The sequence below is a fragment of the Tangfeifania diversioriginum genome, from assembly GCF_900141875.1.
GTDB classification, from domain to species: Bacteria; Bacteroidota; Bacteroidia; order Bacteroidales; family Prolixibacteraceae; genus Tangfeifania; species Tangfeifania diversioriginum.
On the sequence record NZ_FQZE01000004.1, the window covers coordinates 173,015 to 230,685 of the forward strand.

The 57,671-nt window shown below is 41.3% G+C and carries 52 protein-coding genes and 1 tRNA gene (1 of these 53 cut by a window edge); 18 read left to right on the top strand and 35 right to left on the bottom strand.

Annotation, left to right across the window (positions count from 1 at the left end; translation table 11 throughout):
• Positions 1-151, top strand: partial view of a patatin-like phospholipase family protein gene (locus tag BUC07_RS04065; RefSeq protein ID WP_073165917.1) — the 3' end only. It extends 2,138 nt beyond the left edge of the window; 151 of the gene's 2,289 nt are visible here — the last part of the coding sequence; the start codon falls outside the window, past its left edge; its stop codon occupies positions 149-151.
• A gap of 16 nt (positions 152-167) precedes the next feature.
• Here BUC07_RS04065 and BUC07_RS04070 read toward each other — a convergent pair whose 3' ends face one another.
• On the bottom strand, positions 168-1,994 hold the full coding sequence (locus tag BUC07_RS04070; protein ID WP_073165920.1) for a glycoside hydrolase family 16 protein: 1,827 nt from the start codon (positions 1,992-1,994) through the stop codon (positions 168-170).
• A 182-nt stretch (positions 1,995-2,176) separates the two neighbouring features.
• Here BUC07_RS04070 and BUC07_RS04075 point away from each other — a divergent pair, with 182 nt between their 5' ends.
• Positions 2,177-3,046, top strand: a complete 870-nt coding sequence (locus BUC07_RS04075) for a nucleoside phosphorylase (protein WP_139279463.1) — start codon at positions 2,177-2,179, stop codon at positions 3,044-3,046.
• Between the two features lie 5 nt (positions 3,047-3,051).
• Entirely contained in the window at positions 3,052-3,924 is an 873-nt protein-coding gene (locus BUC07_RS04080; RefSeq protein ID WP_073165925.1) for a transglutaminase family protein, read from the top strand.
• A gap of 4 nt (positions 3,925-3,928) precedes the next feature.
• Here the strand turns inward: BUC07_RS04080 and BUC07_RS04085 are convergent, their stop codons facing one another.
• The 3 genes from BUC07_RS04085 to hutI form a co-directional block, all read right to left on the bottom strand.
• On the bottom strand, positions 3,929-4,927 hold the full coding sequence (locus BUC07_RS04085) for a sugar phosphate isomerase/epimerase family protein (protein ID WP_073165928.1): 999 nt from the start codon (positions 4,925-4,927) through the stop codon (positions 3,929-3,931).
• 123 nt (positions 4,928-5,050) lie between these two features.
• Complete coding sequence (gene ftcD / locus BUC07_RS04090; RefSeq protein WP_073165930.1) at positions 5,051-6,748, bottom strand: glutamate formimidoyltransferase; 1,698 nt, start codon at positions 6,746-6,748, stop codon at positions 5,051-5,053.
• A 105-nt stretch (positions 6,749-6,853) separates the two neighbouring features.
• Positions 6,854-8,107, bottom strand: a complete 1,254-nt coding sequence (hutI, locus tag BUC07_RS04095; RefSeq protein ID WP_073165933.1) for an imidazolonepropionase — start codon at positions 8,105-8,107, stop codon at positions 6,854-6,856.
• Positions 8,108-8,261: 154 nt separating this feature from the next.
• Between hutI and BUC07_RS04100 the strand changes: the two genes are divergently transcribed.
• Entirely contained in the window at positions 8,262-9,857 is a 1,596-nt protein-coding gene (locus BUC07_RS04100) for a YfcC family protein (RefSeq protein WP_217652643.1), read from the top strand.
• Between the two features lie 59 nt (positions 9,858-9,916).
• Here BUC07_RS04100 and BUC07_RS04105 read toward each other — a convergent pair whose 3' ends face one another.
• Entirely contained in the window at positions 9,917-10,087 is a 171-nt protein-coding gene (locus BUC07_RS04105; protein ID WP_073166075.1) for a 4Fe-4S binding protein, read from the bottom strand.
• 108 nt (positions 10,088-10,195) lie between these two features.
• On the opposite strand from BUC07_RS04105, the gene zupT reads away from it, so the two are divergent.
• A complete protein-coding gene (gene zupT / locus BUC07_RS04110; RefSeq protein ID WP_262509486.1) occupies positions 10,196-11,086 on the top strand; it encodes a zinc transporter ZupT in 891 nt (296 codons plus the stop codon).
• Here the strand turns inward: zupT and nth are convergent.
• Entirely contained in the window at positions 11,072-11,725 is a 654-nt protein-coding gene (nth, locus tag BUC07_RS04115; protein ID WP_073166078.1) for an endonuclease III, read from the bottom strand. The genes zupT and nth overlap by 15 nt on opposite strands.
• 211 nt (positions 11,726-11,936) lie before the next feature.
• On the opposite strand from nth, the gene BUC07_RS04120 reads away from it, so the two are divergent.
• Positions 11,937-13,835 (top strand): ABC-F family ATP-binding cassette domain-containing protein, encoded by a 1,899-nt coding sequence (locus BUC07_RS04120; protein WP_073165939.1) that lies wholly within the window; start codon positions 11,937-11,939, stop codon positions 13,833-13,835.
• A gap of 71 nt (positions 13,836-13,906) precedes the next feature.
• Here the strand turns inward: BUC07_RS04120 and BUC07_RS04125 are convergent, their stop codons facing one another.
• From BUC07_RS04125 to BUC07_RS04135, 3 genes are read right to left on the bottom strand one after another with little or no spacing between them, the layout of a single operon-like run.
• Positions 13,907-15,112, bottom strand: coding sequence for a sodium ion-translocating decarboxylase subunit beta (locus BUC07_RS04125; protein ID WP_073165942.1), 1,206 nt, complete (start codon positions 15,110-15,112; stop codon positions 13,907-13,909).
• 3 nt (positions 15,113-15,115) lie between these two features.
• A complete protein-coding gene (locus tag BUC07_RS04130) occupies positions 15,116-17,002 on the bottom strand; it encodes a biotin/lipoyl-containing protein (protein WP_073165945.1) in 1,887 nt (628 codons plus the stop codon).
• Between the two features lie 15 nt (positions 17,003-17,017).
• The gene (locus tag BUC07_RS04135) at positions 17,018-17,269 is read right to left on the bottom strand and encodes a hypothetical protein (RefSeq protein ID WP_073165948.1); all 252 of its coding nucleotides are present in this window, start codon (positions 17,267-17,269) and stop codon (positions 17,018-17,020) included.
• 552 nt (positions 17,270-17,821) lie between these two features.
• Here BUC07_RS04135 and BUC07_RS04140 point away from each other — a divergent pair.
• From BUC07_RS04140 to BUC07_RS04160, 5 genes are all read left to right on the top strand, one after another.
• Positions 17,822-18,364, top strand: a complete 543-nt coding sequence (locus BUC07_RS04140; RefSeq protein ID WP_073165951.1) for an RNA polymerase sigma factor — start codon at positions 17,822-17,824, stop codon at positions 18,362-18,364.
• Positions 18,321-18,866 carry a hypothetical protein gene (locus BUC07_RS04145; protein ID WP_073165954.1) on the top strand — a complete coding sequence of 182 codons (546 nt, stop codon included), beginning with the start codon at positions 18,321-18,323 and terminating at the stop codon, positions 18,864-18,866. The genes BUC07_RS04140 and BUC07_RS04145 overlap by 44 nt, the downstream gene beginning before the upstream one ends.
• Positions 18,867-18,948: 82 nt before the next feature.
• Positions 18,949-19,455, top strand: a complete 507-nt coding sequence (locus BUC07_RS04150; RefSeq protein WP_083578083.1) for a DUF4252 domain-containing protein — start codon at positions 18,949-18,951, stop codon at positions 19,453-19,455.
• A 137-nt stretch (positions 19,456-19,592) separates the two neighbouring features.
• On the top strand, positions 19,593-20,360 hold the full coding sequence (locus BUC07_RS04155; protein ID WP_073165960.1) for a DUF432 domain-containing protein: 768 nt from the start codon (positions 19,593-19,595) through the stop codon (positions 20,358-20,360).
• Positions 20,360-21,187, top strand: a complete 828-nt coding sequence (locus BUC07_RS04160) for a mechanosensitive ion channel family protein (protein ID WP_073165963.1) — start codon at positions 20,360-20,362, stop codon at positions 21,185-21,187. The genes BUC07_RS04155 and BUC07_RS04160 overlap by 1 nt, the downstream gene beginning before the upstream one ends.
• Before the next feature lie 79 nt (positions 21,188-21,266).
• Here BUC07_RS04160 and BUC07_RS04165 read toward each other — a convergent pair whose 3' ends face one another.
• Positions 21,267-23,381: a M3 family metallopeptidase gene (locus BUC07_RS04165; RefSeq protein ID WP_073166080.1), complete on the bottom strand. Its 2,115-nt coding sequence runs from the start codon at positions 23,379-23,381 to the stop codon at positions 21,267-21,269.
• A 245-nt stretch (positions 23,382-23,626) separates the two neighbouring features.
• A complete protein-coding gene (locus BUC07_RS04170; RefSeq protein ID WP_083578084.1) occupies positions 23,627-25,975 on the bottom strand; it encodes a DUF349 domain-containing protein in 2,349 nt (782 codons plus the stop codon).
• A 425-nt stretch (positions 25,976-26,400) separates the two neighbouring features.
• On the opposite strand from BUC07_RS04170, the gene BUC07_RS04175 reads away from it, so the two are divergent.
• Positions 26,401-26,838: an arsenate reductase ArsC gene (locus BUC07_RS04175; RefSeq protein WP_073165965.1), complete on the top strand. Its 438-nt coding sequence runs from the start codon at positions 26,401-26,403 to the stop codon at positions 26,836-26,838.
• A gap of 12 nt (positions 26,839-26,850) precedes the next feature.
• Here the strand turns inward: BUC07_RS04175 and BUC07_RS04180 are convergent, their stop codons facing one another.
• Entirely contained in the window at positions 26,851-28,239 is a 1,389-nt protein-coding gene (locus tag BUC07_RS04180; RefSeq protein WP_073165968.1) for an aminopeptidase P family protein, read from the bottom strand.
• A gap of 163 nt (positions 28,240-28,402) precedes the next feature.
• Here BUC07_RS04180 and BUC07_RS04185 point away from each other — a divergent pair, with 163 nt between their 5' ends.
• Positions 28,403-29,119, top strand: a complete 717-nt coding sequence (locus tag BUC07_RS04185; protein WP_073165970.1) for a cytidylate kinase-like family protein — start codon at positions 28,403-28,405, stop codon at positions 29,117-29,119.
• Here the strand turns inward: BUC07_RS04185 and BUC07_RS04190 are convergent.
• From BUC07_RS04190 to asnA, 8 genes are all read right to left on the bottom strand, one after another.
• Complete coding sequence (locus BUC07_RS04190; RefSeq protein WP_073165973.1) at positions 29,116-29,877, bottom strand: uracil-DNA glycosylase; 762 nt, start codon at positions 29,875-29,877, stop codon at positions 29,116-29,118. The two genes, BUC07_RS04185 and BUC07_RS04190, sit on opposite strands and share 4 nt — an antisense overlap.
• A 93-nt stretch (positions 29,878-29,970) precedes the next feature.
• Complete coding sequence (locus BUC07_RS04195) at positions 29,971-31,440, bottom strand: DUF1080 domain-containing protein (protein WP_073165976.1); 1,470 nt, start codon at positions 31,438-31,440, stop codon at positions 29,971-29,973.
• A gap of 31 nt (positions 31,441-31,471) precedes the next feature.
• Positions 31,472-32,818 carry an MFS transporter gene (locus tag BUC07_RS04200; RefSeq protein WP_073165978.1) on the bottom strand — a complete coding sequence of 449 codons (1,347 nt, stop codon included), beginning with the start codon at positions 32,816-32,818 and terminating at the stop codon, positions 31,472-31,474.
• A gap of 178 nt (positions 32,819-32,996) precedes the next feature.
• A complete protein-coding gene (locus BUC07_RS04205) occupies positions 32,997-34,640 on the bottom strand; it encodes a dipeptidyl-peptidase 3 family protein (protein ID WP_073165981.1) in 1,644 nt (547 codons plus the stop codon).
• A gap of 78 nt (positions 34,641-34,718) precedes the next feature.
• Positions 34,719-35,036 (bottom strand): hypothetical protein, encoded by a 318-nt coding sequence (locus BUC07_RS04210; RefSeq protein WP_073165984.1) that lies wholly within the window; start codon positions 35,034-35,036, stop codon positions 34,719-34,721.
• Positions 35,037-35,187: 151 nt separating this feature from the next.
• On the bottom strand, positions 35,188-36,351 hold the full coding sequence (locus tag BUC07_RS04215; RefSeq protein ID WP_073165986.1) for a T9SS type A sorting domain-containing protein: 1,164 nt from the start codon (positions 36,349-36,351) through the stop codon (positions 35,188-35,190).
• Between the two features lie 443 nt (positions 36,352-36,794).
• Positions 36,795-36,868 (bottom strand) — tRNA-Arg (locus BUC07_RS04220).
• 217 nt (positions 36,869-37,085) lie between these two features.
• Positions 37,086-38,120 carry an aspartate--ammonia ligase gene (gene asnA, locus BUC07_RS04225; RefSeq protein WP_073166086.1) on the bottom strand — a complete coding sequence of 345 codons (1,035 nt, stop codon included), beginning with the start codon at positions 38,118-38,120 and terminating at the stop codon, positions 37,086-37,088.
• A 181-nt stretch (positions 38,121-38,301) separates the two neighbouring features.
• On the opposite strand from asnA, the gene BUC07_RS04230 reads away from it, so the two are divergent.
• A complete protein-coding gene (locus BUC07_RS04230) occupies positions 38,302-39,474 on the top strand; it encodes an MFS transporter (protein ID WP_073165989.1) in 1,173 nt (390 codons plus the stop codon).
• A 10-nt stretch (positions 39,475-39,484) separates the two neighbouring features.
• Here the strand turns inward: BUC07_RS04230 and BUC07_RS04235 are convergent, their stop codons facing one another.
• A complete protein-coding gene (locus BUC07_RS04235; protein ID WP_083578085.1) occupies positions 39,485-40,270 on the bottom strand; it encodes an MBL fold metallo-hydrolase in 786 nt (261 codons plus the stop codon).
• A 66-nt stretch (positions 40,271-40,336) separates the two neighbouring features.
• On the opposite strand from BUC07_RS04235, the gene BUC07_RS04240 reads away from it, so the two are divergent.
• Positions 40,337-41,038 (top strand): SAM-dependent methyltransferase, encoded by a 702-nt coding sequence (locus BUC07_RS04240; RefSeq protein ID WP_073165992.1) that lies wholly within the window; start codon positions 40,337-40,339, stop codon positions 41,036-41,038.
• Between the two features lie 20 nt (positions 41,039-41,058).
• Here the strand turns inward: BUC07_RS04240 and BUC07_RS21085 are convergent, their stop codons facing one another.
• The 4 genes from BUC07_RS21085 to BUC07_RS04260 are packed head-to-tail and all read right to left on the bottom strand — an operon-like array spanning position 41,059 to position 44,278.
• Entirely contained in the window at positions 41,059-42,126 is a 1,068-nt protein-coding gene (locus BUC07_RS21085) for an NUDIX domain-containing protein (RefSeq protein WP_073165995.1), read from the bottom strand.
• A gap of 21 nt (positions 42,127-42,147) precedes the next feature.
• A complete protein-coding gene (locus tag BUC07_RS04250; protein WP_073165997.1) occupies positions 42,148-42,681 on the bottom strand; it encodes an FKBP-type peptidyl-prolyl cis-trans isomerase in 534 nt (177 codons plus the stop codon).
• A gap of 27 nt (positions 42,682-42,708) precedes the next feature.
• Positions 42,709-43,224 carry an FKBP-type peptidyl-prolyl cis-trans isomerase gene (locus BUC07_RS04255; RefSeq protein WP_083578086.1) on the bottom strand — a complete coding sequence of 172 codons (516 nt, stop codon included), beginning with the start codon at positions 43,222-43,224 and terminating at the stop codon, positions 42,709-42,711.
• Positions 43,225-43,237: 13 nt separating this feature from the next.
• Complete coding sequence (locus BUC07_RS04260; RefSeq protein WP_073166003.1) at positions 43,238-44,278, bottom strand: DHH family phosphoesterase; 1,041 nt, start codon at positions 44,276-44,278, stop codon at positions 43,238-43,240.
• A gap of 108 nt (positions 44,279-44,386) precedes the next feature.
• Here BUC07_RS04260 and BUC07_RS04265 point away from each other — a divergent pair, with 108 nt between their 5' ends.
• A complete protein-coding gene (locus BUC07_RS04265) occupies positions 44,387-44,806 on the top strand; it encodes a nucleoside-diphosphate kinase (RefSeq protein WP_073166006.1) in 420 nt (139 codons plus the stop codon).
• 87 nt (positions 44,807-44,893) lie between these two features.
• Here BUC07_RS04265 and BUC07_RS04270 read toward each other — a convergent pair whose 3' ends face one another.
• Both BUC07_RS04270 and recF read right to left on the bottom strand, forming a co-directional pair.
• Entirely contained in the window at positions 44,894-45,184 is a 291-nt protein-coding gene (locus BUC07_RS04270) for a DciA family protein (RefSeq protein ID WP_073166009.1), read from the bottom strand.
• On the bottom strand, positions 45,184-46,290 hold the full coding sequence (gene recF / locus BUC07_RS04275; RefSeq protein ID WP_217652644.1) for a DNA replication/repair protein RecF: 1,107 nt from the start codon (positions 46,288-46,290) through the stop codon (positions 45,184-45,186). Before recF ends, BUC07_RS04270 begins: the two co-directional genes overlap by 1 nt.
• Positions 46,291-46,467: 177 nt before the next feature.
• Here recF and BUC07_RS04280 point away from each other — a divergent pair, with 177 nt between their 5' ends.
• Together BUC07_RS04280 and ribH are read left to right on the top strand one after the other, a co-directional pair.
• Positions 46,468-47,154 (top strand): tetratricopeptide repeat protein, encoded by a 687-nt coding sequence (locus BUC07_RS04280; RefSeq protein WP_073166094.1) that lies wholly within the window; start codon positions 46,468-46,470, stop codon positions 47,152-47,154.
• Positions 47,155-47,214: 60 nt separating this feature from the next.
• Positions 47,215-47,724 (top strand): 6,7-dimethyl-8-ribityllumazine synthase, encoded by a 510-nt coding sequence (gene ribH / locus BUC07_RS04285; protein ID WP_073166012.1) that lies wholly within the window; start codon positions 47,215-47,217, stop codon positions 47,722-47,724.
• A 70-nt stretch (positions 47,725-47,794) separates the two neighbouring features.
• On the opposite strand, the gene BUC07_RS04290 is transcribed toward ribH, so the two are convergent.
• The 8 genes from BUC07_RS04290 to BUC07_RS04325 all read right to left on the bottom strand — a co-directional run bounded on the left by BUC07_RS04290 (position 47,795) and on the right by BUC07_RS04325 (position 57,442).
• On the bottom strand, positions 47,795-48,178 hold the full coding sequence (locus tag BUC07_RS04290) for a DUF4890 domain-containing protein (protein ID WP_139279465.1): 384 nt from the start codon (positions 48,176-48,178) through the stop codon (positions 47,795-47,797).
• 75 nt (positions 48,179-48,253) lie between these two features.
• A complete protein-coding gene (locus tag BUC07_RS04295; RefSeq protein WP_073166018.1) occupies positions 48,254-48,898 on the bottom strand; it encodes a DUF2490 domain-containing protein in 645 nt (214 codons plus the stop codon).
• Between the two features lie 157 nt (positions 48,899-49,055).
• Entirely contained in the window at positions 49,056-50,984 is a 1,929-nt protein-coding gene (yidC, locus tag BUC07_RS04300; protein ID WP_073166020.1) for a membrane protein insertase YidC, read from the bottom strand.
• Complete coding sequence (locus BUC07_RS04305; protein ID WP_073166023.1) at positions 50,977-52,593, bottom strand: CTP synthase; 1,617 nt, start codon at positions 52,591-52,593, stop codon at positions 50,977-50,979. The genes yidC and BUC07_RS04305 overlap by 8 nt, the downstream gene beginning before the upstream one ends.
• A gap of 312 nt (positions 52,594-52,905) precedes the next feature.
• A complete protein-coding gene (locus BUC07_RS04310) occupies positions 52,906-53,340 on the bottom strand; it encodes an energy transducer TonB (RefSeq protein WP_073166026.1) in 435 nt (144 codons plus the stop codon).
• Between the two features lie 170 nt (positions 53,341-53,510).
• A complete protein-coding gene (locus BUC07_RS04315) occupies positions 53,511-54,020 on the bottom strand; it encodes a flavodoxin (protein WP_073166029.1) in 510 nt (169 codons plus the stop codon).
• A 12-nt stretch (positions 54,021-54,032) separates the two neighbouring features.
• Positions 54,033-56,081 (bottom strand): alpha-ketoacid dehydrogenase subunit alpha/beta, encoded by a 2,049-nt coding sequence (locus BUC07_RS04320; RefSeq protein WP_073166032.1) that lies wholly within the window; start codon positions 56,079-56,081, stop codon positions 54,033-54,035.
• Positions 56,082-56,089: 8 nt separating this feature from the next.
• The gene (locus tag BUC07_RS04325) at positions 56,090-57,442 is read right to left on the bottom strand and encodes a dihydrolipoamide acetyltransferase family protein (RefSeq protein ID WP_073166034.1); all 1,353 of its coding nucleotides are present in this window, start codon (positions 57,440-57,442) and stop codon (positions 56,090-56,092) included.
• Between the last annotated feature and the right edge of the window lie 229 nt (positions 57,443-57,671).

Sequence of the window (57,671 nt, forward strand, 5' to 3'; positions counted from 1 at the left end):
CCGTTATTATTTACAGGGAATGGCCGCCATGGTTTATCATACGGGGCTTGGTCCAATTAGTCTGTCATTTAATTATTACGAAAAACCCAATACAAAATTTTACCTGTCGCTGAATTTCGGATATACCATTTTCAACAAACGCGGGATATAATTATATTGGTGTGTTTTCATTTTTTTCGGTAACATTTTACCCAGTCGGTTTCGAAACGGACAGGAAGTTTTGAACCCGGAACATCAAAAATAACCAGGCTGAACATGTTAATATGCATTTTGAAGTTAACCAACGAATTGTTCATTTGTAAGACCTCTGTATCATTGATTTTCCAGGTAAGTGTGGATCCGGATTTAACGAAGGTGAAAATATACCACTTGTTCTTTTTCAGATTTGAAATATCGAGACCTTCCACGGTTAATTTTCCGTTTTCGCTGCTGCTGGCTACTCCCAGGCGGTTTTTTGTGCCCATTTCAAGCAAGTTAATCCGTGGCGAATTCTTTTCGCCCTGCAATAAAAACGAACTGACCACCTCTTTCACAGGATTAAATTTTATTTTTGCTTCAAAAATCCCGTCTTCCTGCCAGAAACTTTTCCCTGAAGAAACAATTCCGGATGTAAAATCGAATTCAGTGGGGACAAAACCAGCCGGCATCTGCCATACCAGTCCATCTGATTTTTCGCGGCGGGTTTCAATAACCAGCTTGTTGCTTATTTCCACATTTTTGCCTTCGGTAAAAACCTGCAAATCGCCCGGCATGGAATAATTTCCGCCGGGCAATCCTTCGGCCCACAACGATTTCACCGACCATTTTTGTTCATCCAGCCTTCCACTTGTAAAATTATCCTCGAAACTCACCTGCCACTCTTTAAAAAACCGGAAAGCATCCGTATCTTTATAGTTGAAATACTTAATCAGGTGGGGCATTTTTTTCATTTCGAGGTACTGCTGCTCTTTGGCAAAATCATCCGTTTTTTCCCACTTTTTATCGTCTTCTAGGTACGCTTTCCGCTTTTTAAATTCATCGGAGGTTACAATGGCATCAAGCTCCATGAAACGTTTTAAATCCATGGAATCTTTTACATCATAATAATTTTTGAGGGCTGCTGATTTTTCAAACTTCAGGAAAAATTTCACATCGCTGTCAGCGGCAAGCTCTTTAAAACGTTTGTACTTTTTATACGCTTCGGTTTTTTCAAACTTTTTCTTGTCTTTCAGGTATTCAACACGTTTTTGAAAAGCCTCACTTTCAACTTCTGTTTTTAGCTCATTTAACCGTTTAAGATTATAGCTGTCAGCCGTTTCATGATATAATTTCAACTTTTTCGAATGCTCGAATTTCAGGTACGATTTAATTTCCGAGTCCTTTTTGAGCTTTTTAAACTCTTCATGTTTCTGTTTTTCGCTGTTGGGCAGGTTTTTCAGTTCAAAATATCTTTTCAGCTTTTCCGACTCATAAAACGAATTGTGCTGTTCCAGTTGTTTCGAACCATGTAATTCGAAATAGGCTTTTATTCCCGGTAGTTTCTGCAACTTGTTGTACTCCTTCAGCTTTCGCTGTTCGGTTGAATTCTTAAATACATCGAGCGCAACTTCGTCTTTTTCCTTTTTATATTCCCCTTTTTCAATAAAATCGAGCAACAACCGGTATTCTTTTATTTTATCAGATTCTTTCAAGGCCTGAAAACGCCTGAAATCTTCCGAACCATTAACATAGAAATAGTCTTTAAATGGTTTGGAATTTTTCAGCTTTTCATACTCGTGAAGTTGGTTGTGCTCTTTGCTGTTTTTAAAATGAAGCGCCTGGATTTCAGCTTTGCGCTTTTTGAATTCATCTGATTCAATAATTTTTTTCAATTCAATAAAATCAGATAATTCCTTCGATCCAGCAACTTTATTGAACTCTTTGAAATCGTTATACAGCAATTCGCGCTGCATTTCAATTTTTTCAACGGGCTTGATTTTACCCAGGAGCTGAAGGGAAAATATTTTAAAAGACATGGGCTGGTTTTTATTGTTTATGTGTTCAAAAATAGAAATTAAAAGAAACATTCGGCTGAAAGTTTTAAACAATTTCGGCTGATTAAAAGAAAAATATCCGATTTAACTGTTTATATGTTTTGAGATTATCCATTGGCAGGGAACCTTATTTTAAATAATTTTATCTGCTCAAAATAATTAAAATGATTGAAGCATCTGAACTTATATTAAATAGCGATGGCTCGGTTTTCCATTTGCACCTGAAACCAGAAAATCTTGCAGACCAGGTTATTCTGGTAGGCGATCAGGCACGGGTTGAAACCATCTCCGGTTTTTTCGACAAAATTGATTTTACCACTCAAAATCGTGAATTTAAAACAGTTACGGGCTGGTATAACAATAAACGAATGAGTGTCCTTTCCACCGGAATTGGAACCGATAATATTGATATTGTACTGAACGAACTGGATGCCCTGGCAAATATTGATTTTGAAAAGAGGGAGATAAAAACGGATAAAAGGTCGCTGAATATCGTGCGGATTGGTACTTCCGGCGGCCTGCAATCCAATTTGCCGGTGAATTCGTTTGTAGTTTCCCGGAAATCAATTGGATTTGACGGAATGCTTGCTTTTTATGCCAATCACGAAAGTTACTGCGATGGCGCTTTCGAAAAAGCGTTCAGGCAGTTTACCGGTTGGAAAAGCTCACTCCCCTCTCCTTACGTGGTTGATGCTTCCGAAGTTTTGCTTTCAAAGTTTAACACGCCGGATTTCAAAACCGGGGTAACCATTTCGGCTCCGGGTTTTTATGGCCCGCAAGGCAGAGTTTTACGATTAGGCCTGGCCATGCCCGAATTAAACCGGATTATTGAGCAATTTTCTTATAACAATTTGAAAATTACCAATTTTGAAATGGAAAGCTCAGCCATTTACGGGCTTTCAAAAATGCTGGGACATAACGCGTTAACAATATGTTTGATTATTGCAAACAGGGTTACCCGCGAGGCCAATGAAAATTACCGCGCTGAAATGAAGAAACTGATCAAAAAAGTGCTCGACGTCTTAACAAAATAGACATTATGAACAAAAAAAAGCTAAATGCTTTAATCAATTTGCTGGACGACCCCGATCAAATGGTTTTTGAAGCCGCAGAAAAAGAGCTGCTAAAAGAAAACAACAGTATTATTTCAGATTTGGAAGAAAAATGGGAATCCAGTTATGATGAAATGTACCAGGAACGCATTGAAAACCTGATTCAGGATTTGCAGTTCAGGGAAACTAAAAAGCTGATGAACAAGTGGATTCATTCTGAAAAAAATGATTTGCTTGAAGGCTTTCTTGCCGTTGATCGTTTTCAGTATCCTGACATTAATTTACTGGGGATTTATAAGAAAATTGAAAAGATTGAAAAAACAATTTGGCTGGAGCTGAATAATTCACTTACACTGCTTGAAAAAACTACCATTATCAATCATTTTATTTTCAATATTAATGGATTCTCAGTCAATCACAACAACCTGTTCTCGCCGCAAAACTGTTTTTTAAATCAGTTGCTCGACACTAAAAACGGCAACCCGGTTTCTATCGGGATTTTCTATACGCTGATTGCCCGCAGACTGGGCTTATCCGCGCATTTTGCCGATTTCCCGAAAAACCCGCTGGTGGCAATTGTGGATCGCGAACTGGCCAAAAAAGTGCATGGGGACGACACAAAAACCAACGTGCTTTTTTATATTAACCCGTCAAATAAAGGCTCCATTACCAGCCGCAAGGAAATTGATTATCACCTGAAGAAAAACAATTACAGCCCAACCGATTATTTTGCCGAGCCAAAACACGATTTATATTTCATAAGACGTCTGTTGGAGTCGCTTCTGGAATCGTACCAGTCAATTGGATACACCGAAAAAATGGAAAAAATCCGGGAACTCATTTGGCTGTTCCCGGAATAACAAATCATACCAAAATATTTTTGCAGTAATTCACGCACTTTATTATTTCTTTTTGCGCATCGGAATTAGCAGGAACATTGTATTCCAGCTCAATGTCGCAGTAAATGGGCCATTCGTTTTCCTGTATCAGGTTCAAAATATCGGCAATGGGCGTGTCGCCTTCTCCCCAGGGCATATTGGTATTAGCCGGATTTGCATTTTTCCCGGTTTTGTCTTTCATATGAATGCTGAAAATCTGGTCGTGCAGCCTTTCAATTAATTCGTTGGGGTGTTTGCCCGTTGCCCCAAAATAGTGGCCAGCATCAAAGTTCAGCATATTTTTGGGTGAGTAGGCTAAAAATTCATCGAAGTTGAAATCGGGGTTCCCGGGCTGGGCGTGATTGTGGTAAATGGCGTACATGTTATGCTTTTCGGCAAATTTTCCTAACCGCTTGCAGGCGTCATGGCCAATTTCGTTTGTAATTCCCTTGGCACCTAAAGCTTTGGCGGCTTCAAAGGCATAATCGGTTTCTTCATCGCTCCAGTTGGCCGGCGAAAACTTCACAATATGAATATTCACTCCGGCTTTCTTGTACAATTTTCGTAACTCTTTATACTTTTTCATGGAAACCGACAAGCGCCATTCGCGTTGTCTTTCAGCTGCTGCTTCAGCTTTTTTTCGATATTCATCACGCTCTTCATCAGAAAGTTGAGCGTCACGGGGTGGTCGTGGTGGCATTGGCGGAATACCGGCAAACTCTTCGGCCACATTGCCCATCAATTCGATAGAACTGATGCCTGCCTCGACACAATAATTTAAAATATCCTGGGCGGAACCGGGCATGCTACGCCAGCTGTAAGTGATAGCTCCAATTTGTACACCGCCAAATTTTGAATCAGGCTTGCTTTTCATCAGCGAATTTCCGTAACTGAGCGGCGTAAAAGCAATTGCTGCCGTTGCCGCTGCTGTTGTACCAATAAATTTGCGGCGGGAAATGCTGTTGTTTTTGTCATTTTTGTTCATAATCGATATTTTAGTTGATTTAAGTAGAAGTAACTTTAAAAATAGAAAATTAACCGGAAAAGCGTTAATAATGATGAATAACAAATCCTCACACATTCATTTTTTTTAAGAGCTGCGGTGCTATTATTCAGTAATTTTTTCTTCAACAGTTCGCAAAATTTCTTTCTCCATTTTTCTTGCATTTTCCAGCAATTCGTCCGCCTTTTTCATTGTTCTTGTCAGCCAGGTTTTATCCTCGTAACCGGCAGCATTAATTTTAACATTAAGCAGTGCTCCTTCAACCGCAGTGCGTGCGCAAAGCGCTCCCACGCCGGCATCCGACACTGAATTAGGATTACCGGTTTCGGCCATCGCCTGCATAGCTTCCATCGAATCATGCGCCAGTTGCATCACTTTCAACGGCACTTCAATGGCGTTTTTGGTGGCTTGCTGAATGGCTTTTTGCCGTTCCGCTTTTTCTTTTTCGCTCGATTTGGGCATGCCAAATGCTGCCATAATTTTATTGAAAACGGCTGTATCTTCATCCACACATTTCAGCAATGCATCATGGTATTCCTTGCCTTTCTCAGCCCAATTCGAAAATTCTTCCCAGCGATGATCCCAACCACGCTTGTGCGCCGAGAGGTTGGCTACCATTGTTCCCAGTGCTGCGCCCAGTGCTCCCACATACGCCGAAATAGAACCACCGCCCGGTGCGGGAGATTCGGATGCCGTGTTGTACATGAAATCAGCCAACGTTTTATCCACCAGCTTTTCAGCCGAATCATCAGCAATCATGTATTCAATGATTTTCTTTTTCGGATCAAATGGTTTCAGCTCGTCGAGACCCAGCGATTTGATGGCGATTTTGATGATTTCATCGTCCGAGATTCCGGTGGAACGCTGCTGCTTGCGCAGGAAATATTTTCCGGCATCGAGCATGGCCTGCAACGGAACCAAACCTACCAGTTCTGAGCCGGTAACGCGAATACCCCGCTCACGCGCTTTTTCAGAAATTTCATCAAAAGCCACATGAATGGGCGTTACAGTTATATCGGTCAGGTTGATGGAGATTTGTGCAATCCCGTATTCCTCGATGTACCAGCCAATGGCACGCGTTTTTTTCAATGTTCCCGGAATACGCACAGGCTCGCCGTTTTCATCTTTAATTATTTTCCCGGTAAGTTTGTTCCCTTCTCGTTTAACACGTCCGGCTTCGCGCACATCAAATGCAATGGAATTGGCTCGCCGGGTGGAAGTGGTGTTCAGATTCACATTGTAGGCCACCAGGAAATTTCGTGCTCCTATTGCCGTTGCTCCGGATTTTGCCACCTTGGCAGACCATTCTCCCGGGCCAAAATCAGGCTTCCATTTTTCTGACGAAATGCGATCTTTCAATGCTTCGTACTCTCCCGTGCGGCAACTGGCCAGGCTTTTACGTTTATCGTTAAATGCTGCAAATTCATAACAGTAAACCGGAATATCAAGCTCCTTCCCTACTCTTTCGGCCAGTTTGCGGGCATATTCCACCGCTTCTTCCATGCTCACATTGGCAACCGGAACCAGCGGACAAACATCGGTAGCGCCAAAACGGGGATGTTCGCCTTTGTGAACCGACATATCAATTATTTCCGAGGCTTTTTTTATGCCCCTGAAAGCAGCCTCAGCAACATCATTCGGATGGCCAACAAAAGTCACTACTGTACGGTTGGTCGCTTTCCCCGGATCCACATCAAGCAATTTTACGCCTTCCACAGTTTCAATGGCATCGGTGATTTCTTTTATTTTAGCCAAATCACGTCCTTCAGAAAAATTGGGAACGCACTCAATTATTTTATCCATAAGTTTCTATTTTTTAGCCACAATATTTTACAACTATTTTCACAAAGAAAAATCATGAAAATAATTGCATTCATTCAAAAATAGAATGATAATTTTCATCAGGAATCAGAAATTCTGGATTTCGCCGTTTAAAATGACGGTTTCGATTAAATCGGCTGCGAACCGGTAAGGTAAATATTCTATTCCCGGCATGTCGGATGTCACGAATAAGTTGGCCGTTTTGCCGCGTGCAATTGTGCCTAACCGGTCGCTGATTCCCATTGCATAGGCAGAGTTGAGTGTAGTGGCATTTATAACTTCTTCGGGAAGCATATTGTATTTTATGCACCCCAGCGAGGATATAAAATTCATATTTCCACTTGGCGACGAGCCGGGATTATAATCAGAAGCCATTGCAACAGGCAACCCTGCCTCAATCATTTCGCGGACCGGTGAAAGTTTCATATTCAGAAAAAAAGCGGCTCCCGGTAAAACAGTTGGCATGGTTTCGGTTCCTTTCAGGGCCTTAAATTCTGCCTCTCCCATGTGTTCAAGATGATCGACAGAAAGGGCATTGTATTTTACCCCGGCCTGAACTCCACCGGTGAGGCCCAGTTCATTGGCATGAATTTTTGGGCGAAGTCCGTGTTTGATTCCGGCCATTAAAATGCGCTCCGTGTCTTCCACGGAAAAAAAGCCCTGGTCGCAAAATACATCGATAAAGTCGGCCAGTTCTTCAGCCGCCACCTGCGGAATCATTTCGTTAATAACCAAATCTACATATTTTGAAGGGTTGTTTTTATATTCAGCAGGAATGGCATGAGCCCCCAAAAATGTGGAACGTACGCAAACAGGAGCTGTTTCTTTTATCCATTTGATGACCTTCAGCATTTTGATTTCGCTTTCGGTGGTTAATCCATAACCACTTTTAATTTCCACAGCGCCGGTACCACTTTTCATGATTTCCAGAATCCTGTTCATGGCATCGTTGTATAGTTCTTCTTCTGTTTTTTCCTGCATCAGTTTTGCCGAATTCAGGATTCCCCCGCCACGCCGGGCAATTTCTTCATACGATAATCCTTTTATGCGGTCAACAAACTCTTTTTCGCGTGAACCCGGAAATACAATATGCGTGTGTGAATCGCAGTAACTGGGATACACCATGCGGTTTGAGCAGTCGATTTCAACCAGCAGATCGTCGTCGCAATAGGCATCTTTTAAATTCTCCATCGGGCCAAATTCCTGAATCAGTTCATCGCTGATTATCAGAAAAGCATTTTTGATGGTATTTACTTTCGCCATTTCTTTTCCGGCCCTGAACGCCACTGGTTCGTCCTCAACCTGAACCAGTTCTTTTATATTCTCGAGTAGTAACTTCATTTTTTCTATTTTATCTGATAAGGTACAAAATTGATTTCAAAAATCATAAAGTATGTTAGATCCAATAAAAAGATCTTTTCGATTTTAACTGCTGCCAAAAATCATGGGAAACACGCCAAATTTATTATTTTCGGGATTCTAAAAATAAAAAGACATGCTGAAAAAGGTACCGCACACCTATGTAATTATTTTTTCGCTTATTGTTTTTTGCGCTGTTTTAACCTGGTTTATCCCCGGAGGTGAATTTGAACGGGAGCAAACAGTTGTGAATGGAGTGGAACGGGAAGTAATAAAACCGGGATCGTTTCAGTACATTGAAAGCGATCGCCAAACCTGGCAGTCTTTTTCAGCGTTTTTTGACGGGTTTGTGAATACGGCCAACATTATCGCTTTCATTATTATGATTGGCGGGGCCTTTTGGATTTTAAACGAAAGCAAAGCCATTGATATTGGCATTTATTCTTTTTTGAAATTTGCCAAAAAATGGGAGCGCAACAAATTGCTGCGTAAGCTGGGAGTAAACAACATCATTTTGACAGGCATTATGCTTATTTTCAGCTTGTTTGGCGCTGTTTTTGGCATGAGTGAAGAAACCATTGCATTTACCATTATTTTTGTTCCGCTGGCCATTTCAATGGGCTACGATTCCATTGTGGGTGTGTCACTCTGTTTTGTTGCTGCCGCGCTTGGTTTTGCAGGTGCTTTTTTAAATCCTTTTACCGTTGGAATTGCGCAGGGATTATCTGATATTCCGCTGTTCTCAGGAATTGAATACCGCATTTTCATGTGGATTGTAATTAACATTGTAGGATTCACATTTATTTTACGATACGCCTCGCGCATTCATAAAAATCCCAAAAAATCGTTGGTTTACAAAGAAGATGAATACTGGCGCCACAGAAATGAAAATTCGGAAACTAGCTTTAAATTTAAAGTTCCACGCGGGGCATGGATTGCATTTGCATCGCTTTCAGTTTTTTTGATACTTTTTTCGGTGTTTTTTCCCATAAGCATTCTAAAAATCGGAAACAGCGAAATTTCATTTCCGGCCGTGCCTGTAGCCACAGCTCTTTTTATTGTATCGGGCATTTTGACGTTACGCAAAACTGTTCACTACTTTATATTGAGCCTGCTCACATTTACCATAATTTTTCTGATAATTGGCGTAATGGGCTACGGATGGTATGTAATGGAAATCGCCACACTTTTCCTGGCCCTGGGTATTTTTTCAGGAATTGCAGCAGGAAAAACGCCAAACAAAATTACCAATCTGTTTATTGAAGGCGCACAGGATATTTTGCCGGCGGCGCTGGTAGTTGGGCTGGCTGGCGGCATTGTTGTAATTCTTGAAGACGGAAAAATTATTGATACCATTTTATATTCCGTTTCGCAATCGATGCAGGATTTGGGTAAAGTGGGTTCAGTGAGCATCATGTATGTTATTCAATCGTTTCTGAATATTTTTATTCCATCGGGATCGGGAAAGGCGGCACTTACCATGCCCATGATGTCGCAGTTTTCTGATTTAATTGGCATTTCGCGACAGGCCACTGTGGTGGCTTTTCAGTTTGGCGACGGGTTTACCAACATGATAACCCCCACCTCGGGTGTACTGATCGGAGTGCTTGGAATTGCCCGTATTCCCTACGAGAAATGGTTTAAATGGGTAGCGCCGTTTGTGGTGATTTTAACTGTGCTCGGATTTCTTTTGTTGCTGCCAACAGTTTTAATGGATTTGAACGGATTTTAAGCATGAAAAAAGCCTGACACATTTTGAGCCAGGCTTGTCATTTTTTATTTCGTCCGGTACTATTCGTCAATCGAAATACATTCTACCGGGCAAACTTCAGCGCATGAGCCGCAGTCAGTACAAAGTTCAGGATCAATTACATAAATATCACCTTCAGAGATTGCATCTACCGGGCATTCATCAATACAGGTCCCACATGCAATGCATTCATCAGAAATTTTATATGCCATAGCAATGAATTTTAAAATTTTAAAAATGGTTATAAGAAAGCGCAAAAGTACAAAGTTTAACAAAATATCAAAGGACACATATCATTAATTTCTTTGCTTGCGAAAATTTTGCTCCATGACGCGTTTCACCATCTTTTTGTTAATTTTGGGAACAAAACCGAATTATATATGGACACAAGCAACATTTTGTACGCACTGCTGTTAACGGCATTTGCCGGTCTCTCAACCGGAATTGGAAGCGCCATTGCGTTTTTGGCCCGAAGCACCAATACAAAACTATTGACAGTATCACTTGGTTTCTCAGCAGGCGTTATGATTTATATTTCGTTTGTCGAAATTTTTGCTGAAGCAAAAGAAAGCTTCATTGGCAATTTTGGTGATTTTTACGGAACCCTTTATACCATCAGTGGTTTTTTTGGAGGAATGCTGCTTATTGCACTAATTGATAAATTTATTCCAACGATAGAAAACCCTCACGAAATGCACTCGATTGAAGAGATGCAGGGAAAAAATCCTAAGGACAGTGCACGCTACAAAAAACTTTACCGGATGGGAATTTTAACTGCACTGGCTGTTGCAATCCATAACTTCCCGGAAGGCATTGCCACATTTATGACAGCACTGAATGATCCAACCGTGGGTATTGCCATTGCTATTGCCATAGCTATTCACAATATTCCTGAAGGGATAGCTGTTTCGGTGCCCATATATTATGCTACCGGCAACCGTAAAAAAGCATTTTTGTATTCGTTTCTTTCAGGGTTGGCTGAACCTGTGGGTGCTGTATTAGCTTATCTTTTGCTCTTTCCTTTTTTAACTACCGGGAATTCTCAAATAGTATTTGCTTCCACAATGGCAGCAGTGGCTGGTATTATGGTTTTTATCTCGCTTGATGAACTGCTTCCTTCAGCTGAAGAATATGGCGAGCACCACTGGGGGATTTACGGGTTAATAGGCGGAATGGTAGTGATGGCAGTCAGCCTGCTACTTCTCAATTGACTTTACATTTTTGATAAAGTAGTTACACACCTCCTGTAATCCGCACTTTTCGCATTTCGGGCTTCGGGCTGTGCACACATACCGACCGTGCAAAATAAGCCAGTGGTGGGCCTGCGGCACCAAATCCAGAGGGATGTATTTCATCAGTTGCATTTCGGTGGCCAGCGGAGTTTTTGCATTTTGGCTCAACCCAATGCGTGCAGCTACCCTGAAAACATGCGTGTCAACTGCCAAAGTCGGTTTCTGATACACAACAGAGGCAATTACATTTGCTGTTTTTCGTCCAACTCCCGGCAATTTTTGCAAATCGTTAACATCATCGGGCACTTTTCCGTCAAAAAGCTCGAGCAGTTTGCGTGACATGCCCACCAGGTGCTTGGCTTTATTGTTAGGGTACGAACAGCTTTTTATGTATTCGAACACCTCAGCCGGTTCGGACTGTGCCATTTCTTTGGGGCCCGGATAACGTTTCAGCAGTTCAGGAGTTATCAGGTTCACCCGTTTGTCTGTGCATTGAGCCGAAAGTATGACAGCAACAATAAGATGAAACGGGTTTTTATATTCAAGCTCGGTTTCTGCTACCGGCATTGTTTCCTGAAAATAACGGATAACAAATTCAAACAATTCCTTTTTTCGCATAAAATTTATTTTTTTCAAAAATAGTCGAAAAATTATTCAAAAAAAGTGTAACAAAATCACAAATGTTGAGTCATACGAACAGAAGTTACTAATAACCCATTTCTCCCCCTCTATAGAAATGGTTTTAAATTAGTTAATTAAACAGACGTGAAAAGCCGGTTAACGCCGGCTTTTTTAGTTTGTATTTTCTATTTTTGCCAAAAATTTATTGATGAAACCATATCTGCAAGCAGAAAATCTTTCGAAGCGTTGGGGCGAGCTCATGCTTTTCGAAAATATATCGTTTACCCTGTTCGAGGGGCAGAAAGTTGCTTTAATTGCCCGCAACGGCACCGGTAAATCCACATTGCTCGATTTGCTGGCCGGCAAAGATTCGCCCGATTCAGGAACTATTACCATTTCAAATAATATTGAAATGGGCTATTTCGAACAAATTCCACGGTTAGACCCGGAACATACAGTTCATCAGGAAATCTTCAAAGCCGACAATGAAAAAATGAAAACCGTGAAGGAATTCGAACTGGCAATGGAACAAAATAACCAGGAAAGAATCACCGAATTATCGGCTAAAATGGATGAGCTTGGTGCCTGGGACATTGAAGTTGAAATTAAACAGGTACTCACCCAGCTTAAAATAAACCACCTGGATCAACCGGTTAAACAACTTTCAGGGGGACAGCAAAAACGGCTTGGCCTGGCAAAAGTACTCATCAATAAACCCGATCTCCTGATTTTGGATGAACCAACCAACCATCTCGATTTGGAGATGATTGAATGGCTGGAAACCTATCTTGGGAAATCCAAATCAACACTGCTCATGGTTACGCACGACCGGTATTTTCTGGACCGTGTTTGCAACGAAATTATAGAAATGGACGATAACCAAATTTATAATTACCAGGGAAATTACTCTTTGTTTCTGCAAAAACGTAACGAGCGGATTGAAATGCAACAGGCATCGGTTGCCAAAGCACAAAACCTGCTACGCACCGAGCTCGACTGGATGCGGCGCATGCCCAAAGCACGTGGGACCAAAGCAAAATACAGGGTCGATTCATTTTATAATTTAAAAGAAAAAGCCTCAAAAAAAATTGGCGAAGAAAGTATTGATTTGAATGTAAAATCGGCACGACTGGGAAAAAAAATTGTGGAGACCGAACATCTTTCCAAATCATTTCCGGGAGTGAAGCTAATCGAAGATTTTACCTACAAATTTTCGCGTTTCGAGAAAGTGGGCATTGTGGGGAAAAACGGTACCGGGAAAACCACATTTTTAAACCTGATAACCGGAAAAATAAAGCCTGACAGCGGGAAAATTGAAATTGGTCAAACCATTAAATTTGGCCATTACCGTCAGAAAGGAATTACGTTCGATCCCAAAGAAAGGGTAATTGACGCTGTAAATAAGATTGCGGAAGTCATTCATTTTGAGGACGGTTCGCAAATGACGAGTGCGCAGCTGCTGACCCGTTTTCTTTTCCCTCCCGAAATGCAGTATAATTTCATAGAGAAATTGAGTGGCGGCGAACAGCGACGGCTCTATTTATGCACTGTGCTGATGCAAAATCCAAATTTCCTGATTCTGGATGAGCCCACCAACGATCTCGATATTATGACACTGAATGTGCTGGAAGAGTATATCAGGCTGTTCGAAGGTTGCGTGGTTGTGGTTTCGCACGACCGCTTTTTCATGGACAAAATTGTGGATCACCTTTTCATTTTTGAAGGCAACGGAAAAATCACCGATTTCCCCGGAGATTATACTACCTACCGTAAATCGGTGGAAGCGCAACAAAAAGAAGAAAGCTTAAAAACTGCTTCCGAAAAAAAAGCTGAAAAAAATGAGCAAAAGCATACTTTGAAAAAAGGTCCCAAAAAGAAACTCACATTTAAAGAAAAGCAGGAAATGGAGGCGCTCGAAAAAGAGATTGCAACCCTTGAAGAGAAAAAAAATGAGCTGGAAACATTGCTGAATTCAGGCGATTTGTCGCATGATAAGTTGTTTGAAAAATCAAAACAACTGGGGCAAATAAAATCAGCCATCGACGAAAAAGAATTCCGCTGGCTCGAGTTAAGCGAACTGGACAGTCAGTTGAAAAACAATAAATAAACATTAGCAATTAAACTAAAAAGCCGGACTAATCAAGCCCGGCTTTTTTGTAAAATATGTCTTTCATCTTTTTAAACCAGCGAAATAAGCACACCCGCAGCAACTGCCGACCCAATAACACCAGAGATGTTACTTGCCATGCAGTATTGCAAAATGTGATTCCCCGAATTGTATTTCAGTGCCAGTTCGTTAGCTACACGCGAGGCCATGGGCACCGCACTCAGTCCGGTGGCTCCAATCAGCGGGTTAATCTTTTTGGTTACAAAAAGGTTATACCCCTTCACAGCCAGAATTCCCCCGGTAATTGAAAAAGCAAAAGCGATAAAACCTCCAACAATAATCCCCAGTGTTTTGGGTGTCAGGAATACTTCCGCCGTCATGGTTGCTCCTACTGTAAGGCCAAGGAAAATTGTTGCGGTATTCATTATTGGCCCCGAAGCAGCATCGGCCAGGCGGCTGGTGGCAGTTCCTACCTCTTTCACAAGGTTGCCGAACAGCAACATTCCCAACAACGGCACAGACGAAGGCACAAAAATGGCCACAATGGTTCCCAGCAAAATTGGGAACATGATTTTAACGGCTTTCAGGTTCTTGATTTTCCGTTTCGACGGATATTTTTTATCCATCTCTTTCATATTGATTTTAAACTCTTTCGGGGTAATCAATAGCTTAGACACCAGCGGTATAATAACCGGTACCAAAGCCATGTACGAATAGGCCGCAATGGCAATTGGTCCCAAAAGATGCGGAGCCAGTTTAATGGTGGTGTAAATGGCTGTAGGGCCATCTGCACCACCAATAATACCAAGTGATGCCGCTTCGTTCAGGTTAAATCCCAGCAGAATTGCACCAATTAGCACACTGAAAATTCCGATTTGGGCAGCTGCCCCAAAAAAGGCCAGTCGCAGATTGCGGAGCATCGGGCCAAAGTCGGTAAGCGCCCCCACCCCCATAAAAATGATGGGTGGCAGAAACCCTGTTTTGATAAGCGAATAGTACAGGAAATTAAGAATCCCAAATTCGTTCGCAATTTCAAACAGGTTTTTGTAGCGCCCTTCCCCCAGTTCTATATTCGATGCATCGACAATACCCATTTCGGCTCCCGGAAAATTGGCTACTAAAACGCCAAACCCAATGGGAATGAGCAATAGCGGCTCATATTTTTTTCTTATGCCGAGGTAGAGCAAAACAAATGCAATGATCCACATCAGGACAGTTTTCCAGGTGATTGCCCCAAAAGCTGTCATTTCAAATAAATTCGAAAAAATCTCCTGCATATGTTATTGCATTTTTATAATTATGTCATCCTCGTCAACCGCGTCGCCATTGTTAAGGCAAATTTCCACAATTTTTCCTGCATCTTCGGCAAGAATGGCATTGTAAGTTTTCATTGATTCGATGTATCCCACAACATCACCTTCTTTTAATTCATCGCCTTCTTTTATGGCTTTTTCAGAAGCATCTTTGGTGAAGAAAAACTTTCCTTCGAGTGGAGCTGCAACTTCTTTTACCGGCCCCCCGGATGCAGCTTTTACCTGTGTTTCCTTTGCGGGCGAAACACTTTCTTCTTTTTGCCCGGCACCATTCGACTCAGCACACGAAACATTCACAACAAATTTTTCACCGTTAACCTCCACATTAAGTTTTTTAGGTTCGCAATCTGTTGATTTTGCTGCGGGAGCTGCCGGGGCTTCAGCTTTTTCTTCCTCTGCTTTCTTCTCCGCAAGATCGGCTTCAAAGGCTGCTTTGGCCTGGCCCGATTTGTATGCCCTGTACTGTTCAGGATGCATAGCCAGCTCAAACAACTCTTCATCATCTTCACCAAAATCCCAGTTATTCTCTTTCATCTCATTGCGGAACTCATCCAGTTTATCCGGGTACAAATCCTGCGGATTGCCGGTATAAAACTCCCTGCCCTGCTCTTTTGTCAGCTCAACAATTTCAGGAGCCAGTTCGCCGGGCAGTTTGCCTGATTTGCCGAGAATCATGTCCCAGATATTGTCGGCTATCATCGACCAGCGTTCTCTGCCTTTTTCAAGCTGAATAACATTCATTAACGCCAGATTTTTCACATACTGGCTGAATGGGGTCACAAGCGGCGGATAACCAAGCATTGGCCAGATATGCGCCACTTCGTCGAATAATTTAACGAGCAACTCATCCTGGGTAAGTTCCGGTTTTCCGCGTTTCGACATCCACTTGTTCAGACTTGCAAGATTGTTTTCCAGGTCCGCCATAAGGCTGCCCATCATTCCGCCCGGCAATCCGGGACCAATAAGCAATGAATTCATCAGCCGGTTGCGCGGGTTGATGTAATAGCCCAGAAAATCGTCGATGAAACTCTGGGTTAACGCGCGAACGTGCATGTAGGCTTTCATATCGATATCCGGAACTTTAAAGCCGGCATCTTTGAGCATGGCCTGCACAGCCAGTAAATCAGCATGGCCGGTCCCCCACGAGAGCGGTTCCATGGCCACATCTACATAATCGGCACCGGCGCGTGCAACCTCCAGAATTGAGGCCATCTGGAAACCAGGCCCGGCATGTCCGTGGTACTGAACCGGTGTTTTGGGATGGCGATCTTTAATATTCTTCACAATTTTCCCGAGAAATGCCGGACGGCCAATACCGGCCATATCTTTTACGCAAATTTCATCGGTTCCCATCTCAATGAGTTTGTCGGCCAGTTTGGTGTAATATTCAACTGTATGAACTTCCGAAAATGTTAAACTCATGGAAGCCTGCGAAATCATACCGCCCTCTTTGGCATATTTTATCGAACCTTCGAGGTTACGCGGGTCATTTAATCCACAGAATGAACGTGCTATATCAGTTCCCTGTTTCTTTTTTACTTTATACATTAACTTACGCACATCGGCCGGCACGGGGCTCATGCGAATTCCGTTGAGCGCACGCTCGAGCATGTGGGTTTCAATGCCGGCATCGTTAAAGGGTTGCGTCCACTGGCGATTGGCCACGTTTGGATTTTCGCCAAAAAGCAGGTTAATTTGCTCAAATCCTCCGCCGTTGGTTTCCACACGGGCAAAACATCCCATATCTACAATTGCAGGGGCTACTTTCAGCAATTGGTCAACTGTTGGAACATATTTACCCGACGATTGCCACATGTCGCGGTACAATAAACTAAATTTAATTTCTTTTGCCATGGTATTTTTTTATGATTATTCTTTTTCAATTTTTGTGATTTTACCTTTTCCTCCGGTGTACATCTGAACAGCAGCAACTATTGCGGCCATTTTATTTGCGGTAACGGTACTGCTACCATCTGTTCCTTTTCCTTCGGGAAGCGGCCAGAATTTATTGGTGAGCAGGATTAACACGTTACCAACAACAACCACCATCCATAAAATCAGAAGTACGGTTATCATTCCCACTACTAGGATTGAAACTGCATTACTTAATATTCCTTCCATATTCTTTATTTGATTTTTTTGTTTATACGTTAAAAAATAAGACGGGCCAGTTAAATCAGCTGACTTAAAATTTGCGATTGGCTGTAAAAAAAGAAAGGTAGATAAAGAGAAGTTTCGTTTACGCTAACGGAACACTCAAAATTTTTTCCTTCTCACAAAAATTCTTCCCGGGTGGTGAAACATCCGATTCAAATTGCGGGCTCACCTGATCTTTATTTTTTAAAAAAAGAGTGTTCATGATTGCAAAAATGATTCATTTTTGATGGATAATCTTATAAATTCATAGAGAACTGAATTAATTTAAGACTGGTTTAACTTCCCGTTAACACTGCATAAATATTCCGTTTCAGAAGAAATTCGAAAACAAATACATTGCCTGCTAAACCAGAGAGAGTTATGTTTTTTGAATGGAAAATTTGCAACTTTTCATTATTCTTTCACGATTTTTAAAAAATAATTGGCGAAAATGCAATATGATGTAATGAATAAAAACATTGCACGTCTTACCTTTGAAAACCTGCTAAAAAAGCAGATGAAAAAACAGAAAAGCAGATGGTTGCGAGTGATTTTAAAACGAGGGTTTTACCGGTGAGCAAAAAGTTGCTGCGGTTTGCAACACATTTTTTGAAAAATGAAGATGAAGCACGGGATGTGGTTCAGGATGTTTTTCTGAAGTTGTGGCAAAAACGGAACGAACTGGCTCATGTTGAAAATATTGAAGCATTTGCCATGCGCATGACCCGCAACCGTTGCTTAGACCTGCTCAGGGCAAACAAAGTAGTGCCCATTGATGCCGAAACTGACCGGAAAATGAAGGAGGAATCGGTTGATGTTCATTCACAGATCGAATTAAGTGAATCGGCCGGGCAGATAAAAAAGCTGATAGATCAGCTGCCCGACCTGCAACGTACGGTGATGTATTTGAGAGACATTGAGCAATTATCGTACGATGAAATTGCGGAAGCAACCGAGCTCAAGGTAAACGCCATCAGGGTGAACCTTTCGCGGGCCCGCAAGAAAGTACGCGACGAATTTTTAAAAATGAATTCAAATGGAAACACAAGAAGTAAAACAATTGCTGCAACGCTATTTTAACGGCGAAAGTTCTGAAAATGACGAGCAGAAACTGCAAGCTTATTTTCATTCGGGGAATGTGGCTGCTGAGCTGGAAGAGTATGCCGGATTTTTCGGAGGAATTTCTGAATTATCAAAAACAGCAAATGACGATTCCATTGAAAATGAGGTAATGAATTACATTCTGGAAAACGAAGCAGAGGAAAAATCGAAATACCGCACGCTTTGGAAAACTGTAACCGGAATTGCAGCCTCAATCATTATTGTTGTGGGCGGGCTCCTGCTCTACCAGCAGAAAGATAAAACGTACGAAGATACTTTTGAAAATCCGCAAGTGGCCTATTCTGTTGCCGAAGATGTGTTGGAATACATGTCGGCTAAATACAACAAGGGGTTGGCCGAACTTTCAAATTTTGATAAGCTGCAAACAGCATCGCAGCCACTTAGAAAAGGAGTACAACCTGTGAATGAGTTTTATGAAAATATTGAAAAACTGGATACAAAAGAGTCTGAATCGCAATAACAGTTTCAATCGGCAGTAAATTAGCAGTAATTATAAGTGAACAATTAAATCAATAAAAAACGAATATAAAAAATAGAAAGTCATGAAAAAGTTAATTTTATTTTTAGCCATTATGCTGCCATTGGCAGTACTGGCACAAAAATCACCTGTTGATAAATTATTTGAAAAATATGCCAACAAGGAAGGATTCACAACAGTAAACATTTCAGGTAAACTGCTGGGATTTGCCAGTAAAGTGGATTCGAGTGACCCGACTACCAGCGAAATGTTATCGAATCTCACGGGAATTCGCATTCTATCAGTTGAAGATTCGGAAATTACAGGTAAACTCGATTTTTACGAAGAGTTGAGCAAGGATGGTTTCTTTGACAACAACGAATTTGAGGTATTGATGGAAGTTACTGAATCGGATGAAGTTGTTCGTTTCCTGGCCAAAGATGCAGGCAACGGGAAATTTTCCGATTTGATTCTGGTTGTAGGAGGTGATGACAGCGCACTTATCAGCATCAGCGGAATAATTGATCCCGAAAATATCGGGAAAATTACCAAAGCTGTGGATATCGACCTGGATGGAACAAACCAGTTTTGAGGAAGAAATCTAAACAGCCGGGAGCTATAAACCCAGGGGAACATAAAAAGCTAAATAGCTTTTTATGTTCCCTTTTTTTATTTTCTGCAGCTACATTAGCGAATGTTTTTTAAATTAGACAGCAAATTTTAGTGATAATGAAAACATCTCCGCTATTTGGAACCCTGCAAATTCAACCGGGCGAATTCCATGTAAAAGAATATGAAAATTTTTCACTCGGCATCAAGCGAGAAAAGGAGGGATGGATACTGTTAAGCAATAAAGGGGATTGGCGGCTCAAAAATAAAACGCCCGATTTTTCAGAAGGAGAATATTACCAGACCGGAAATGCCAATACGTTGCTGCTTACCCCGTCGCTTCCTGCAAAGCCGCTGGTTTTTATGGGCAGTAAATTAAATGTATCGCCCAAACAAAAATTAACTTTTTACCTGAAAATTCCGCTTACCATCCAGGCCTATTTTGCCAAAAAATCGTCGGATAACCTGCTTAAAGAATTTGAAACGCAAGGCTTGTCGAACACCTGGTTTGGAGATCCGGACAGCGGAGAACCTGCATTTACTCTCGGGAGCGATTTCTTTTTTACCCCGAAAGATGCCCGTCTTCAGCCGACCGAGGCACTTTGTCCTGTCAGTATTTTGAATTCATCGGCAACAGTGCTGAAAGTGGAGCGGATGATTTTACGGGTTGGAAATATGGCACTTTACAAAAACAACGATAAAATTATTACCAGTTTAGCTGCGCTTGATTACAAAGGAAAAGATGTAATTAGTGTTGCCGATTACCGTTTCTCAAAAAAAATACACGGCGAAAAAGCTGAAATTGTGGCCAAACCCAAAATCTCAGGCTCGATAAATATGCTGAAAATTAATTTTCATTTTATTAAAAACATTTATAAATCAGAATAATGAACTTTGACTGGTCGAAATATTTTAACGCAGCTACCCTCGAAAAAATATTTTTCATTTTTATAGTTGTGGTGATTGGTGTGGCCCTAATTTATACATTTTCATTTTTAGTGAAGAAAATACTCCCTGCCAACTGGTCGAAGCAACGCAAAATGATAATTAACCGGGCTATTGTTTACACCGGTTTTATCGTACTGTTTTTTATTGTTATTTCTGAATTGAACATTGATTTGACGGCCGTTTTTGGTGCTGCCGGAATTATTGGAATTGTGGTGGGAATTGCCTCGCAAACCAGCATCGGGAATATTGTCAGCGGTTTTTTCCTGGTTTCCGAAAAATCATTCGAGATTGGCGATGTAGTGCGGCTGGGCGATAAATCGGGCACGGTTTACAGCATCGATCTGCTTTCGATAAAAATCAAAACTTTTGATAATGTGTTGATTCGTATTCCCAATCAGACTGTCATCAGCAGCGACCTCACCAATGTTACGCGCTTCCCTGTCAGGCGCATGGATTTTACCGTAAGTGTAGCCTATAAAGAAAACCTGGACGAAGTAAAAAATCTGCTGTTTAGTATTGCCCAAAACAACCCGCTTTGCCTCGACGAACCAGAGCCATTGGTTTTGTTCGATAAATTTGGTACAAGCGGCATTGAAGTTCTTTTTGGCGTTTGGTTTGAAAAAGACAATTTTCGATCGGTAAAAAACAGTGTTTTTCAGGAAATTAAAGCTGTTTTCGATAAAGAAGGAATTGAAATCCCGTTTCCGCATGTAACGCTTTATTCCGGCGCAGAAACCAAGTCGTTTCCGGTAGAAGTAAAAAAATAAGAATTGGCAACAGGTAAAAAAAAGCAGTTGGCGAAAATTTGAATTTGCCAACTGCTTTTTTTGCCTACTAATAACTTTCTTATTTCAGTCCCTTTTTCTCTAAGAACGGATCAATCGAAGGTTCTTTTCCGCGGAAATTTTTATAAACTTCCATTCCTTCATCAGCTCCACATTTTTCAAGCAGTGTGCGGAATTTAGCCGCGACTTCCGGGTTAAACACATCGCCGGTTTCTTTAAATGCCGCATAAGCATCGGTGTCGAGCACGCCGGCCCAGTAATAAACGTAGTACCCGGCAGAATACCCGCCGCTGAAAATATGCGAAAAGTAGGTGCTGCGGTAACGTGGTAAAATTTCATCTATCAGTCCAATCCGGTCCATCGATGCTTTTTCAAAAGTGTTCACATCGTCAATAACCGGATTTTCCGTGGTGTGATAATCCATGTCGAGCAGAGAAGCAGCCACATATTCTCCGGTAATAAAACCCTGGTTGAATGTACCGCTCAGCTGGAGTTTCTCAATTAACTCGTCAGGAATAGGTTCGCCGGTTTCGTAGTGTTTGGCATACACTTTCATCACTTCCGGCTCGGCTGCCCAGTTCTCCATAATTTGCGAAGGAAGTTCAACAAAATCGCGCGGAACAGTGCCGGAAGTGCGGTCGTACGGACCGTCAGAAAACAGCCCGTGCAGCGCGTGCCCAAATTCGTGGAAGAAAGTGCTTACCTCGTCAAAGCTAAGCAAAGCAGGAGTGTCTCCCGAAGGGCGCGTGAAGTTCATCACAATAGAACCTATTCTTGGTATGCGCACACCGTCGCGGTATGTGGCGCTTCTGAAGCCGGTTGACCATGCTCCTACCCTTTTGCCGTTGCGCGGGTGGAAATCCATGTACAACACGCCAAGGTGCGATCCGTCGGCTTCGAGTACCTCGTAAACTTCGGCTTCTTCGTGATAAGTGGGCCAGTCGCGTTTTTCAAACTGCAATCCGTAAAGGTTTTCAACCACGTAAAAAATACCATTTTTGGCATTTTCGAGGCTGAAATATTGTTTGAGCTCAGCTTCATCGAGATCGAACTTTTGCTTGCGCAGTTTTTCAATGTAATACCACCAGTCCCACGATGCCAGTTCAAAATCGCCGCCTTCGCTGTCGATAATCGCCTGCATTTCTTTCACATCTTTTTTGGCCATTTCCATAGCCGGGTTCCAAAGCTGCATCAGAAAATCGTAAACCGCATCCGGAGTTTTGGCCATGTTCACATCAATAATATATTCAGCATGGTTGTTGAATCCAAGCAATTCAGCCTTCTCGTCGCGCAGTTGAACTATTTGTTTTATAATTTCTTTATTGTCGAATTCATCGTCGTTATTTCCGCGCATAAAATATCCGCGGTAGAGTTTTTCGCGCAAGTCGCGATTTTCAGCATACTGCAAAAAAGGGATCATGCTGGGTTTTGCCAGGGTGAAAACCCATTTGCCATCTTCACCAAAAGCTTTGGCATCGTCGGCTGCGCGGGCGATAACATCATCCGGCAAACCGGCCAGATCTTCTTCGTTATCAATTACCAGTTTGAAATTTTTGTTGGTTTCGGCCAGCAGGTTTTCGCCAAAATGCAAACTCAGTTTCGACAGCTCTTCATTTAGTCCCCGCAGTGTTTCCTGGTCTTCATCCGACAGGTTGGCTCCGTTTCTTACAAAATCATCGTAATATTTTTCAATAACACGAAGCTGTTCTTTATCGAGGTTTAAATCGTTGCGTTTTTGGTAAACTGCTTTAATTTTTTTGAACAGTTCGGGATTCAACGAAATGTTATCGCGGTGCTGGGTGAGCAACGGCGAAATTTCGCGGGCAATGGCCTGCATATCTTCGCTGGTATTGGCCGAGTTCAGCGGGTAAAAAGTGCCGGTAACTTTGTCGAGCAGTTCGCCCGATTTATCGAGAGCCAAAATGGTATTTTCAAATGTTGGTTCAGCCGGGTTGGAAGCAATGGCTTCAACTTCAGCAGCTTGTTGTTCAATACCTTCTTTTACTGCCGGAACAAAGTGTGCTTCGGTAATTTCATCAAATGGCGGAACGCCATGCGGCGTTGTCCACTCCTTAAAAAACGGGTTTTTCATATCAGTATCAGATCCTTTCTTTTGATTTTGGCACGCTCCAAAAGCCAGTGCCAGCACAAAAGTTCCAATTAATAATTTTTTCATTTTTTTCATTTTGTATTTGATTTTGCCCTCGAAAATAACCAATTTCTTCATTCCATAAAATGATTCTCTTCTTATTCAATACCGGACAGGCGATTTAAAATTTATATGGTAGTTGAAACAAGACATTTCTACTTTTAGTTGTTGTCCGGCAATTTAAAAAACTCGCAAAAAAGCCGGCACTCTCTTTTGAGGAAAGCTCCGGCTACAATTTCTAAAAAATGCGATAATCCTATTCTGTAAAGTAACTATTCCTCAGAATCGTCCATTTCGTCGATTACCCTGATTTTTTCCTTCAAAAACTCAATTTTCTCTTTTGTTTGCTCAATTTTCCTGTTTACATCTTCAATAAGCGATTCGGCATTTTTTGATTTGGCAAAAAAGCCCACATTATTGTCGAGCAGCACCAGGTCGTTTTGAAGTTGTTTGAGTTTACTCATGTACTTATCGCGTTCAAACTGCATTTTGTTTTGGCCCCGCGAAGTTTCCGAAAATGAAGCCATTTTGGTGCGAAACTTGAGTAAATTCCGTTTCGATTCGTCAATGTTCAAATCGTCGAACAGCTTATTAATAGCATCTCTGAACTGTTTCTGAATCTGATCTTTCTTTTTAATGGGCACGTGCCCTATTTCGGTCCAGCGGCGTTGAAAATCTTTCAGGTTTTTCAGATTCTCATCCACATCACCTTTCGATTCAAAGCTTACGACATCTTTAATCAGTTGTTCCTTCTTCTTAAGGTTTTCCACCTGCTCTGAGTCGAGATTGGAGAAATGATCCGATTTTTTGTTGAAGAAATGGTCGCAGGCTGCCCTGAAACGTTTCCAGATGGCATCGGACTGTTTGCGCGGCACAGGACCAATTTCTTTCCACTGTTTCTGGATATTTATGAAATCCTGGGTGGTTTTTCGCCAGTCGGTACTTTCTTTCAGCGATTCGGCCTGCATGCACAAGTCAGTTTTCAGTTGCAGGTTATTTTGTTGCAGCTCTTTGTTTTTGGCATAAAATTCACGTTTGGCATCAAAAAACGAATCACAGGCCTTACGAAACCGGTCGTAAATTTTGTTGTTGTCTTTGCGTGGAGCAAACCCGATGGTGCGCCAAACTTTCTGGATATTAATGACTTCTTTCGATTTCTCGCCCCACTCTTTGTGGGTGTTCAAATCCAATTCATTAATTTCTTCTACCTGTTCGCACAATGCACGTTTGGCTTCCAGGTTTTTCTTTTGTTCGGCTTTTCGCTTGTCAAAATATTCCTGGTGTTTTTTGTTTATTTTGGCCGTGGAAGCCTTAAACCTGTCCCACAAATCGTCTTTGTTCTCCCGTGGTACAGGGCCAATTTCACGCCAGCGCTCATGCAGTTTCTGAAGCTCGTTAAAAGCCTTGATGATATTGGGCTCCAGCAAAAGTTCTTCGGCCTGTTCGCAAAGTCGGATTTTCATTTCCAGGTTTTTCTTTAAATCCAGATCGCGCAACTCTTTGTTGATTTTTATGTAATCATAAAAATTTTCAACATGAAAATGGTAAGTTTCCCACAAGTCTTTTACTTTCGACTGCGGAACCAGTCCGATTTCGCGCCATCGACGCTGCAAATCCCTAAAATCCTGGAAAGTTTTATTGATTGATTCTTCCTTGTTGAGCAAACTTTTAATCTCTTCAATTACCTCGTATTTTAACTGAAGATTGACTTCTTTTTCCTGCTCCAGCTTTCTGTTGTGCTCAGTTCTGAGATGCCGGTAGCGATTTAGTAAATCTTTTATGTCTTCTTCGTAGGGACTTTTCTCTGGTTTGAACTCCGACTCATCGCCGCCTTCCTCGATAAAATTTTTCTTCTGCTGTTCAGCTTCGTCTTTTACTTGTTTGTAAAAAGCTGCTTTTACGGCTTCTACATCATCTCTTATGCTGTAATAATCATCTTCTTGCAGAATATCGCGCAGGGCGTTAACAAGTTCAACCTGAGTATATTTGTTGTAATCGGGGGTCTCTTTTTGTTTTTGTGGTTCCGCTTGCTTCTTTTCTTTTTTTGAAGGAGTCTCTTTTTTGGGTTCCGGGCTCCCTTTTATTTTCTGTTCTTCGGCTGTGACTTCCTCTTTGTTGCCTGAATTTTCTTCTGATTCCGCTTCATCCTGAGGCTGTTTTTTAGGTTCAGGCGGAGTTTCTTTTTTTGTTGCTTCTCCCTTCCCGGGTTCTTCATTTATTTCCGAAGAAATTTCGGGTTCCTTTGTTTCGTCTTTTTCCTCGGACTGAGCAGATTTGGGATTTGGCTCATTTTCCTCCTTGTTTTCTTCAGCCTCTTTTTCAGATTCGGTTGAAGCTTCAGAAGTTATGTGTTCTGACTCTTCTGTCTCATCCGGGATTTTTGATTCAACAGGTTCCTGATTTTCCACTTTAGATTCGGGGGCTTTTTCTTTTGGTTCATTCAATGCCTGTTCATCCGGAGAAGTGCTCTTTTCAGCCTCTTCTCCCGTGTCATCTGTGGTTTCTGTCGAATTTTCTGCGTTGACTACCCCTTCAGTTTCCTTGGTGTTTTCATCCTTTTCAGCGGTTGTTTTTTGCGTACTTTTTAACCCTTCAGGGTTTTTCAGATCTTTAGGTTCCATCTACAAATAATTTAAAATACCATTACCAAATGGTGTGCATACTTTTTTCTCGTTACGAAAATAGACATTTACACACTAATACTCAAAGATTTTAAAATAAAATGTGCCAGATACAATTTGTACCGTGGTTACATTTTTAGTATGTAAAATTTTGTTTATAAGCATACAATCATCATAAGTTCTGTTCGAAATAGTTTGCGAATTAATTTTCATCAATTTCCAGGTTGTCAAAAATCGGTACTATTAATGATTTTTTTTAACATGTGTTCTTAGTTTATGTTGCAAAACATCTGCAAAAAATTAACTTTCAATGTATAACATGTCTTGTGATATTTATAATTTAACAGAAAATAGTTATTTTTTCCACTTGAAGTGCAGCAATAAAACAGCGTAAAATCAGTATTGAACCTAAAACCTTTTTCGGAATGAAAATCTTTTTTTTGAGCAACCAAAATTCATGCAGGAGCCAGATGGCAGAAGCGATTTTAAAGAGTTACGACTATGACCTTGAAATTTTATCGGCGGGCATTGCCCCGGTTGATCATGTGAGTGACATTGCCATTGAGGTAATGAAAGAAATCGGCATTAACCTTTCACAACATCAACCGCGGAATTATTCTGAATATCAGGATATGGAATTTGATTATTTAATAACTGTTGGCGACGGCACCAATGAAGAGCTGAAAATTCCGCCGATTAAACACAAAAGAAAAATGCACCTGGGTTTCCATAATCCTTACGAAAAATCTGACGATGAAAATGAAATCAGGGAAAAGTGTCGCGAAATCAGAGATGAGATAAAAACCGAGATGGATTATTTTTACCACCACATTCTGAAAAATCAAAAAAAGCAGCGTGTGTAGCTGCTTTCAACGTTATTTTGAAATTATCTCTTCAATTTCATCCGGTTCAATTGGAATGCGTTCTCCTATTATCTCACTGCCGGATGAAGTAACCAACACATCATCTTCGAGCCTGATTCCCCCAAAGTCGCGGTATGCATCCAGTTTCTCAAAATTAATAAAATCAGTATTTATTTTTTCGTTTTTCCACTTGTCAATTAATGCCGGAATGAAATAAACTCCCGGTTCGTTGGTAACGACATAACCAGGTTCCAGCCTTTTTGCAAAACGAAGCGCTGCCAGTCCGAACTGATCTGAAGGGCGGATCTCTTCGTCGTAGCCAACATAAATCTGGCCAAGGTCTTCCATGTCGTGCACATCAAGTCCCATCATGTGCCCCAGGCCATGCGGGCAAAAAAGTGCATGTGCCCCGTTGTTCACAGCTTCTTTTACATCACCTTTCATAATCCCAAGGTTTTTTAGACCTGATGCGATTACTTCGGCAACAGCAAGATGTACCGATTTATATGTAACTCCGGGGGCAGTCAGTTTATGGGCTTCGTTATTGGCTGCAAGAACTATTTCGTAAATTTCACGCTGCTTTTGGGTAAATTTTCCACCCACCGGAACAGTCCGGGTAAAGTCGGAAGCATAATGCATCGAGGTTTCTGCCCCGGCATCGGTTAACATCAGCCGACCTTCCTTTAAATATTGTGAATGGTCGTGATTGTGCAGTGTTTCGCCATTCTGCGACAAAATAATCGGAAATGAAATCATGCTTCCGCCAGCAGCAGCAATACCTTCGATGGTACCGGCAATTTTTTGTTCCCACACACCTGGCTGAGCCATTTGCATAGCTGTTACATGCATCTCGTAGCCTGTGGCACAAGCCGCTTTAATTTCTTCCATTTCGCAAGGTTCTTTAACTGAACGAATGGCTACAACAGCTTTTATCAAATCTGTAGAAACCGAGTCATTGATACTTGCTGTGGAAATTCCCAGCAACTCCTGAAGCCTCAAAATATTTTCGCCACGATAAGGCGGCAAAAAATGAACTTTCCGGCCTTTCCCGATGGCATCGGACAAAAAGCTGCCCAGCTTTGCCGAATGTGCTGAATTTTCAACTCCTGCTTTTTCTGCATTTTGCTGAATGCTGACCTGCGGCCCCATCCAGATGATATCATCCATATCTACATCGTCACCAAAAATATATTCCTCGCCCGAGTCAAAATCAATTGCTGCTGCAAGGCCCGGAAAATCGAGTCCGAAGAAATAGAGGAATGAACTGTCTTGCCTGAAATGGTAAGTATTACCCAAATAGTTCATGGGCGATTCTTCATTTCCCAGGAAAAGGCCTATTCCCTGCTGGATTTTATCTTTCAACTTTTTCCTTCGGTTAATATAAATACTTTTTCCAAACATAATTTTAAAATTTTTAATGCTAACTCACGAAGATAGTATAAACTTTTTCCAATTAAATGGAGAACTAATTTTTTTGTAAAAACTGTATAATTTGAAACAACAATATTTTTTATAACATAATTTATTTGAGTGAAATATTGTAACTTAGTACAAAAACATAAAAATGAGTAACGCATTATTAACATATTTGGGTAAACGAATGGGAACGGACAGGTTTAGTGAACAAATCAGCGGCCCACCCGGCCCCATTATTACTATTTCGCGCGAAGTTGGTTGCAACGGGGTAAAACTGGCCAATAAACTGGCCACCAGCCTCAATAGCAAAAATATGGCACCCACCTGGAAGGTTCTGAGCAAAGAAGTTTTTTACGAAAGCGCACGGGAGCTGGACCTTGAGCCTGAAAAGGTCAGCCGGATTTTGAGGCAGGACAAATATACATTCAACGATATTTTAAACGCATTTGGCACGCGCAAGTATAAAAGCGAAAAAAAAGTGGTTAAAACGGTTACTGAAGTTATCCGCACGTTTGCTCTCGACGGATTTTGCATCATTGTTGGCCGTGCCGGTCATTTCATTGCCCATGATATAAAAAATGCACTTCACCTGCGCCTTGTTGCACCGCTCGAATATCGGATAAAAACAATCATTGAAAACAATCGTTTAAACCGCGAAGAAGCCATTGAATTTATTGAAATGGTGGAGAAAGAAAGAATGGCTTTCAGAAAATCGATAGGAAATGTACCCTGCGAGGAAGATTGTTTCGATTTGTTTATAAACCGTGCTTCATTCGACGATGAAAAAACCATAGAGTTGATAGAACTGGCTGTTGAGAAAAAAGAAATACTAAAAGATTACAGTACCCGGATGAATTACTATTAGAACAACGTTGCAGTTGATTTCAATCCCTTTTGAAGTTTGAATCCGGTCCAGTCAATTTCACCTAAAAATGGCTCAAAACAATTTTGTGTCCCAAATAAAAAGTCGCTTTCCCTCCCGGGCAAATCATAGCACATCATGGGATGCATGGTGAAAATACTCTTTTGCAGTTTCAAGTTTTTAGTGGCTTCGCGGGCATGGTTTCCCCATAAAAACCAGGTTGCCTTCTCTGCATTATTTTGAATAAATTCAAGTAAAGCAAGAGTAAAATCTTCCCAGTTTTTCCGGTGCGAACCGGGTTTTCCGGGACTGCAGGTGAAAGACGTGTTCAACAATAATACTCCTTCTTTCTCCCAATGGGCAAACAGCCTATCGGGAGGCAAAACCGGAAATTCGTTATCGAATTTTTCCTTTAGCTCACTGAATTTTAACACCTTTCCTGTGTAGGCTTTGTAAATGGCGCGCAAAATATTTTTCAGTGAAATGTTTTTGAAAGGCTGATTCCACGATTTCAGATTCCCCACTTCGAAAGCCCTTCCGGTAGCCGCACCGGACTGCGGATAAGGATCCTGCCCGAGGATAACTACTTTGGCAGAAGCGAGTGGAAACGTTAAAAATCGCAACACATTTTTTGACGTGGGATTGATCTCACCACCCAAAACGTTTTTTTCAATTTGTAAAATCTGATTTCGGGTTTCCGGAGTAAGAAATGGCTCCCAGTTTTTGTGAACTGATAGTTGGTTTAAAAATTCAGATTGCATTGGTGATACTAAAAAAAGAATGCCTGAAAAGAACTTCTTGTTACTTTAGAATAGCAAAATCGTTTTTCAGGCATTCCCGGTTATTCAAAAAGATTATCCTGTTATTTCGTCGGGTAGCCCTTTTACATTTACAGGTTTTTTAGCCTCAGGTTTTATTTCGAACATATCGTTGGGAGTGAGTTCGCACTCTTCAATCATATCAATGCAATAGTCCAGCCGGCCCAAATCGCTGCCGGTATTGTTTGTGCCGAACGAAAATTTCACCCCGGCCTCTTTCGCCATTTTTATCATTTCAGGTTTTGGAAGTTTATACCGGGCATTTATTTCCAGCGCGATATTGTTTTCTGCCAACACATCGATTACGCGCTGCATGCGTTCTTTGGTCCAGAGTTCGTCGTAATTATCTTCAATAACGGCCGGCAAAACGGTGGGGTTCACATAAATATCGACGGGTTCCTGCGAAAATATGGCTTCAATTTTTCCCACAAGCTGTTCCATAAATTGCTGCTCATCGTCCACCCAAACTTCTTCGGGAATCCAAATCCTGTTACGGCGGCCTTTGGTGTCAGTAAAAGTCATGGCATCGGTAAACACATAGTCGAATTTAGCCACTGCTTCCGGCGAAAAAAGTGTAACCCATTCCCTGCCCTCGGCCTGCATTCCTTTAAAAGTTGGGCTGCCGGCCACATCTTCCATATATTGATTCAGCGATTCATCATTGGTTACCGGAAAATGCAGGCCGCAATTGGGCGCAATGCCGTAATTAATTCCGAGCCGTTGCGAGTTTTCAACCACACCTTCAAGCGTTAATCCGCCTTTTAGGTGAACGTGGTAATCGATGAGCGGAAAGCCGGCATACATGAGTTGCGTAACAAGTGTGTCCCACTCTTTGTCAACTTCAGGTTCTTTTCTTTCTCCTTCGGGCAAAGCTTTCACCCTGATGTTTTTGTAGAATGTTGTACTTCCGGCATCGTGTGCCTGCAGGGCAAAAGTACCCTGGCTGAGTTTCACGTTTTCCTGCCCATCCGGTCTCCACGGGTTTTCAGGCTCAATGTATTCGTTCACTTTCACATCGTTGACAAAAACCTCGATGTGATTTTCAACCACTTTGACGCGCATGGTAAACCATTGGTTGTCTTCAACCAGCGGATAGTAAACATTGCGGACATTGTAAACACTTCCGGTTTTTCGGCGCTCGGGATGTTCTTCCGACCCGCGATACGAATTGTTTACCTGAATTTCGTAACCTTTTGATGGCCATCCTTCTTCCTGGTATTCAGTATGAATAAAAATTCCTGAGTTGGAATGCTCCAGGGTTTTCACTTCGGCTTCAAATTCAAAATTCTTCAATTCGCCGTCGTAAAATAGGTGAGCTCGCGGACCGGCGCATTTTATTGCACCGTTTTCTACGGTAATACTTTCCGGATTTTCGGCTGATTTTTTCCAGCCTTTCAGGGTTTCTCCATCGAAAACTGAAACCCATTCGCCGGTTTTAATTGACGGGTTGCAAGCTGTAAAAATCAGTGCAACAGCTAAAATCTGTACAATAGTTATTCGTTTCATCTTGATATATTAGGTTTTTAAAAAATCAAAACTAATCAAATGATTTCTCATTTTGCAATTTATCCTGCGGATTATTTCCTTTCCAGGCCAGAAGTAACAAGATTACAATTATAAATGCAAAACCGAAAAATGCATAACTGTAACTTCCCAGTCGGGTGTAGGAGAAACTGAATAGCACAGGCCCGAGGGCACTTGCAAAAACAATGAGTGACATTACAAACCCAGTAATTCCGCCGAGGTGTTTTCGACCGTAAAACCGGGGCCAGGTAACCGTCATCAGCACGTTAAACAACCCGCTGGTCATTCCGTGACCAAGAATAAATCCGTAGTAAAATATTCCATCGTTCAGGTTTCCCAGCGAAAACAAGGCAATTAATTCGCCTGAAAGCACAAAATACAACAGGTATTTTAAGCGGATACTGTCGCTAATCCATCCACCCACCAAGGAAATCCCAACTGACAGGAATGAAACAGGAATGAAAACAGCAAGCGCTTTTTCGCGGTCCATGTCAACCGCTTCAAAAATAGAAACCAGGTGGAACGTGAACCCAGTAATGTAAAGAGAATACAGTGCCAGCGGAATTGCATAAAGCCAGAAAGTAAACGTTTTACGTGCTTCGGAAAGGTTAAACTGCCTAAAAGCTTTGATTGTTACATCATTTTTGTGCGCATCGTGTTTTTCACCGTCGGGTAACATCCCAAGGTCTTCGGGGTTATCGCGGAAGAAGAAAAAAGCGAAAAGTGTAAAAACAATTCCAACTCCACCCGCCATAAGCAGCCAGGCCATTCTCCACGAAGTACCCTGAATGAGCCAGTCGAATGTAAGCGGGGTAATGGAAAAACCAAGCGCCACAAATACCGATAAAATGCCATTTACCATACCGCGCCGGGCTGCAAACCATTGCATGAGCATATTTCGTGAAACCATGGTCAAGACGCCTTGTCCCGAAAATCTGAGCATGAAAAACAGAAACAACATTACGGCAATGGCAGTGCCGGAAAAAATGGTTGAATCAGTGTCCGTTACAAACAAACCGATCAATCTGTCCGACTGGCTAAGCATAGCAAGGACAAAAGCAAGCAAAAGCGAAGCGGCCATGGCTGTCCAGCGTGCCCCGTATTTATCGTACATTCTTCCGGCCCACGTCAAAACAAACGAGGAAGTTATGGTACCGATCATATAAGCTGTACTCAACTGATTTCGGTTGATGCCTATTGCGTCAATCAGGTAGTCGGTAAAAGTGGAAACCCCGACGGTTTGACCGGGTGCACTTACTAAAACCCCAAACACAGCGGCAAAAAGTATAACCCATCCGTAAAAAAACGGGATTTTACGGGGATCGAACGGAATGGTATTCCAATGCTTTTTAATTCTCATTCAGAAAAATTTTTACAAAAATACCGTATCAGCAAAACAAGTAGCAAATAAACGATGCCAACAAACCGAATGCACAGAAGTTTAACCTTCACTAAAGATTGGAAAGCCCAAAAAGAAATTCAGCCGGAAGTTTAATGAACTTCCGGCTGAATTATTGCTAAGATTTATTTTGATAAGATTATAATCCGAGGACTTCGGCTCCTTGTTCAAAAACAATGTCGCGTGGAATGCCGGCTTCATTAATCCGGTCGAGGTCGCTTTGCAGTGCTTCGCGAATGAATCCTTTCTCTTCAATCATTTGCTTCGCCTTTTCATAATCGCCATCGCCCTGAATTGTCAAAACCGTTTCTGACAGGTCGAGCATGGCCTGTTTCATTTTTTCAAAATTCACGCGGTAAGTGCCTGTGGTTTCATTGCGCTCAAAAGCCCCTTTTTCCTGAAAATAATAGAACCGCATCATGTTGGCTTTTCCGTGGGCACTGGCTGCCCCAAAACGCACCGAGCGGAAAATGCCTGCCATAAATGTTACAAAATTGTCCATCATCTCTTTTTCGCCCAGCTCGCCCATTTCGTTGAGCCGGTAAACACACCAAAGCCCGAGTATGTCAGCCTTGCTCTCTTCAATAGAAGTGTAGGTGTCTTTCAGTGCTTCGCGCACTGTGCTGCTTTTATCCACAGTACTTCCAAGTCCGAGTCCGTGCGCCACTTCATGAAACATGGTATTTTCAAAGAAAGCATCGAATTTAACATGCCGGCGCTGGTCTTCGGCAATCAGCAATTCAGAAATGGGAACCAGGATTTTATCGAATTTGGCCTGCATAGAGTTTTTGAGCTGCAGTTTCCGGCTGCCTTTGTTTTCGCGCACGCGCTCGTCGTTGGGCAGGTTAATGGCGATGGTTTTACTGCCCGCGTTGCAATCGCCACCGTAATAAATGGCATCATATACATTCATGTCGGAATCCATACCCGGTGTTTCAGCTTTGTATTTTTGTTCCACAGGAAGATCTTTCTGAAGCCCCGGAAGCAACGCTGCAAACTTCACCAGTTTCTCGCTCCACTCTTTGTCTTTTATTAGAATGAAAGATTCGTGCGCTGTTTTGTAGCCGTAAAGCTGATCTTCGTAATTTTCAATGGGGCCTACAATAAATTCAATGGTATTGTTTTTCATTTCCATCCAGGCCACATCGCTCTCGTAATATTCGTCGGTAAGCAGTGCTTCTGCCCTTTTTTCGAGGTAGTTTTTTAATCCGGGATCTTCTGCCAGTTCAGCAGCCTGATTAATTAAATCAACAGCCTTTTTTATTTGTTCTTCAAATGCGACGTGGTAAGGAACCGATTTCAAACTTCCGTCTTCGCTTCGGCGAATAAGGGTATATTGACTTGTTTTCGAATCATCATTCCAGGCTTCAAACTCTTCTTTGGTCATGTTGGCCGGATAGAAGTTGGCACCAGCTGGCTTTGGGCCATAACCTTCCATAAAGGGTTCGTTGTTATTAAGCCTTTCCCAGGGCCCGTAATTAATTTCAAGGAATTTTTTGGTGTGCCGGTCCATCCCTTCCTGAAAGAGTTCGTCTTTGTCGCCAAATGCTTCCATCCAGTAAATTTCATCCATTATTTTGGCTGTTTCCAGCAATAACGGCAGCATTTGTTTTTCTTTCTCAGTGAGTACACTCAAATCGGTTGTGAGTTTAAACGGTGCAAATTCTTCCACTTTTTGTTGTATTTCGGATTTAACTTCTGTTTGTGTCTCTTTTTTTGAATCAGTATTACTACATGCCCATGTGAACAGCACTGTCAAAAAAAGAATTGGTGTCTTCTTCATTTTTTATTTCATTTAATTTAGCAACCAAAATTACAAAAAGGAAAACAAAATGTATCATAATACAACATTAAGCTGTTTTTATGTTTCCATGTACAAATCGGTGTTGTAATATTTCTTTTTCAATTCAGGCTGGTCTTCCGAATAAGGTCCGTAAATGTCGCACAATTTGTACAGGTAGTAAAGAGCTAGATTATGAGGGAGATGTAATGATTTAATCCGGTATTTGGCATCCTCTTCCACAAGAAAAAGAAAATCACGTTCACTGGCGAAATCGTCGATTCCGTCGCTGGTAATCATTTGCAATAAACATGCTCTCTCCTGCTCCAGAATTTTTTCAGCTTCAGTTATTTTTTCTGAAATGGTTTGTCTTGTTTTATTTGCTCCTTTACGAGTCATTAATTTTTGTTTAACTGTGTCGAATATTCAACCTTACTTAAAGTTACTGAATTTTGGCCTTCAAGTAATTATTTTGCGCGTCGTTGCGTGGACGATTTTACCAGCACCTCAAAATAATATCTAGCCGTATTATGTCAATTGCAAAAGGCTATTATTGAATCACAATTTTTTCGGTGCTGATTTTATCTCTGCTATCAATTTTCACAAAATAGATTCCCTTTTTATAATCAGAAATGTCTATTTCGTTGCTTGTTTTCAGCTTAAAGTCAGTTGTTGAAAAAACTTTGGTTCCCGTCACATTGTAAATATAAATTGCATCTATACTGCCATTATTTGTTGTAACAGTAAATTTTCCGTTGGATGGATTTGGAAAAACAGTCACTGCCTGAGCATTTTTTTCAATGTCAGCAATACCTGATAAAGGGGGCTCCCATCCTGCAAGAGTTGCCCATAACCACCATGCAGCGTATGCTTTCAGGTTTCCGTTGAGGGGCTGACTATGAGCAGGAGAGCAATTAAACCAATCAACTCCCTGCGTATGGCTGTTCTGCCAGGCTGTTGCCCAGTTCGCATCGCGAGAACCATTGCCGTCCGAATCATAATCGCAATTGTCGTTGGCCAGCAATGGCATATAATGAACTACCCCATCCGGATCGTAACTTTCAATGTCGGCAAAATCGTAAAGAATTTTATTGTTTGATGTACAGTAGTTTCGGATCTGCTGATTGCGAACATTTACATTTCCCGTTGCACCTGTTCCGTTAAGATGTCCTGTCATATAAACGAATTTAACACCAAAGTAATCCTGTTCCAGTCCGTTCATAAGGGTCAGGTAGTTGTCGATATCTGCCTCACTACCATCTACTTGTCCACACCACGACCATATAATCACATTTATGGAAGGTAGCAGGCTTCCTTTCCCCTGGGTATTTGGTGTACCCAGATAATTCCGTGTTGCCTGTTCCCATGCTGTCCTGTTCGGGTTGCCGAGGTCGCTTGCTCCTGAAAATGGAGTGTCGCGCAAATCCAGCGCTCCGTCTGTTCCTCCGTTATTAAATGCAAAAATATTAGATGGCAGATTCAGTCCCAGTCCGTGGTTATTTGCAAAACCGATTAGTTTGTTCATGCCGTTAATCAACTGGCTGCCGTGCGAAGTATGTCCATAAGCAATGTGGAGTTTTGCCTTTGCAGAGTCTATTGCCGATTGGGGAATTTTGGTTAAATCAGTGCACGTATGATTAATAACAGTACCTTGCGAAATTGCCTGAAATGTGAAAAATCCTGAAAGCAAAATTAAAGTAATTATTATTTTCATGATTTTAAAATTTAAGTATTTATACTTTTATACCTTCTCGGTGCCACCCCGTTTTTTTTACGAATTCTGATTTCCACTTTTAATTTTATGTCTATTAAGAACTGTCAGGATAATCCTTCGTCGGCTCCCTCGTTGGTCTGTTGTGTTTCATTCAAAACTAGCGCATAATAGAATTTTATCCATCTTTTATGCAAATTACAACAATGAAATAAAATTCCATAATAATTTACTGAAAATCAAATAAGAAACTTTTTGTCACTCCTCTCCCAAAAAGTGATATTTATCTTTCAACCTCATGTGTTCTCCAACGTTCTACACTGTATTTAAAATTGCCGGAACCGGAGGTGTGAAAATCGAAGTGAAAATTAAATTGTTGTACTGAAATATTGTACTGCTCTTAAACTAAAAAACCGCTGCAGCTTTTAATCTGCAACGGTTTTTTGTACCCCGGACGGGATTCGAACCCATGACCTACTGCTTAGAAGGCAGTTGCTCTATCCAACTGAGCTACCGGGGCATCCTGTTTTTAGCGGGGACAAAGATAGGATTCAAACTCCAAAAAGCAAATACCAAATCACAAAAAAAGCACCAATTAACAATTATCAAATCACAAATAAATATCAATGACCAAAAATTTCAATTTGAAATGTTTTGGTCATTGTAATTCTTGTAAATTGGAATTTATGCCGAAGGCATCCCTCGGGATTTGTCGTTTGAAGATTGGATTTTGATTATTACAGCAGGTGAATACCGTTAGTTTTACATTTTTCAATCATTTCATTGGGCCAGATGCTCGACTGAATTTCACCGATATGGGCTTTCCGCAAGAAATACATGCACAGGCGCGACTGCCCTATTCCACCACCAATGGTGAGGGGCAATTCGTCGTTGAGCAGCATTTTGTGCCACATCAGCTCTTTGCGTTCTTCCTGGTCCCTGATTTTTAACTGCTCGAGCAGCGCCTTGCGGTCAACACGGATGCCCATTGAAGAAATCTCGAAAGCACGTTCGAGGACATTGTTCCATAAAATGATATCGCCGTTCAGTCCTTTGTAGCCGTTTACAGTTGGCGAGTTCCAGTCGTCATAATCGGGGGCGCGACCGTCGTGAATTTTGCCATCGGGCAGCTCTCCGCCAATGCCGATTACAAAAATTGCCCCGTGCTCTTTAGCAGCCTTCTTTTCACGCTCAAAAGGTGTCAAATCCGGATATTTCCGGGCCAGATCTTCTGTGTGAATAAATGTAATTTCTTCGGGCAATTCAGGTTTTATTTCCGGGTAACTGTCCGATACCTGAAATTCAGTACGCACAATCACGGAATATATTTTACTGACAATTTTTTTCAAAAAATCAAGGTTGCGTTCTTCTTTTGAAATTACCCGTTCCCAATCCCACTGGTCCACATACAACGAGTGGATATTGGTCAGTTCTTCATCGGGACGGATGGCATTCATATCGGTATATAGCCCGTAACCTTCTTTTATTTCAAGGTCGGCCAGTGCCAGGCGTTTCCATTTGGCAAGCGACTGGACAATCTCCGCTACCTGATCATTCAACTCTTTCATCGGGAACGAAACTGGACGTTCAATGCCATTTAAGTCATCGTTAATGCCAGTGCCCTGCTTCACAAAAAGCGGCGCGGTAACACGGCGCAACCGTAATTCCGAAGCCAGGTTCAACTGGAAAAAGTCTTTAATCATTTTAATAGCCTGCTCTGTTTGAGAAACATTCAGCACTGACTGGTAATTTTTTGGAATAAAAAGTTTCATATTCGTTAATTTTTCTTCTTTCTGAAGTTTGCAAAAATAGCATTTTGGTTTCATTTTGAAAGAAAATCAATCAATAAACTTTCATAATAATTGATTTTAATTTCAAATTAAAATATAATGTTATTGAAAAATATAACAATTATCAGATTGAAACGGATTACTATTTTTGTGGCTTCATTTTATGGCAGGACTAAAAGGAAATATTCCGCGTTTATACCTGGTTAAAATTTCGAAGTGGTTTAACCTGGTAATGCCGGTAATTGTATTGTTCTACCAGGACAACGGCATGGGCATGCACGATATTTTCGTGTTGAAATCAGTTTACTCGGTCGCCATAGTTGTAATGGAATTGCCCTCCGGCTGGATGGCCGACCAGTGGGGCCGGAAGAAGACACTGGTATCGGGCAGTTTGCTTGGAAGTTTAGGGTTTCTGATTTACAGTTTTTCGTATGGTTTCTGGGCTTTTGCTATTGCAGAAATTATCCTCGGAATAGGGCACTCATTTGTTTCCGGTGCCGATTCCGCTATGCTTTACGACAGCCTCAAATCCGACGGAAAATCTGAAAAATATGTGAAACACGAGGGCAGAATTACATCTGCCGGCAACTTTGCCGAGGCCATTGCCGGAATAGCGGCAGGATTTTTGGCTGCAATCAGCCTGCGCACACCGTTTTATTTTCAGTTTGCTGTTGCAGCAATTGCAGTACCAGCATCACTTACATTGATTGAACCCAAACTGAATGTGACCAAACACCTTCATTCGGTGAAATCAATGATGCTCGATATCAGGCGGGTTTTTCTGACTGATACCAATTTGCGTGTTTCCATTTTGCTCTCGGCAGTAACCGGAACAGCAACACTTACTTTTGCCTGGTTGGTACAACCCTTTTTTAAAGCCATTGGACTCCCGGTGGAAATGTTCGGAATTTTGTGGACAGCCCTGAACCTGACTGTTGGGATTTCTTCGGCATTTGCCTACCGCGCCGAAGGTTTTTTTGCACGGCGATGGGAGATTCTGGGAATTATCGTATTACTCTCAGCAGGTTACTTTCTGACTGGATTGACAATCGTGCGCGAAGGAATAGTATTTTTGTTTTTATTCTATGTTGTTCGCGGGCTTGCGACACCTGTTTTTAAAAATTACATTAACCAGTACACCCAAAGTAATGTGAGGGCTACAATGCTGTCTGTCCGAAATTTGGTTATACGCATTAGCTTTGCTGTAATTGGACCGCTACTGGGCTGGATGACAGATAATGTCAGTCTGAATACTGCATTTATGTTGGCCGGAGGAATTTACCTTGCAGCAGCGCTTGCAGCAGGTTTTCCCTGGTTGCGGAAACAAAAATTATAGCCTTATAAAATTATTTCAGGATTATTTTCAACCCGTCGTATCCCATAAACACATTCTCAGGTAGCCGGGCCTGAATATCACGGTGTTTGCCAAAATTATGACTCGCATGAGTGAGAAATGCTTTTTCGGGTTGAATAGCTTCGATGACATTCAGTGCCTGTTCCAAATTAAAATGCGACAAGTGTTTCTCTTTACGTAGCGCATTCACAATAAAAATACGTGAACCTGCAATTTTTTCCATCTCTTTATCCGGAATATAATTTGTGTCGGTCACATAGGTTAAATCCCCTACCCTGAAGCCTAAAACAGGCAATTTATGGTGGTAGCAACGAATAGGTGTAAACCGGATGTCTTCTATTTCAAATGGGGTTTCGTCAATGAGATGCAGCTTCATTTCAGGAATTCCCGGGTATTTATTTTCTGAAAATACGTAGTCGAAAATTCGTTTAATGGATTCCTGCACTCGTTTTTCGGCATAAATATCGGTAGGATGTTTTTGCACCCAGTTAAAGGAACGAATATCGTCAAGTCCCAAAACATGATCGGCGTGTTCGTGCGTAATCAGTATTGCACGCAGCGTTTTTACACTTTCGCGCAACATTTGCTGCCTGAAATCGGGGCCGGCATCGATTACAAAATTATGGTCGTTAATTTTCAGTAGCAACGAGGAACGTAACCTTTTGTCTTTTTCGTCTATGGATTGGCAAACCGGGCAATCGCAGGCAATAACCGGCACCCCCTGCGAAGTTCCGGTGCCCAGAAATGTTGCTTCAATTTTTAAATTTTGATGGTGCATCCTGCAAATTTAATAATTGCTGTGGCTAAACCGTGATTATGCTTATTTTTACAAAAAAGTTATTGTATGGCAAAACTGTATCTCATTCCCAATTTACTTAGCGAAGGCGACTGGCAGAATGTACTGCCTGCACATGTGTTACCGGTATTAACCCAAACCCGGTATTTTATAGTGGAGAATATCCGCACTGCCCGCAGGTTTATGAAGCGGGTGAACCAGGCCATTGAAATTGATGATCTTACTTTTTTCGAACTCAACAAACACACACCATCCAACGAAATTCCTTCCTTTTTAAATCCACTGGAAAAAGGCGAAGATATTGCGGTAATTTCAGAAGCTGGTTGCCCGGGTGTGGCCGACCCTGGAGCAGAAATTGTAAAACTTGCTCACCATAAAAGAATGGAAGTGGTGCCGTTAACCGGCCCATCGTCAATAATACTTTCACTAATGGCATCGGGGCTCAATGGCCAGAATTTTGCATTTAACGGGTACTTGCCGGTTAAATCTGCTGAACGTGCGAAAGCAGTAAAAGTACTCGAGAAAAAAGCCAAAATTGAACAACAAACGCAAATCTTTATAGAAACTCCTTACCGCAACAATCAGCTGATAAGTGATTTACTAAAAATGTGTTCGTCTGCCACATTGCTTTGCATTGCCGCCAATCTTACGGGCGAAAATGAATTTATTGCCACCAGGCCAATTGGCGAATGGAAAAAGGGTGTGCCCGACTTGAATAAACAGCCGGCAATCTTCTTAATCGGGTATTGATAAAATATTAAAATTGACAATCAGATGAGACGGGCATCTTTCAGCAGTTGAAATTCATATTCAAAATTGGGTGTAAAAACTCCTTTCCCGAGTAGTTTCTCAATCTGCCCGGGTGTCCAGAACCTGGCTTCTTCCACTTCGTCAGAATGAACCCGGTAGTTTTTGAAATCTTGCGTAACAAAAAAATAAACGAGTTCGGCTTCCACCTCCGATTCCCATTTATATACTTTCTTTAAACTGGCCGAAAAACCTTTCAACCCGATTTCTTCAAAAGCCTCCTTCTCCAATGCCTTTTCAAGTGTTTCGCCTGCTGAAATGTGGCCTCCAACAGCCGTATCCCATTTTCCGGGCTGAATGAGTTTTGAATGGGGGCGTTTTTGAAGCAGAATCGCTCTCCTGGGGTTTATAACATGCATGTGCACAACCGGATGTAACATTTTGCTTCCATTATGCACCTGGCTGCGTGGTGCCTGTCCGGTAATTTTGCCTTTCTCGTCCACCAGCGGAACCCACTCTTCATTTTCTGCTTTTTTCAGTTTCGTTTTCTGGTTTAAAAACTCATAAAAAAAGTAAACCGCAAACAGAATGTAAAAAAGTCCGCCGCTAATAAATGCCCACGCCTCTTTGCTCATGAAAAAGGTGGCGTAAAAAACCAGCAGCGTATGGGCAGCAAAAATATAGAACAACGATTTCAGGCTTTTCCGCATTTGTGCCAACTGGGCTTCGGTATATTGCACACCTTTCATGTAGCGTTTGCCCATTAACCCAATAATATTTAATTGTGAAAATGCTGAAACTCCAAGAATTGCAACCAGAATGAGTTCAATCAGCCCGGGTTTGAGTTTGAAAAACAGATCGTTTTCGAGCAAGACAGAAACACCGCCGAGAATCACCAGCAACAAAGTATCGAAAAGTATGAACTTATCGAACTTTTTTTCTTTGAAACCCACCCAGGCCATTTCCAGTACTCCCACTCCCACTGCCACAAACAGCCCGGTTTTGGTGCCCCAGATTTCGTCCGCTGCAATAAAAACAAAAAGCGGAATAAAACCCGGAAGTAGTTTTTTAAGAAGTTCAGCCCTGGACATCAGGAGAAAAAGTTTGGATAGTTAGTCTTCTTCCTCTTCTTCCGGAATTTCTGCAGGGTACACTTTATATACTTCCACTTCCATCATAAGCGGAGTGAAGCCGCCAACACCTGTTGCTCCGTATTGGCCAAACCCAAGCTGTGAGTCAAAAATCAATAATGATTTGGTACCCGTTTGCATGTAGGTAAGCGCTTCATTCAAACTTCTCAATTGCTCAATATATTCGGCACTGGAACTCAGGTTACTGGGGTGTTGAACCCTCATTTCCAGAGGCTCGTAACGACCTGTACCTACAACATGCGTACTGTCAAGAGTCCACATGTCGAAAAATATCTGCACCTCGTCGCCAATTTTTATTGTATCCCCTGTACCCTGTTCCAGTTCTTTGTAGTACAAACCTGTTGCGTTAGGTTCCAATTCAGGATATGTGCTCCGGATAAATTCATCCAGTTTCTTCAATTCATTTTCTCTTTGCTTTTCAAAATCATTATCCTTGCAAGCAAAAAAAGCAACGGCAAAAAATGTCAAAATCAATCCGGTTACTATGCGTTTCATTAACTTTCAGTTTTAAAAAATTCTAAATTATTCTTGTGAAGGTTTTATATCAAACAGTTCAATTACAAAAACCAGTGTTTCGTAAGGAGGAACAACTCCATATCCTTCGCTTCCGTAAGCGAATTCAGAAGGAATCATAGCCTGAACTTTTGCGCCTTCGTTCATCACTTTCATCACATCGTCCCAGCCGGCAATAAACGGCGGATTTTCCAAAACAAACTCCATTTTACCATCTTCCGAGTTTATTTCAGAGGAGTCGAAAATCGTTCCGTCTATAAAATATCCGGCATATCCCACAGTGAGCGTATCGCCCGGCTGGGCAAAATCACCATCGCCGTCCTCAATTCTCACGTAATAAATTCCCATTTCGGTGGTGTCGATATCGTGTCCCTTTGCAACCAATGAATCGAGATAGGTTTTTAACTTTACTTTTTCAATTGCTGCTGTGTTTATATCTCTATCGTCATCGGTGTCGAGGCACGATGACATAAAGAGTGTTGAAAACACCCCGGCGATAAGCATAAATAGTACTTTTGTCTTCATTTTTGTTTGTCTTTTAAATTTCCGTTTTCAATAACAGATGCTTATACTCATCTAAAAGTTGCCTGAACTTTTCAATTGTTTCCTGCAAAGTTTGTTTCGATTCTCCGCCGGCCGCGTTCAGGTGGCCTCCGCCATCAAAATATTTTTCTGAGAAAGAGTTGGCCGGAAAATTTCCTTTTGACCGAAACGAAGCTTTGACGTGATCCTTCTTTTCAATAAACAACGCACTGAAAACAATATTATTTACCGACAGCGGATAATTTACAAATCCTTCGGTATCACCAGGCTGAAATTCAAATTCATCCAGCTCTTTTTGCGAAATATAAATCATGGCCGCCCGGTGTTCCGGAAATATTTCCATTTTTTCGTTCAGGCAATACCCAAGCAGTTTCATGCGCTTGGCAGAATAATTATGGTAAATATTGGCCTGAATCTTTTCCGGTTTAATTCCTGTTCCAATCAATTTTGCAACCACTTCAAAAGTATTGGGATTTGAAATATTGTGACTAAACGAACCGGTATCGGTCATTATTCCAGTAAAAAGCGCCTCGGCTGATGCCTGGTTGATGTAATTATCCAGTCCGATTTTTTTTACCACATCGAAAATCAATTCAGCTGTTGAACTGTATTTGGGTTCGGAAACCAGAAAATCGGCAAAATCGCCAGGATCCGGATGATGATCTATCATAATGGAAGGTTTTGAAAAACCGGTGAGAATATCCTCCATTTTGGCAGCGCGTTTAGGTTCGTTAAAATCAACGCAAATCAGTATTCCGGCATTTTCTATGATGTTTTTGGCCCGTTTCTTTTTACGCTCATAAATCAGGATTTCAATTTCGGTTGAAAACCATTTCAAAAAGGCGGGATAGTCATTCGGGCTTATAATTTTCACGCTGTGCCCAAAATTGCACAGTATTTCACCCAGTCCTATTGCCGAGCCAATTGCGTCACCATCGGGGTTTTCGTGTGGTACAATAACCACGTTTCCAGGCTTTGATTTCAAAACCTCCCCGATTGATGTAAAAATCTCATTTCCAGTATTTTCCAAAATCATCAAAATTAGAATTGACAAAGATAAAAAAACTCAATCGGGCGCAAAGGCTATTCTTCCCAATTTTTGTTAATATTGCGAACAATTAGAAATTTTAAAAATCTTACAGATATGGCAGGAAACCTGACACTGACAATGATTAAACCCACGGCATTCAATAAAAATTACACCGGGGCCATTTTAAAAATGATAAATGAAGCAGGCTTTACCATTAAAGCCATGAAGTTAACGCAGCTAACCCCGCAGCAGGCCGGCACTTTTTATGCGGTACACAAGGGAAAACCGTTTTACGATTCGCTTGTAAGTTTTATGAGTTCGGGACCTTTAGTGGCGGTGTTGCTTGAAAAAGAAAACGCAGTGGAGGAATTCCGCAATTTTATTGGTGCAACCAACCCTGAAAAAGCCGAAGAGGGAACCATCAGGAAACTTTATGGAACCAGCCTTCAGCAAAATGCCGTACACGGTTCCGACAGCGATGAAAATGCAAAAGTTGAAGCTGAATTTTTCTTTTCGAAACTGGAAAGATTTTAAAAGCCCAGAGATCCCTGAAATTTCTCAAGAAACAATTATTTCAGAAATACAAAAGAGATGTGCAGTTGCACATCTCTTTTGTACATTTTATTTGAATACAATTTTGGTTACCATCTCCTCGCCTGCCAAGTCATTCAATCGTTTTCTGATGTCTTCACGCATCATCAGCAGCTCGTTTTTTACAACCGGCGAACTTACTTCAACAAACAAAATACCTTTTGACAAATAAATATTGCGTGTGTACCTTGCAATGGTTTTCCCCAGGGCTTCTTCCCACGACTGCACAACGTCCACCTCTTTCAGTTTGCGCTCCATCCTCATTTCTTTGATGTAGCTGCGCAGTGCTTCGGCCAGTGATTGTGTATTGCTTCTTCTCATTATTTCAATTCAATTTTTCCTGCGTTGACCTGAAAAATACGGTATCCGGTATCAATTTTTTCCAGCATTACATCGAGGTGTTCGCGGTTGGTGTCAGTGATAAAAATCTGCCCAAACTGTTCGTCAGATACAAGTTTCACAATTTGTTCCACCCGGTTGCTGTCCAGTTTGTCGAAAATATCGTCGAGCAACAAAATTGGGTTCATGCCCGAAATTTCTTTTATAAAATCGAATTGGGCCAGCTTAAGTGCCACAAGGAAAGTTTTTTTCTGCCCTTGCGACCCCAATTTTTTAATCGGAAATTCATCAATATTAAAAACCAGATCATCTTTGTGAACACCTGCCGATGTGTATTGCACCAGGCGGTCTTTGGGCAACGAATCATTGAGTAATTTTTCAAAATCGTGCTCGTACAAATCAGACTGGTGTGTTAGCCCCACTTTTTCATTTTCCTGCGAAATGTAGGAATAATACTGCTGAAAAACCGGTATTAATTTTTTAACGAATTTTTGCCGCTCGGTATGAATACGTGTACCATATTCAATAAGCTGATTGTCCCACACCGAGAGCAGTTCAGCTTCGAAATAGCGCTCGGCAGCAAACTGCTTCAGCAGGTTATTTCTTTGCTGCAAAGCGCGGTTATATTTCAGCAAATCGTCGAGGTAATTCTGGTTAAACTGCGAAATCACGCCATCCATAAATTTTCGGCGCTCGTCGCTGCCACCCAAAATCAGGTTCACATCCGAAGGGGTAATCATTACCAGCGGCAGCAAACCAATGTGTTCGGCCAGCCGTTTGTAAATTTTCGAGTTGCGCTTAAACTGTTTTTTCTGGCCTTTTTTCAATCCGCAGGTAATATTTTCGTTGGAGCTCAGCCGTTTGTAGTTTCCGTTGAGCATAAAAAACTGCTCAGCGTGATTAATATTAAACTGATCCACAGTGGTGAAAAAACTTTTGCAAAACGAAAGGTAATAAACGGCATCCATCAGGTTGGTTTTACCTGCTCCGTTATTTCCTATCAAGCAATTTAGCCTGGGCGAAAATTCAACCTGAACATCTTTCAGGTTCTTAAAATTTACAATTGAAATCTCTTCAATGTACATCATTAAATCTCCTAGTATCAAAAGAACAAAACTAACGAATTTTCGAAGGTTTTTGAGCACAAACAACAAATTCGTGTTAATAACAATTTCCTGTTGATTAATATTCAAATTTATACTTCCATTTTCCATGTGGTTTATAAAAAAAAGCTATTTTTGCGGCACAATTTGAAAAAGAAGGACATGGCAAAGAAAAAAGCTCAGCAAGATGACAATTTACAGGAACTTGAGAGCGCGTTAACGAAAACAGAACGTTTTATAGAAGAAAACCAAAAGCCCATTACTTATGCGGTTGGTGCAGTTATTATACTGGTTGTTGCTTACTTGAGTTTCAGTAAATTTTATTTGCAGCCACGCCAGGAAGAGGCGCAGTCACAAATGTTTATGGCCGAGAGCTATTTTGAAAAAGACTCGTTTAACCTGGCCATAAACGGTGATGGCAATTACCTCGGGTTTCTGGATATTATTGACGATTATGGAATGACCAAATCGGCCAACCTGGCAAAATACTACACTGGTATTTCGTACCTGCATCTTGGTCAGTATGAAGATGCCCTTGGTTACCTGAACGATTTCGAAACCAAAGATTTATTGCTTGGGCCCATTGCTGAAGGTGCCAAAGGCGATGCCAAGCTCGAGCTGGGCAATACTGATGAAGCGCTGAAACATTATAAAAAAGCGTATTCAATGAACGATAATGAGCTGACTTCACCCATCTACATGATGAAAGCTGCCAATTTGCTCGAATCGATGGATGAACTGGAAGACGCGCTGGCACTTTATAAAGAAATTAAACAGAAATACCCGGATTCAACTGAAGGCCGTAATATTGAAAAATATATTTCACGGGTTGAAATAAAGCTGGGTTAATTTTTTTGATAAAATAACTTTCGGCCCCTCATTACTTGAGGGGTTTTTTATTTATAAGAAATGGCAACAAAAGATCTTTCGCAATACGATACAAAATCAGTTCCTTCAGCAGAAAAAATGCGGTTTGGAATTGTAGTGGCCGAATGGAACCTTGAAGTTACATCGGCACTGGCCGAAGGTGCAGTTAATACCCTGAAAAAACACGGGGCAAGTGATGAAAACATTAAAGTAAAATTTGTTCCCGGAAGTTTTGAATTACCACTGGGTGCACAGTATTTTGCCGAAATGGATAACATTGATGCCGTACTACTGCTCGGGTGCGTTATTCAGGGGGAAACCCGTCATTTCGACTTTATTTGCGACGGTGTTACCAAAGGCACAGTTGATTTGAACTTGAAGTTTAACAAACCTTTTGTTTTTGGTGTTTTAACCACCAATACCCAGCAACAGGCACTGGACCGTGCCGGGGGCAAACATGGTAACAAAGGCGACGAAGCAGCAGTTACAGCTATTAAAATGGTGGACTTAAAACAACAATTCAGGAAAAAAGCCAAAAGGGCTGGTTTCTGATTTTTTGCAAAAAAAGAGGATCTGCATTCACAAATCCTCTTTAAACAAAACTAAACTATTATAAAAAAAACTATCGCCTTCCACCCCTGCGCTGTTGCCAGCGTGCTCTCATGTTTTCAAGGTATTTTTCATATTTTCCCCATTGCTCTTCGGTGAGGATGTCTTTCATTTTTTCATTTTGCTCTGCTCTAATCTCACCCATTTTTTCGCGAATTGCTCCAGCGTCACTACCCTGAATTTCATCACGAAGGGCACTCATTTTTTGCCCGGTTTCAAGATTTAATTCATAAACCTTTTGTTCCTGTTCCTCGTTCAATTCAAGCGTATCTTTCAACATATCCGTCTGACGCCTGGCCATTTGTTCAGGGTCAAAATTCCGTTGGCCCCGGGGCTGAGCTATTCCCGCCAAGGAAACCAGCATAATCGACAACAATATAATTCCAAACTTTTTCATCTCTTAATTTTTTAATATTTATAGTGTTATGACTCCCCCGGAAGAAAATAGTTTAATACTGAACCAGAATAAATTTCAGTATATAAAATTCATATTTACACCCAAAATATCTGCAGCACTCCAAAGGCTGTTTGATTTCTTCTTTTCCAGAGCGTAATACAACTTTAAACCGAAATGTTCTTTTTGAATAGTTTTTACCCCTGCGTAAAAGCGGGCAAGATGGAGTTTGTCCGGCTGGAATTTGTAAAATGTTTCGATGGAGGTGTAGAACCGGAGATTCCCAGCTCTGCGGATTTCGGGAAAATTAACATTCATTATTTGCCGGTGTCTGAAATGATCATCTGCTTTGTCCAGGAAACGATATTCAATTCTGTTTGAAAAAAACCAATTAAAATTTCCTGTGCTAACCAACAGGTTTCCATACAACATAGGCCTTTTTTCCCGGAGCCATCCGTACTCTTTTCTCATCCAAAGCAGGCGGCCCCCTCCGCCAATTTCAAACCAACGGGTAAGTTTGTGTTCAAGCGTAATGTCTGCGTATTGTAAATCAATGCTATTGGTTTTTGGTGTGTATTGAATTTTTTCTGAAACCCCAAGAGTTGCATTTTCCATTATTTTAACATCCAATGCATTTAGGTTCCAAAACTGAAATATCCGTTCCTGGGAAGAAGAAATTAAAAAGGACAGCAGAAATAAAACCGATACCAAAAACCTTGACATAATTTTGCAATTACGAGAAGTATCAAATATAAATAAAAGATTGAAAAACTGGCTTTAAACTGCCTTGTTTCAAATACTTCCTTAATGGATTGTTGACATAAAAAAATGCCGGCTTAGACATCTGCTAAACCGGCATTAATTTATGAAAATGATATTTTTATTTTTTAGGTGGCTGCATTCCTTTCTGTTTGGCCACTTCTTCCAGTCGTTTTTGAAATTTCGATTTTTTCACGGGTTTCTTTTTGTTCACCTGTAACTGCGCCCTGATTTTACTTTCGTCAATCGTTGAGCGAATAATATAGGTTTGACCGATTGTTATTACGTTGGCCAGGAAATAGTAGTAGCTCAATCCTGATGAATAATTATTCAGGATAAACAGAAACATAACAGGCATCATGTACATCATTGTTTTCATGCCGGGCATTCCCTGCGAGGTGGTAGCCTGCTGGTTCAGCTTTGTTGATATAATTGTGGTTACCGTCATCAACAAGCAGAAGAGACTTACATGATCGCCGTAAAACGGAATCTCAAACGGGAGATTTAAGATTGAATCGTAGGTAGATAAATCATGGGCCCAAAGGAAACTCTCCTGCCGCAGCTCAATTGAGTTCGGATAGAAAAAGAACATGGCAATAAGAATTGGAAATTGCAGCAGCATTGGCAAACATCCTCCCATGGGATTTACTCCCGCTTTTTTGTAGAGGTTCATGGTTGCCTGTTGCCTTTCCATGGCCTTATCCTTGGGAATTTTCTTATTGATATCGTCAATTTCAGGTTTCAGTGCCCGCATTTTTGCTTGCGAAACGTAGGATTTGTAGGTGAACGGGAAAAGAACCGTTTTAATTAAAACAGTAAGAACTAAAATTATGATACCAAAGTTGGAAATGTATTTCCGCAGGAAGTTAAATATGGGAATAATAATGTATTTGTTCACCGGCCTCACAATGGCGTAGCCCAGGTAAACCAGTCGTTCGAGATCGAGATCGTACTGTTTAAGTGTCTGGTAATGGTTGGGACCAAAATAAATTTGCATGTCCATGCTTTCGCTCGTTGCACCCTGGTACGGAAAGGCAATATCAGCATGAAAATTGGCCAGGTACTCAGGGTTTTCCTCGTATTTGTCGGAACGAACAAATGCATTCGGGAACGCATCCTCGGCAATGATTGTAGAATTGAAAAAGAGCTGTTTAAATCCAATCCATTTCACACGTGTTGTCAGGTCCTCTTCGTCCGATTTGTTTTTTGACAGCTCATCCACATCATCTTCAAAAAACTTGTAGTTGATATTGGTGTAGCGGTCTTCCCCAAATCGTGAAGGGCGCTCCTGGCGCGGTACATCAAACGACCAGGTGAAATTCAGGTACGATTGATTGGCTGCAATGTACTGCTCCATACCCTGCAGGTTCACATCAAAGTCAATCATAAAAGAGTTGTGTTTCAGTGTGTAAACATATTCCATGTACCTGTCGGGGGCCACTTCAAGCCGAAAAACCGCCGATTTTTCTTCGCCGGGATTTTCATTGTTAAATTTCAGGCGACCTTCATTTCCGGTAGAAACTTCCGGTCCTGAAACAACCAGGGATTGCTGGGTAAACGAAGGTTCGAAAAATAACTGGTCGGTTTGGATACTTCGGTTTTGGGCAAAAAAGCTTAACCCGAATTGTGTCTCATCTCCATCAAAAAGAATTAGAGGAAGCGAATCGTGGGTTTGGTAATCTTTCAGTTCTACGGAATAAATTCTGCCGCCTTTGTTGGTTAGGGTTATTTTCAGCAGGTTATTTTCAATGGTGTAAAATTCCTGATCGCCAATAGCTGCTTTACCAAAAACGCCAAATTCATCAATTTTTTGTTGCAATTCAGCATCAGCATTAATTGTATCAGGCAACACAGTTTCTGAAAGTGTTTCTTCACTCTGTTGTTCTGCTTGTTGCTGTTCCAGTGCCTTTTTTTCAGCTTCAACCTGGGCAATGGAATCGCGTCGTCGTTTGGCAGCTTCAATATCCTCTTCCGAGGGTTGGTTCATGATTGAAAATACGATCAGAATCCCAAAAATGAGAATGATGCCAATTATAGAATTTTTATCCATTTTTTTCTTTAACTAACGAGTTTTTAATAAAGTCAACAAAAAGCGGATGCGGGTTTAGTACGGTGCTTTTATATTCGGGGTGAAACTGAACGCCAACAAACCATTTGTGTGTTGGGATTTCAACAATTTCCACCAAATCGGTTTCAGGGTTAACACCAACCGGAACCATGCCAGCTTCCTGAAATTGTTCCCTGAACGCATCGTTAAATTCATAACGGTGGCGGTGGCGCTCGTAAACAGTTAATTTATTGTATGCCTTTCCTGCATTCGAATTGGGGGCAATTATCCGGCACTCATAAGCTCCCAGCCGCATTGTTCCGCCATAATCGGTAATGCCTTTTTGGTGTTCCATTAAATCGATAACCGGATACGGCGTTTTCGGGTTCATTTCTGTTGAGTCGGCCCCTTTCAGGTTCAATACATTTTGGGCAAATTCAATAACGGCAACCTGCATGCCGAGGCAAATCCCCAGATATGGAATGTTATTTTCGCGGGCATAACGGGCGGCATGGATTTTACCGTCCATTCCGCGGTGCCCAAAACCCGGGGCAACAATTATTCCGTTTAAACCGGAAAGTGATTCTTCCAGGTTATCAGCCTGAAGCGATTCAGAATGAATCCACTCAATATTTACATCGCAATAATTAACTGCTCCTGCGTGTACAAGGGCTTCAGCAATTGATTTATAAGCATCGCGCAATTCCACGTATTTTCCAATTAAACCAATGGTTACTGAATGTTTCAGGTTTTTTAATTTATCCAGAAAATCGTTCCATGCACTTAAATCGATTTCTTCATTTATGGTTAGCCCCAGTTTTTTCAGAACAGTAATATCCAGCTTTTCTGAAAGCATTTTCAGCGGTACCTCATAAATGGTTGGCACATTTACCGATTGCACAACAGCATCTGGATCTACGTTGCAGAATAAAGCAACTTTCTCACGTATTGTGGTATCAATTTCATGTTCGGTGCGAAGTACCAGGATATCGGGCTGAATACCGGCTTCGAGCAACAGTTTTACAGAATGCTGAGTCGGTTTTGTTTTCAGCTCTCCGGTTGCTGCCAGGTAAGGAACCAGCGTAAGATGAATCACCAGTGCCCTTGAACCCAGTTCGCGCTTCAACTGCCTGACTGCCTCAATGTAGGGCAAAGACTCGATATCGCCAACAGTACCACCAATTTCGGTGATCACAATATCGTATTTCTTTTTTTGTCCGAGAATTTTTATCCGGCGTTTAATTTCATCAGTAATATGTGGTATAATCTGAACGGTTTTGCCCAGATAGTCGCCGTGTCTTTCTTTACTGATTACCGACTGATAAATTCTTCCGGTGGTAACATTGTTCGCCTGTGAGGTCGCTTCGTTCAAAAACCGCTCATAATGCCCTAAATCCAAATCGGTTTCTGCACCGTCCTCAGTAACAAAGCATTCGCCATGTTCATACGGATTAAGGGTGCCCGGGTCGATATTGATATAAGGATCAAGTTTCTGGATGGTTACACTGTAGCCCCTCGATTGGAGTAACTTTGCCAGTGAAGAGGCTAAAATTCCTTTGCCCAGTGAGGAAGTTACCCCTCCGGTTACGAATATGTATCTTGTATCAGACAATTTTAAAAGTTTTAACGTTTTTCAAAAGCCACAAAATTAATGAATAAAACTTATCTGAAAACTAAACCCTGATGAAATTGGATTATGGTTTAAATAAAGTAACACAAAACCCATTTTTATCAAAACCTGATTAACAATAATCAATTTGATTTCTTTTGAATATTTCAAAATTTATAATCAACTATTCGAAATACCCGACTCAATATTCAACTAAAGTTAGTTCAGTTATTAAAATTACCTCAACCTAAAGAAAAAAACCAACAACAAATGTAAACTATTTTGTACACAAATGTAATCAATCCTGTTATTCAGCTAATTGTATGGCGGTTTTAAATTTATTGAATAAGAGCATCCTTTAAATTTTGAATTTTGGGCTTCCGTTTTTTCAGGCGATTTTTTAACGGTGTATTTTAAATTTTTGCCCTTGGGAAGTTTGAATTCAATCCTGAATTTTTTCCTTGTTTTTAGCCTTACTCCACGATTTTTAACACCGCCAAACTGAACGTTTTCTATCAGTCTTACTGCCTCTTCGTCGCAACCTGCACCAAGTCCTTTTTCAACCGTAACATCCAATACATTGCCATTATCATCAATCGCTGCGGAAAGTTGCACACCCCCTTCGACCCTCTTCTGCAAAGCTTCTTCCGGATACTTCAGGTTTTCTTTTATGTATTTTTTGAATGCTTCTTTACCTCCCGGGTACTCGGGGAATTTTAAAAATTTCTTTTTTCGTTGATGCTGGTTCATTGCAATTCTATTTTTATCAAAGTAACAAAAAATCACAGGAAAAGACCTGCGGATTATCGCATTAGAATTGTTCGAAATTTTGAATTCCGTTAAAAAGTTGCCTGACGAAAATAAAAAAAGGCTGCCTGCGAGAAGTGCAAACAGCCCTATTTAAATGTTGTTTGTGGAAATTACCTGAATTCCTTATTAAGCTGTTCCACCCATTTTTTTATGCGATTAGAGGTCATCCTCGCCTGGTTTTCCTGGTCGATGGGCAATCCTACAAACTCATTGCCACGCTGAGCTTTTGATGATTCAAAAGTGTAATCCTCCACCGGAGTGTGTCCAATTACTTTACCTCCGCAATCTTCAATGATTTCTGCTAAAATCCCAATGGCATCGCAAAAATTCTCGGGATATCCTTTTTGGTCACCCAGCCCGAAAATGGCAAATTTTTTATCTTTCAAATCCATTTCTTCCAGGTCAGGCACAAACTCATCCCAGTAATTGGGCAATTCGCCGTCGAACCAGGTAGGTGCGCTCAAAATAAAATTATCATATTTTTCGAGTACTTCTTTATTAACTTCCTCGGCATTAATTGCTTCTACCTTAGTTTTACCAAAAGCATCAATAATTTTTTCTGATACCTTTTTCGATTTTTGGGTATGAAAGCTATAAATTATGGCTGTTTTTTTACTCATTATTAATCTGTTTTAATATTCTAACAATTTTTTAGCTGCATCATAAATCCGTTGCGTATCGGGCAAAATTGCCTTTTCCAGTGCTTTATGAAAGCCCACAGGTGTAAAAGTAGAACCTACTCTTCGCACGGGCGCATCCAGGTATTCAAATGCTTTTTCGGTTATCAGCGCGCTGATTTCACCTCCAAAGCCGCCAAATACTTTGTCTTCGTGTGCTACCAACACTTTGTTGGTTTTTTTCACCGATTCAAAAATTGCTTCTTCATCCAGCGGAATGAGCGATCGCAGGTCAATCACTTCCACACTGTAATCATCTTCACCGAGTTTTTCAGCAGCTTCTAAACTTAAATGGGTAGTATTGCCGTAAGTAATAATTGAAAGGTCCGCCCCTTCCTTGCGAACGCGCGCTTTGCCAAAAGGAACTTCGAAATCTTCGGGCACAACTGTTGCGGCCTTTGGATTTTGATACAATGATTTTGGCTCCATAAACATGGTGGGGCCTTCTGAGCGGATTGCAGTGCGCAGCAGGCCTGCTGCATCGTCGGCAAACGACGGATAAACAATACGCACACCGGGTATAGAAACCAAGGCCCCTTCAATGTTTTGGGAATGGTACAAACCGCCTCCGATGTAACCTCCCGAGGCAAGACGAATGACGATATTCGGGGCAAATTTTCCGTTCGACCTCCAGTAATCGTGACTTGTTTCCACATACTGTTCCATTGCCGGCCAGAAGTAATCGGCAAATTCAGCGCCTTCTACAACCACCCTGATTTTATTATTGAACCGGGACATGCCGTTGGCTGTACCCACAATAAAATCTTCAGCGATTGGCGCATTGAAAACCCGTGCTTTGCCAAATTCCTGCTGCAATCCTTTTGAAACATTAAAAATCCCTCCCTTGTCCTTGTTTGCCATATCCTGGCCGTAAAGGAAAGTATCCGGATTTTCTTTGAATTCAGCTTTCAGGGTTTCATTAAGGGCAGTAATCAGTTTTTTCTTTTCCCCTTCTTCGTTGTGGGTGCCGTCAGGGTATTTTTCGGCTTTGTAAGGTTCCGGCAAAACAAAATCGTAAATTGATTCGGGTTTGGGATCCGGGGCTTTTAAAGCCGATTTATGCGCTTTTTTAATTTCCTGCTTTGCCGCCTCTTCGATTTCCTGCAACTCCTCTTCAGTAAACCTTTCGTAACGGATAAGCATTCTCCTGAATTTTTCCAGCGGATCGTACTTTATCACATAGTTTCTTTCTGTATCACTTCTGTAAAGCTGATGATTATCGGAGTTGGAATGCGAGTGAATACGCACACAGTTGGCCTGCACAATTACCGGCCTGCTGTTTTCAATGGCATACTTTTTCGCCTCTTCCATCGTATTCATCGAGTCGAATACATCTTTTCCGTTACAGTGCATAATCCGGAGATGTTTAAATCCGGTAAAATTGTTGGCCACTTTCCGCTGGGCTGTTTGGTCTTTTTTGGGAACAGAAATTCCGTAACCATTATCCTGGACAACAAAAATCACAGGAAGTTCTTCTTTATCAGCCCCGTTATAAGCTTCATAAACAAATCCTTCACTTACTGATGATTCGCCCTGGTTGCTGATTGCAACAGCTTTTTCACCGTAATATTTTATGGCCCTGGCCACACCAACTGCATGCAGCGTATGGTTTCCGGTAAGCGAAGATACACTGTGGATATTCCACTCGGGCTTGGCAAAGTGATTCGACATGTGCCGGCCCCCACTGGAAGGATCCGTTGCTTTGGAAATACCGTTCAGGATTACCTCCTCGGTTGTCAGCCCCGAAGATAAAGCGGTAAGCATGTCGCGATAGTAAAGAAACATGTGGTCCTTTTTCTGCTCGAAAACCTGCCCCACTGCCAGTTGAATTCCATCATGCCCCGCATAGGGAGCATGGTACGACCAGCCAATGGCCTGTTTTAGATAATTGGGTGCTTTATCGTCGATAGCGCGGCCAATGGTCATTAACCGATACCACTTTTCAAGTGTTTTCTTCGGCGTTTTTTTAATAGTATGATTTTTTGGTACTTTTAAATCTTGCATATTATTTATCAGATTGAACGATTAATATCAAATTTTTCAAGGGTTTCAGCAATTTTGTGCAAAAATGCACCTCCAAGTGCTCCGTCAACCACGCGATGGTCGTATGACAGCGAAAGGAACATTTTGTGCCTGATTGCAATTACATCTCCCGACGGCGTTTCAAGTACGGCCGGTTTTTTCTCGATATTTCCGGTTGCCAGAATCGCTACCTGCGGCTGGTTTATAATTGGTGTGCCAATTATATTTTTGAATGTGCCGAAATTGGTAATTGAAAATGTTCCGCCCTGAATTTCTTCCGGTTTCAGTTTATTATTACGTGCAGCGTCGGCCAGGCGGTTTAATTCTTTTGTCAGCCCAACCAGATTTTTCTGCTCGGCATCCCTAACTACCGGTACAATAAGGTTTCCATCGGGTTTTGCTACTGCAATTCCAATATTTACTTTTTTCCGAAGTATGATTTTATCACCGTCAACCGATGAGTTTACCTGCGGAAATTCGGCCAGGGCAGCGGCGGCTGCTTCAATAAAGAATGGCATGAAAGTAATTTTCTCACCATGTTTCTTCTGGAAAGCTTCTTTATTTTTATTTCTCCACTGAACGATGTCAGTTACATCGGCTTCAATTACAGATGTAACATGAGGTGAAACCTGTTTTGACATCACCATGTGATCAGCAATCATTTTGCGCACACGGTCCATTTCAACCACTTCATCGCCATCGTTTACTGTAACCGGTGGAGCGGCTTTTTTCTCCGGTGCCGGAGCGGCAGCTTTTTCCTTCGTTTTTGCTTCAGAAGGTTTCGATTTTTTCTTGTTTTCAATATAATCCAGAAGGTCCTTTTTCTGAACTCTTCCATTTGCTCCTGAACCTTCAATCGTTTCCAGTTCATCGAGCGAAATATTCTCCTCTTTTGCTATTGTTTTTACAAGGGGTGAGTAGAACCGATTTGATTTTTCCCTGCTTTTATCAACTGATTCACCTGAAGTTTTTTCTGAACCTGAAGTATCTTTTTTGCTTTCCTCGTCGGATTTATCATCTTCTCTATCTTTTTCAGCGGATTCTTCTTTTCCAGTTTGCTGATCAGCTTTTTCATCCTCTTCTTCATCATCGCCATCTTCACCTTCCATCTCCACAATGGCAACCACCTCACCTACCGGCACAAGGCTGTCCGTTTCATGAAGAATTTTAGATATAGCACCATCCACAGGGGAAGGAATTTCTGAATCTACTTTGTCGGTAGCTACCTCAAAAAGCATATCATCCTCTTCGATAGTATCACCTTCCTTTACAAACCATTTGGTAATGGTGCCTTCCTGGATGCTTTCTCCAAGTTTTGGCATTACTATTTCAAATTTCGACATATTGTTTTAGTTTTTTATTTATTGTAATATTCGCTTTATTAAACATGATATAAATTGAAATGTTCACATTGCAATTTAATTCGTTATTCTTCACTTATTGAACCTCTGAAAATACAAAAAGAAAGTGACAATCGGAAAGAATAGCAACAATACAGAAATCGCTACTATATAAACAATGGTAAACAAACCCTGAAAATGTTTATTTAAATCATCGATAAACCGAATAGTT

What these genes read in the sequence shown, in the direction of transcription:
- BUC07_RS04070 (WP_073165920.1), bottom strand. Translation starts at nt 1,994, where the DNA reads ATGTCTTTTAAAATATTTTCCCTTCAGCTCCTGGGTAAAATCAAGCCC.
- BUC07_RS04075 (WP_139279463.1), top strand. Translation starts at nt 2,177, where the DNA reads ATGATTGAAGCATCTGAACTTATATTAAATAGCGATGGCTCGGTTTTC.
- BUC07_RS04080 (WP_073165925.1), top strand. Translation starts at nt 3,052, where the DNA reads ATGAACAAAAAAAAGCTAAATGCTTTAATCAATTTGCTGGACGACCCC.
- BUC07_RS04085 (WP_073165928.1), bottom strand. Translation starts at nt 4,927, where the DNA reads ATGAACAAAAATGACAAAAACAACAGCATTTCCCGCCGCAAATTTATT.
- ftcD (WP_073165930.1), bottom strand. Translation starts at nt 6,748, where the DNA reads ATGGATAAAATAATTGAGTGCGTTCCCAATTTTTCTGAAGGACGTGAT.
- hutI (WP_073165933.1), bottom strand. Translation starts at nt 8,107, where the DNA reads ATGAAGTTACTACTCGAGAATATAAAAGAACTGGTTCAGGTTGAGGAC.
- BUC07_RS04100 (WP_217652643.1), top strand. Translation starts at nt 8,262, where the DNA reads ATGCTGAAAAAGGTACCGCACACCTATGTAATTATTTTTTCGCTTATT.
- BUC07_RS04105 (WP_073166075.1), bottom strand. Translation starts at nt 10,087, where the DNA reads ATGGCATATAAAATTTCTGATGAATGCATTGCATGTGGGACCTGTATT.
- nth (WP_073166078.1), bottom strand. Translation starts at nt 11,725, where the DNA reads ATGCGAAAAAAGGAATTGTTTGAATTTGTTATCCGTTATTTTCAGGAA.
- BUC07_RS04120 (WP_073165939.1), top strand. Translation starts at nt 11,937, where the DNA reads ATGAAACCATATCTGCAAGCAGAAAATCTTTCGAAGCGTTGGGGCGAG.
- BUC07_RS04125 (WP_073165942.1), bottom strand. Translation starts at nt 15,112, where the DNA reads ATGCAGGAGATTTTTTCGAATTTATTTGAAATGACAGCTTTTGGGGCA.
- BUC07_RS04130 (WP_073165945.1), bottom strand. Translation starts at nt 17,002, where the DNA reads ATGGCAAAAGAAATTAAATTTAGTTTATTGTACCGCGACATGTGGCAA.
- BUC07_RS04135 (WP_073165948.1), bottom strand. Translation starts at nt 17,269, where the DNA reads ATGGAAGGAATATTAAGTAATGCAGTTTCAATCCTAGTAGTGGGAATG.
- BUC07_RS04140 (WP_073165951.1), top strand. Translation starts at nt 17,822, where the DNA reads ATGGTTGCGAGTGATTTTAAAACGAGGGTTTTACCGGTGAGCAAAAAG.
- BUC07_RS04145 (WP_073165954.1), top strand. Translation starts at nt 18,321, where the DNA reads ATGGAAACACAAGAAGTAAAACAATTGCTGCAACGCTATTTTAACGGC.
- BUC07_RS04150 (WP_083578083.1), top strand. Translation starts at nt 18,949, where the DNA reads ATGAAAAAGTTAATTTTATTTTTAGCCATTATGCTGCCATTGGCAGTA.
- BUC07_RS04155 (WP_073165960.1), top strand. Translation starts at nt 19,593, where the DNA reads ATGAAAACATCTCCGCTATTTGGAACCCTGCAAATTCAACCGGGCGAA.
- BUC07_RS04160 (WP_073165963.1), top strand. Translation starts at nt 20,360, where the DNA reads ATGAACTTTGACTGGTCGAAATATTTTAACGCAGCTACCCTCGAAAAA.
- BUC07_RS04165 (WP_073166080.1), bottom strand. Translation starts at nt 23,381, where the DNA reads ATGAAAAAATTATTAATTGGAACTTTTGTGCTGGCACTGGCTTTTGGA.
- BUC07_RS04170 (WP_083578084.1), bottom strand. Translation starts at nt 25,975, where the DNA reads ATGGAACCTAAAGATCTGAAAAACCCTGAAGGGTTAAAAAGTACGCAA.
- BUC07_RS04175 (WP_073165965.1), top strand. Translation starts at nt 26,401, where the DNA reads ATGAAAATCTTTTTTTTGAGCAACCAAAATTCATGCAGGAGCCAGATG.
- BUC07_RS04180 (WP_073165968.1), bottom strand. Translation starts at nt 28,239, where the DNA reads ATGTTTGGAAAAAGTATTTATATTAACCGAAGGAAAAAGTTGAAAGAT.
- BUC07_RS04185 (WP_073165970.1), top strand. Translation starts at nt 28,403, where the DNA reads ATGAGTAACGCATTATTAACATATTTGGGTAAACGAATGGGAACGGAC.
- BUC07_RS04190 (WP_073165973.1), bottom strand. Translation starts at nt 29,877, where the DNA reads ATGCAATCTGAATTTTTAAACCAACTATCAGTTCACAAAAACTGGGAG.
- BUC07_RS04195 (WP_073165976.1), bottom strand. Translation starts at nt 31,440, where the DNA reads ATGAAACGAATAACTATTGTACAGATTTTAGCTGTTGCACTGATTTTT.
- BUC07_RS04200 (WP_073165978.1), bottom strand. Translation starts at nt 32,818, where the DNA reads ATGAGAATTAAAAAGCATTGGAATACCATTCCGTTCGATCCCCGTAAA.
- BUC07_RS04205 (WP_073165981.1), bottom strand. Translation starts at nt 34,640, where the DNA reads ATGAAGAAGACACCAATTCTTTTTTTGACAGTGCTGTTCACATGGGCA.
- BUC07_RS04210 (WP_073165984.1), bottom strand. Translation starts at nt 35,036, where the DNA reads ATGACTCGTAAAGGAGCAAATAAAACAAGACAAACCATTTCAGAAAAA.
- BUC07_RS04215 (WP_073165986.1), bottom strand. Translation starts at nt 36,351, where the DNA reads ATGAAAATAATAATTACTTTAATTTTGCTTTCAGGATTTTTCACATTT.
- asnA (WP_073166086.1), bottom strand. Translation starts at nt 38,120, where the DNA reads ATGAAACTTTTTATTCCAAAAAATTACCAGTCAGTGCTGAATGTTTCT.
- BUC07_RS04230 (WP_073165989.1), top strand. Translation starts at nt 38,302, where the DNA reads ATGGCAGGACTAAAAGGAAATATTCCGCGTTTATACCTGGTTAAAATT.
- BUC07_RS04235 (WP_083578085.1), bottom strand. Translation starts at nt 40,270, where the DNA reads ATGCACCATCAAAATTTAAAAATTGAAGCAACATTTCTGGGCACCGGA.
- BUC07_RS04240 (WP_073165992.1), top strand. Translation starts at nt 40,337, where the DNA reads ATGGCAAAACTGTATCTCATTCCCAATTTACTTAGCGAAGGCGACTGG.
- BUC07_RS21085 (WP_073165995.1), bottom strand. Translation starts at nt 42,126, where the DNA reads ATGTCCAGGGCTGAACTTCTTAAAAAACTACTTCCGGGTTTTATTCCG.
- BUC07_RS04250 (WP_073165997.1), bottom strand. Translation starts at nt 42,681, where the DNA reads ATGAAACGCATAGTAACCGGATTGATTTTGACATTTTTTGCCGTTGCT.
- BUC07_RS04255 (WP_083578086.1), bottom strand. Translation starts at nt 43,224, where the DNA reads ATGAAGACAAAAGTACTATTTATGCTTATCGCCGGGGTGTTTTCAACA.
- BUC07_RS04260 (WP_073166003.1), bottom strand. Translation starts at nt 44,278, where the DNA reads ATGATTTTGGAAAATACTGGAAATGAGATTTTTACATCAATCGGGGAG.
- BUC07_RS04265 (WP_073166006.1), top strand. Translation starts at nt 44,387, where the DNA reads ATGGCAGGAAACCTGACACTGACAATGATTAAACCCACGGCATTCAAT.
- BUC07_RS04270 (WP_073166009.1), bottom strand. Translation starts at nt 45,184, where the DNA reads ATGAGAAGAAGCAATACACAATCACTGGCCGAAGCACTGCGCAGCTAC.
- recF (WP_217652644.1), bottom strand. Translation starts at nt 46,290, where the DNA reads ATGATGTACATTGAAGAGATTTCAATTGTAAATTTTAAGAACCTGAAA.
- BUC07_RS04280 (WP_073166094.1), top strand. Translation starts at nt 46,468, where the DNA reads ATGGCAAAGAAAAAAGCTCAGCAAGATGACAATTTACAGGAACTTGAG.
- ribH (WP_073166012.1), top strand. Translation starts at nt 47,215, where the DNA reads ATGGCAACAAAAGATCTTTCGCAATACGATACAAAATCAGTTCCTTCA.
- BUC07_RS04290 (WP_139279465.1), bottom strand. Translation starts at nt 48,178, where the DNA reads ATGAAAAAGTTTGGAATTATATTGTTGTCGATTATGCTGGTTTCCTTG.
- BUC07_RS04295 (WP_073166018.1), bottom strand. Translation starts at nt 48,898, where the DNA reads ATGTCAAGGTTTTTGGTATCGGTTTTATTTCTGCTGTCCTTTTTAATT.
- yidC (WP_073166020.1), bottom strand. Translation starts at nt 50,984, where the DNA reads ATGGATAAAAATTCTATAATTGGCATCATTCTCATTTTTGGGATTCTG.
- BUC07_RS04310 (WP_073166026.1), bottom strand. Translation starts at nt 53,340, where the DNA reads ATGAACCAGCATCAACGAAAAAAGAAATTTTTAAAATTCCCCGAGTAC.
- BUC07_RS04315 (WP_073166029.1), bottom strand. Translation starts at nt 54,020, where the DNA reads ATGAGTAAAAAAACAGCCATAATTTATAGCTTTCATACCCAAAAATCG.
- BUC07_RS04320 (WP_073166032.1), bottom strand. Translation starts at nt 56,081, where the DNA reads ATGCAAGATTTAAAAGTACCAAAAAATCATACTATTAAAAAAACGCCG.
- BUC07_RS04325 (WP_073166034.1), bottom strand. Translation starts at nt 57,442, where the DNA reads ATGTCGAAATTTGAAATAGTAATGCCAAAACTTGGAGAAAGCATCCAG.